Source organism: Pseudomonas umsongensis, from assembly GCF_012647205.1.
GTDB lineage: Bacteria > Pseudomonadota > Gammaproteobacteria > Pseudomonadales > Pseudomonadaceae > Aquipseudomonas > Aquipseudomonas umsongensis.
In genome coordinates this window covers 5,939,360-5,995,810 of record NZ_CP051487.1, presented here as the reverse complement: position 1 = coordinate 5,995,810, position 56,451 = coordinate 5,939,360, and the positions used below count along the sequence as shown (strand labels likewise).

Annotated in this window: 51 protein-coding genes, 3 tRNA genes and 1 pseudogene (1 of these 55 running past the window's edge); 36 read left to right on the top strand and 19 right to left on the bottom strand. The window is 59.1% G+C overall.

Features of this window, described 5'->3' with window-relative positions:
- From HGP31_RS27140 to yjiA, 3 genes are all read left to right on the top strand, one after another.
- Window positions 1-486, top strand: partial view of a carbon starvation CstA family protein gene (locus HGP31_RS27140; RefSeq protein ID WP_083349772.1) — the 3' end only. Its footprint begins 1,581 nt before the window's first position; 486 of the gene's 2,067 nt are visible here — the last part of the coding sequence; its start codon lies beyond the left edge, outside the window; it ends in the stop codon at window positions 484-486.
- A 15-nt stretch (window positions 487-501) separates the two neighbouring features.
- Window positions 502-699, top strand: a complete 198-nt coding sequence (locus HGP31_RS27135; RefSeq protein ID WP_008058222.1) for a YbdD/YjiX family protein — start codon at window positions 502-504, stop codon at window positions 697-699.
- A gap of 163 nt (window positions 700-862) precedes the next feature.
- Window positions 863-1,834 (top strand): GTPase, encoded by a 972-nt coding sequence (gene yjiA, locus HGP31_RS27130; RefSeq protein WP_151143311.1) that lies wholly within the window; start codon window positions 863-865, stop codon window positions 1,832-1,834.
- Here the strand turns inward: yjiA and HGP31_RS27125 are convergent.
- The 3 genes from HGP31_RS27125 to HGP31_RS27115 all read right to left on the bottom strand — a co-directional run bounded on the left by HGP31_RS27125 (window position 1,831) and on the right by HGP31_RS27115 (window position 4,630).
- Window positions 1,831-2,520, bottom strand: coding sequence for a GntR family transcriptional regulator (locus tag HGP31_RS27125; RefSeq protein ID WP_168758971.1), 690 nt, complete (start codon window positions 2,518-2,520; stop codon window positions 1,831-1,833). The genes yjiA and HGP31_RS27125 overlap by 4 nt on opposite strands.
- A gap of 25 nt (window positions 2,521-2,545) precedes the next feature.
- Window positions 2,546-3,250: a FadR/GntR family transcriptional regulator gene (locus HGP31_RS27120; RefSeq protein WP_168758970.1), complete on the bottom strand. Its 705-nt coding sequence runs from the start codon at window positions 3,248-3,250 to the stop codon at window positions 2,546-2,548.
- A gap of 66 nt (window positions 3,251-3,316) precedes the next feature.
- Window positions 3,317-4,630 carry a C4-dicarboxylate transporter DctA gene (locus tag HGP31_RS27115; RefSeq protein WP_020798670.1) on the bottom strand — a complete coding sequence of 438 codons (1,314 nt, stop codon included), beginning with the start codon at window positions 4,628-4,630 and terminating at the stop codon, window positions 3,317-3,319.
- Here HGP31_RS27115 and HGP31_RS27110 point away from each other — a divergent pair.
- Window positions 4,629-4,868 carry a hypothetical protein gene (locus HGP31_RS27110; protein ID WP_020798671.1) on the top strand — a complete coding sequence of 80 codons (240 nt, stop codon included), beginning with the start codon at window positions 4,629-4,631 and terminating at the stop codon, window positions 4,866-4,868. The two genes, HGP31_RS27115 and HGP31_RS27110, sit on opposite strands and share 2 nt — an antisense overlap.
- Window positions 4,869-4,990: 122 nt before the next feature.
- Here HGP31_RS27110 and glyA read toward each other — a convergent pair whose 3' ends face one another.
- Both glyA and HGP31_RS27100 read right to left on the bottom strand, forming a co-directional pair.
- Window positions 4,991-6,244: a serine hydroxymethyltransferase gene (gene glyA / locus HGP31_RS27105; RefSeq protein WP_020798669.1), complete on the bottom strand. Its 1,254-nt coding sequence runs from the start codon at window positions 6,242-6,244 to the stop codon at window positions 4,991-4,993.
- A gap of 251 nt (window positions 6,245-6,495) precedes the next feature.
- On the bottom strand, window positions 6,496-10,284 hold the full coding sequence (locus HGP31_RS27100; protein WP_020798668.1) for a sensor domain-containing protein: 3,789 nt from the start codon (window positions 10,282-10,284) through the stop codon (window positions 6,496-6,498).
- A 345-nt stretch (window positions 10,285-10,629) separates the two neighbouring features.
- Between HGP31_RS27100 and ettA the strand changes: the two genes are divergently transcribed.
- The 3 genes from ettA (at window position 10,630) to gdhA (ending at window position 15,636) form a co-directional block, all read left to right on the top strand.
- The gene (gene ettA / locus HGP31_RS27095) at window positions 10,630-12,294 is read left to right on the top strand and encodes an energy-dependent translational throttle protein EttA (RefSeq protein WP_020798667.1); all 1,665 of its coding nucleotides are present in this window, start codon (window positions 10,630-10,632) and stop codon (window positions 12,292-12,294) included.
- Between the two features lie 295 nt (window positions 12,295-12,589).
- Window positions 12,590-14,056, top strand: coding sequence for a fibronectin type III domain-containing protein (locus HGP31_RS30400; RefSeq protein WP_205896186.1), 1,467 nt, complete (start codon window positions 12,590-12,592; stop codon window positions 14,054-14,056).
- Between the two features lie 242 nt (window positions 14,057-14,298).
- The gene (gdhA, locus tag HGP31_RS27080) at window positions 14,299-15,636 is read left to right on the top strand and encodes an NADP-specific glutamate dehydrogenase (RefSeq protein WP_033041344.1); all 1,338 of its coding nucleotides are present in this window, start codon (window positions 14,299-14,301) and stop codon (window positions 15,634-15,636) included.
- Here the strand turns inward: gdhA and HGP31_RS27075 are convergent.
- The 4 genes from HGP31_RS27075 to HGP31_RS27060 all read right to left on the bottom strand — a co-directional run bounded on the left by HGP31_RS27075 (window position 15,633) and on the right by HGP31_RS27060 (window position 19,217).
- Complete coding sequence (locus tag HGP31_RS27075) at window positions 15,633-16,127, bottom strand: GreA/GreB family elongation factor (RefSeq protein ID WP_033041343.1); 495 nt, start codon at window positions 16,125-16,127, stop codon at window positions 15,633-15,635. The two genes, gdhA and HGP31_RS27075, sit on opposite strands and share 4 nt — an antisense overlap.
- A gap of 70 nt (window positions 16,128-16,197) precedes the next feature.
- On the bottom strand, window positions 16,198-16,554 hold the full coding sequence (locus tag HGP31_RS27070) for a hypothetical protein (protein WP_020798663.1): 357 nt from the start codon (window positions 16,552-16,554) through the stop codon (window positions 16,198-16,200).
- Between the two features lie 224 nt (window positions 16,555-16,778).
- Window positions 16,779-18,632 (bottom strand): Lnb N-terminal periplasmic domain-containing protein, encoded by a 1,854-nt coding sequence (locus tag HGP31_RS27065; protein WP_168758969.1) that lies wholly within the window; start codon window positions 18,630-18,632, stop codon window positions 16,779-16,781.
- A gap of 96 nt (window positions 18,633-18,728) precedes the next feature.
- Window positions 18,729-19,217: a DUF3015 domain-containing protein gene (locus tag HGP31_RS27060; protein WP_020798660.1), complete on the bottom strand. Its 489-nt coding sequence runs from the start codon at window positions 19,215-19,217 to the stop codon at window positions 18,729-18,731.
- A gap of 280 nt (window positions 19,218-19,497) precedes the next feature.
- Here HGP31_RS27060 and HGP31_RS27055 point away from each other — a divergent pair, with 280 nt between their 5' ends.
- Both HGP31_RS27055 and HGP31_RS27050 read left to right on the top strand, forming a co-directional pair.
- The gene (locus HGP31_RS27055; protein ID WP_020798659.1) at window positions 19,498-21,936 is read left to right on the top strand and encodes a Lon protease family protein; all 2,439 of its coding nucleotides are present in this window, start codon (window positions 19,498-19,500) and stop codon (window positions 21,934-21,936) included.
- A gap of 315 nt (window positions 21,937-22,251) precedes the next feature.
- On the top strand, window positions 22,252-22,593 hold the full coding sequence (locus HGP31_RS27050) for a PA4575 family protein (RefSeq protein WP_008058253.1): 342 nt from the start codon (window positions 22,252-22,254) through the stop codon (window positions 22,591-22,593).
- 5 nt (window positions 22,594-22,598) lie between these two features.
- Here HGP31_RS27050 and HGP31_RS27045 read toward each other — a convergent pair whose 3' ends face one another.
- Complete coding sequence (locus HGP31_RS27045) at window positions 22,599-24,428, bottom strand: hypothetical protein (protein WP_020798657.1); 1,830 nt, start codon at window positions 24,426-24,428, stop codon at window positions 22,599-22,601.
- Between the two features lie 159 nt (window positions 24,429-24,587).
- On the opposite strand from HGP31_RS27045, the gene HGP31_RS27040 reads away from it, so the two are divergent.
- The 3 genes from HGP31_RS27040 (at window position 24,588) to HGP31_RS27030 (ending at window position 26,241) form a co-directional block, all read left to right on the top strand.
- Entirely contained in the window at window positions 24,588-25,076 is a 489-nt protein-coding gene (locus tag HGP31_RS27040) for a TIGR00645 family protein (protein ID WP_007970904.1), read from the top strand.
- A 135-nt stretch (window positions 25,077-25,211) separates the two neighbouring features.
- Window positions 25,212-25,502, top strand: a complete 291-nt coding sequence (locus HGP31_RS27035) for a DUF6482 family protein (protein ID WP_020798656.1) — start codon at window positions 25,212-25,214, stop codon at window positions 25,500-25,502.
- Window positions 25,503-25,623: 121 nt separating this feature from the next.
- A complete protein-coding gene (locus HGP31_RS27030; RefSeq protein ID WP_020798655.1) occupies window positions 25,624-26,241 on the top strand; it encodes a BamJ family beta-barrel-assembly machinery protein in 618 nt (205 codons plus the stop codon).
- A gap of 124 nt (window positions 26,242-26,365) precedes the next feature.
- On the opposite strand, the gene HGP31_RS27025 is transcribed toward HGP31_RS27030, so the two are convergent.
- The 3 genes from HGP31_RS27025 to HGP31_RS27015 form a co-directional block, all read right to left on the bottom strand.
- Entirely contained in the window at window positions 26,366-26,623 is a 258-nt protein-coding gene (locus HGP31_RS27025; RefSeq protein ID WP_020798654.1) for a PA4570 family protein, read from the bottom strand.
- Between the two features lie 207 nt (window positions 26,624-26,830).
- Window positions 26,831-27,172 carry a zinc ribbon domain-containing protein YjdM gene (locus HGP31_RS27020; protein ID WP_020798653.1) on the bottom strand — a complete coding sequence of 114 codons (342 nt, stop codon included), beginning with the start codon at window positions 27,170-27,172 and terminating at the stop codon, window positions 26,831-26,833.
- A 169-nt stretch (window positions 27,173-27,341) separates the two neighbouring features.
- A complete protein-coding gene (locus HGP31_RS27015; RefSeq protein WP_020798652.1) occupies window positions 27,342-28,310 on the bottom strand; it encodes a polyprenyl synthetase family protein in 969 nt (322 codons plus the stop codon).
- A gap of 239 nt (window positions 28,311-28,549) precedes the next feature.
- On the opposite strand from HGP31_RS27015, the gene rplU reads away from it, so the two are divergent.
- The 5 genes from rplU (at window position 28,550) to HGP31_RS26990 (ending at window position 32,308) form a co-directional block, all read left to right on the top strand.
- Complete coding sequence (gene rplU, locus HGP31_RS27010) at window positions 28,550-28,864, top strand: 50S ribosomal protein L21 (RefSeq protein WP_003176051.1); 315 nt, start codon at window positions 28,550-28,552, stop codon at window positions 28,862-28,864.
- 35 nt (window positions 28,865-28,899) lie between these two features.
- Window positions 28,900-29,157 (top strand): 50S ribosomal protein L27, encoded by a 258-nt coding sequence (gene rpmA, locus HGP31_RS27005; protein WP_003281574.1) that lies wholly within the window; start codon window positions 28,900-28,902, stop codon window positions 29,155-29,157.
- Window positions 29,158-29,352: 195 nt separating this feature from the next.
- Window positions 29,353-30,576: an Obg family GTPase CgtA gene (cgtA, locus tag HGP31_RS27000; RefSeq protein WP_020798650.1), complete on the top strand. Its 1,224-nt coding sequence runs from the start codon at window positions 29,353-29,355 to the stop codon at window positions 30,574-30,576.
- Between the two features lie 137 nt (window positions 30,577-30,713).
- On the top strand, window positions 30,714-31,832 hold the full coding sequence (gene proB, locus HGP31_RS26995; protein ID WP_033041014.1) for a glutamate 5-kinase: 1,119 nt from the start codon (window positions 30,714-30,716) through the stop codon (window positions 31,830-31,832).
- Between the two features lie 11 nt (window positions 31,833-31,843).
- Complete coding sequence (locus HGP31_RS26990; protein ID WP_033041012.1) at window positions 31,844-32,308, top strand: CreA family protein; 465 nt, start codon at window positions 31,844-31,846, stop codon at window positions 32,306-32,308.
- A gap of 182 nt (window positions 32,309-32,490) precedes the next feature.
- Here HGP31_RS26990 and rpsT read toward each other — a convergent pair whose 3' ends face one another.
- A complete protein-coding gene (rpsT, locus tag HGP31_RS26985) occupies window positions 32,491-32,769 on the bottom strand; it encodes a 30S ribosomal protein S20 (RefSeq protein WP_020798646.1) in 279 nt (92 codons plus the stop codon).
- A 252-nt stretch (window positions 32,770-33,021) separates the two neighbouring features.
- Between rpsT and murJ the strand changes: the two genes are divergently transcribed.
- The 6 genes from murJ to ispH all read left to right on the top strand — a co-directional run bounded on the left by murJ (window position 33,022) and on the right by ispH (window position 40,533).
- Window positions 33,022-34,560, top strand: a complete 1,539-nt coding sequence (gene murJ, locus HGP31_RS26980; protein WP_168758968.1) for a murein biosynthesis integral membrane protein MurJ — start codon at window positions 33,022-33,024, stop codon at window positions 34,558-34,560.
- 129 nt (window positions 34,561-34,689) lie between these two features.
- Window positions 34,690-35,640, top strand: a complete 951-nt coding sequence (ribF, locus tag HGP31_RS26975; protein ID WP_168758967.1) for a bifunctional riboflavin kinase/FAD synthetase — start codon at window positions 34,690-34,692, stop codon at window positions 35,638-35,640.
- Entirely contained in the window at window positions 35,641-38,472 is a 2,832-nt protein-coding gene (ileS, locus tag HGP31_RS26970; RefSeq protein ID WP_020798643.1) for an isoleucine--tRNA ligase, read from the top strand.
- Window positions 38,465-38,977: a signal peptidase II gene (lspA, locus tag HGP31_RS26965; RefSeq protein ID WP_020798642.1), complete on the top strand. Its 513-nt coding sequence runs from the start codon at window positions 38,465-38,467 to the stop codon at window positions 38,975-38,977. Before ileS ends, lspA begins: the two co-directional genes overlap by 8 nt.
- 7 nt (window positions 38,978-38,984) lie before the next feature.
- The gene (gene fkpB, locus HGP31_RS26960) at window positions 38,985-39,422 is read left to right on the top strand and encodes an FKBP-type peptidyl-prolyl cis-trans isomerase (RefSeq protein ID WP_173667185.1); all 438 of its coding nucleotides are present in this window, start codon (window positions 38,985-38,987) and stop codon (window positions 39,420-39,422) included.
- A gap of 163 nt (window positions 39,423-39,585) precedes the next feature.
- Window positions 39,586-40,533, top strand: a complete 948-nt coding sequence (gene ispH, locus HGP31_RS26955; protein WP_020798640.1) for a 4-hydroxy-3-methylbut-2-enyl diphosphate reductase — start codon at window positions 39,586-39,588, stop codon at window positions 40,531-40,533.
- Between the two features lie 4 nt (window positions 40,534-40,537).
- Here the strand turns inward: ispH and HGP31_RS26950 are convergent, their stop codons facing one another.
- Window positions 40,538-41,050, bottom strand: a complete 513-nt coding sequence (locus tag HGP31_RS26950; protein ID WP_151143308.1) for a GspH/FimT family pseudopilin — start codon at window positions 41,048-41,050, stop codon at window positions 40,538-40,540.
- Window positions 41,051-41,117: 67 nt separating this feature from the next.
- Here HGP31_RS26950 and HGP31_RS26945 point away from each other — a divergent pair, with 67 nt between their 5' ends.
- The 7 genes and pseudogenes from HGP31_RS26945 (at window position 41,118) to thiO (ending at window position 46,743) form a co-directional block, all read left to right on the top strand.
- A complete protein-coding gene (locus HGP31_RS26945) occupies window positions 41,118-41,591 on the top strand; it encodes a GspH/FimT family pseudopilin (protein WP_168758966.1) in 474 nt (157 codons plus the stop codon).
- Window positions 41,588-42,037 (top strand): type IV pilus modification protein PilV, encoded by a 450-nt coding sequence (gene pilV, locus HGP31_RS26940; protein ID WP_168758965.1) that lies wholly within the window; start codon window positions 41,588-41,590, stop codon window positions 42,035-42,037. The genes HGP31_RS26945 and pilV overlap by 4 nt, the downstream gene beginning before the upstream one ends.
- Complete coding sequence (locus HGP31_RS26935) at window positions 42,034-42,753, top strand: prepilin-type N-terminal cleavage/methylation domain-containing protein (protein WP_020798636.1); 720 nt, start codon at window positions 42,034-42,036, stop codon at window positions 42,751-42,753. Before pilV ends, HGP31_RS26935 begins: the two co-directional genes overlap by 4 nt.
- A gap of 11 nt (window positions 42,754-42,764) precedes the next feature.
- The gene (locus HGP31_RS26930) at window positions 42,765-43,235 is read left to right on the top strand and encodes a pilus assembly PilX family protein (protein ID WP_033040389.1); all 471 of its coding nucleotides are present in this window, start codon (window positions 42,765-42,767) and stop codon (window positions 43,233-43,235) included.
- 103 nt (window positions 43,236-43,338) lie between these two features.
- Window positions 43,339-45,171: pseudogene (locus tag HGP31_RS26925) on the top strand (pilus assembly protein); the annotation flags it as partial.
- Between the two features lie 14 nt (window positions 45,172-45,185).
- A complete protein-coding gene (locus HGP31_RS26920) occupies window positions 45,186-45,587 on the top strand; it encodes a type IV pilin protein (protein WP_033040385.1) in 402 nt (133 codons plus the stop codon).
- A gap of 55 nt (window positions 45,588-45,642) precedes the next feature.
- Window positions 45,643-46,743, top strand: a complete 1,101-nt coding sequence (gene thiO / locus HGP31_RS26915) for a glycine oxidase ThiO (protein ID WP_168758963.1) — start codon at window positions 45,643-45,645, stop codon at window positions 46,741-46,743.
- 102 nt (window positions 46,744-46,845) lie between these two features.
- Here the strand turns inward: thiO and HGP31_RS26910 are convergent, their stop codons facing one another.
- The 4 genes from HGP31_RS26910 to HGP31_RS26895 form a co-directional block, all read right to left on the bottom strand.
- The gene (locus tag HGP31_RS26910; RefSeq protein ID WP_168758962.1) at window positions 46,846-48,177 is read right to left on the bottom strand and encodes a sigma-54-dependent transcriptional regulator; all 1,332 of its coding nucleotides are present in this window, start codon (window positions 48,175-48,177) and stop codon (window positions 46,846-46,848) included.
- 2 nt (window positions 48,178-48,179) lie between these two features.
- Entirely contained in the window at window positions 48,180-49,766 is a 1,587-nt protein-coding gene (locus tag HGP31_RS26905; protein ID WP_020798630.1) for a sensor histidine kinase, read from the bottom strand.
- On the bottom strand, window positions 49,756-49,989 hold the full coding sequence (locus tag HGP31_RS26900; protein WP_033040380.1) for a PP0621 family protein: 234 nt from the start codon (window positions 49,987-49,989) through the stop codon (window positions 49,756-49,758). The genes HGP31_RS26905 and HGP31_RS26900 overlap by 11 nt, the downstream gene beginning before the upstream one ends.
- A 136-nt stretch (window positions 49,990-50,125) precedes the next feature.
- Window positions 50,126-51,148, bottom strand: a complete 1,023-nt coding sequence (locus HGP31_RS26895; protein ID WP_020798627.1) for an outer membrane protein assembly factor BamD — start codon at window positions 51,146-51,148, stop codon at window positions 50,126-50,128.
- Between the two features lie 151 nt (window positions 51,149-51,299).
- On the opposite strand from HGP31_RS26895, the gene rluD reads away from it, so the two are divergent.
- From rluD to HGP31_RS26865, 6 genes are all read left to right on the top strand, one after another.
- Window positions 51,300-52,262, top strand: coding sequence for a 23S rRNA pseudouridine(1911/1915/1917) synthase RluD (rluD, locus tag HGP31_RS26890; RefSeq protein ID WP_033040377.1), 963 nt, complete (start codon window positions 51,300-51,302; stop codon window positions 52,260-52,262).
- Window positions 52,259-53,011, top strand: coding sequence for a peptidoglycan editing factor PgeF (gene pgeF / locus HGP31_RS26885; protein WP_020798625.1), 753 nt, complete (start codon window positions 52,259-52,261; stop codon window positions 53,009-53,011). The genes rluD and pgeF overlap by 4 nt, the downstream gene beginning before the upstream one ends.
- Before the next feature lie 263 nt (window positions 53,012-53,274).
- Window positions 53,275-55,839, top strand: a complete 2,565-nt coding sequence (gene clpB, locus HGP31_RS26880) for an ATP-dependent chaperone ClpB (protein WP_033040376.1) — start codon at window positions 53,275-53,277, stop codon at window positions 55,837-55,839.
- 301 nt (window positions 55,840-56,140) lie between these two features.
- Window positions 56,141-56,216: transfer RNA gene (locus tag HGP31_RS26875), tRNA-Asn, on the top strand.
- 9 nt (window positions 56,217-56,225) lie between these two features.
- Window positions 56,226-56,302 (top strand) — tRNA-Pro (locus HGP31_RS26870).
- Window positions 56,303-56,307: 5 nt separating this feature from the next.
- Window positions 56,308-56,383: transfer RNA gene (locus HGP31_RS26865), tRNA-Lys, on the top strand.
- Window positions 56,384-56,451 lie beyond the last annotated feature (68 nt).

Below are 56,451 nucleotides of genomic sequence, written 5' to 3'. Positions count from 1 at the left end.
GGCTGGTTGCTGTACCAGGGCGTGATCGATCCGCTGGGCGGCATCAACACCTTGTGGCCATTGTTCGGCATTTCCAACCAGATGCTGGCTGGTATCGCGCTGATGCTCGGCACCGTGGTGCTGATCAAGATGAAGCGTCAGCGCTACGTTTGGGTCACCATGCTGCCTGCCGTGTGGTTGCTCATCTGTACCACCACCGCTGGCTTCATCAAGCTGTTCGACGCCAACCCGGCCATTGGCTTCCTGTCGCTGGCGAAAAAATACAGCGATGCGCTGGCCAATGGCCAGATCCTCGCCCCGGCCAAGGACATCACTCAGATGCAGCACGTGATCTTCAACGCCTACACCAACGCCACGCTGACCGCGCTGTTCCTGTTCGTGGTGTTCAGCATCCTGTTCTATGCGCTAAAGGTTGGTATTGCCGCCTGGGGTAAAAAAGAGCGTACGGATAAAGAATCGCCGTTCCAGGCGCTGCCGGATGCATAACCAGAGGACTGCAGCATGTTCAATGACCTGAGTCGCCTCGGTAAATACCTCGGTCAGGCTGCGCGCCTGATGGTCGGCATGCCCGACTACGACAATTACGTCGAGCACATGCAAAGCAAGCACCCGGACAAACCGGTGATGAGCTACGAGGCGTTCTTTCGCGAGCGCCAAGAGGCTCGCTACGGTGGCAAGGGTGGGCCGAAGTGCTGTTGATTAAACAGCCAGGTTGACGCAATACCCTGTGGGAGCGGGCTTGCTCGCGAAAGCGGTGTGTCATTCAGCATTCATGTCGGCTGACACGACCTCTTCGCGAGCAAGCCCGCTCCCACATCTGTTTTGTGTTTTTCTTTCATTTCATTACGACAGGAGATTTAGCGTGTCCTCTCCAATCCCGGTCACGATCCTCAGCGGCTTCCTCGGCGCAGGTAAAACCACGCTGTTGCGCTACCTGCTCAAAGCCGAGCACGGCCTGAAAATCGCCGTGATCGAAAACGAATTCAGTGACGCCGGTATCGACACCCAGCTGTTGGGCGACGAACCGGTACAGGTCATGACGCTGGCCAACGGCTGCGTCTGTTGCACCATTCACACCGACCTGACCAAGGCCTTGTACCTGCTGCTCGAACGCCTCGACAGCGGCGAGATCGCCTTTGATCGCCTGGTGATCGAATGCACCGGCCTCGCCGACCCGGCTCCGGTGGCACAAACGTTCTTCATCGACGAGGAGTTGCGCGAGCGCTACATCCTCGACGGCATCATCACGTTGGTGGACGCGGCACACGCCGAACAGCACCTGACCCAGACCATCGCCCAGGCGCAGATCGGTTTCGCCGATCGGCTGTTGGTAAGCAAGCGTGATCTGGTGGACGAACCTGCATTCACGGCGTTAAGTGAACGCCTGACCCGTATCAACCGGCGTGCGCCGATCCGTGTGGTCGACCACGGCAAGATCGATCTGGCCGAACTGCTTGACGTGCGTGGGTTCAATCTCAACGCCGATCTGGGCGGCGGCGTGAGTTTGCGCCCAGTGAGCCAGGCCCCATCCATCGACCGTATTTCCAGCCTGGTGTTGCGCACCGAAAAACCGCTGGATATCGACAAACTCAGCGAGTTCATGAACGAACTGCTGGAGGACCACGGCAAGCAACTGCTGCGCTACAAAGGCGTGTTGAACATCCTCGGCGAACCGCGGCGCATGGTGTTTCAGGGCGTGTTGAAGCTTTACGGTTTCGACTGGGACACGGAGTGGGCGGCCGATGAAACCCGGGAAAGCGTGATCGTGTTCATTGCCGATGATTTGCCGCAGGAAAAGATTCGCCAAGGTTTCGCGCGAGTAGCGGCGAGTTAACCGGCAACACGCTTCTGGCTGCAGAGCGGTTGAGCGTTCAGCAATACCGCTTCCAGATGATCCAGGTGTCGGTCCAGTAACATAACTGCCTTCGCGGCGTCCCTGCGCGTTAACGCATCCACTATTTGCTCATGCAGATGCCATGCGCAATAGTCCTCCAACGCAACATCAAATTGAGCAATCGCCAACGAGACCAGTGGCACCAGGCTGCTGAGAAAATGCGCTAGAGGTGCGTTACCCGCCATCTCTGCCAATTGCAGATGAAACTCCCCTGACAAACGAATCGCTGGGCCTCGCTCGGTGCATTGGCGCTCGCTATCGACCAGTGTCCGCAGGCGCTCCAGGACAAGCGGGCAGGGGCGCTGGCAGGCCAGCCTCACCAGCATGAGTTCGGTCAGTCGCCGGGCGTGCAAGGCCTGCCGGGTTTGCTCTACATTCAGCTGCGCGACGCGAGGACGGTGGTTGGCTCGCAGGACAATGACTTGCTGGTGGGAGAGTCGCGTCAGCACGCCACGAATGTCGCTGCGTCGAACACCAAACACCTGCGCCAGGCTTTCTTCGGTAAAGCGACTGGTGGTGTCGAGGCGCTGTTCGAGAATGGCATCGAGCACCCGTGAGTACAGATCCTCTACCGCCGGGGCAAAGGGCAGGGCAACAAGAGTCTGTGGCGAGGCGAAGCTGTTCATGGCCTGTCTCCAATTTGAAGCGGATTCAACTGCCGAGGTTGTCGTCCGGAATATTCAGTTCGATGCCCATGCGCTGGCCTTCGCGCAAAATGTGCCGGCGCATCTCGGCGCTGGCCTGGGCACTGTTCTTGCTGCGGATCGCGCGCACCACCGCTTCGTTTTCTTCAAGGCGTTCAGCCAGGTGCTCCGGGGAGTTGCGCAACACGTCGGCGCTCTGCTTCAGGGCATTGCTGGTCTGCTGGACCACGCTCTGGAAAATCGGATTCGACGTCAGCGTGAACAGCTCTTCATGGAACGCGATGTAGGCATTCACGCCGGCCTCGCTGTCATTGGCTTCCAGGGCTTCACGCATGTCCATCAGGGTCAGGCGCAGTTGCCCGACTTCCTTGCTGCTGATGGATTGCGCCACCCGGCCGACGATGAATGGCTCAAGGGTGTAGCGAAGTTGCAAAACGTCTTCCAAGCTCGCCCCGGCCACTGCGCTGTCGTGGCTTTGGCTGTCGCTGAGATTCGCGTCCAGCACCACCACGCCTTTGCCCGGCATGGAGCGCACCAGGCCGAGGGTTTCCAGGACGATGACGGCTTCGCGCAGGCTCGGGCGGCTGATGCCCAGTTGTTCGGCCAGTTCACGCTGCCCCGGGAGCATTTCGCCGGAGCGCCACTGACCGCGGGCCAGTGCGGCCCGAAGCTTTTCTACGACTGAATTTACAACGGTCGATGAGGTAATCACTGTTTGCTCCATGAGCATCTATAGCGTTGTTGGCCGTGCCTGCCCGAAAGCAGGCACGGCGTTTGTTCAAAATTCCTGCTGATGGGCCGGGGTCACCGGTTTTCTCGGCTGGAAGGTATAACCCACCTGGCCGGAAAGCACCTTGTTCGCCCGCTGCACATCGATGTCCTTTTCCCAGCGAGCAATGGCCACGGTCGCCACGCAATTGCCGATCAGGTTGGTCAGCGCCCGTCCGATGCCCATGAACCAGTCCACTGCCAGCACCAATACCAGGCCCACCACCGGAATCGCCGGAATCGCCGTCAGGGTGGCTGCCAAAATGACCAGCGCCGAACCCGGAATGCCGTGCGCGCCCTTGGAGGTGATCAGTGACACCAGCAGAATCGTTAGCAGGTCGGTCATCGCCAGCGGCGTGCCGGTGGCATTGGCGATGAACACAATGGCCAGGGTCAGGTAGATCGAAAAACCGTCGAGGTTGAATGAATACCCGGTTGGAATCACCAGCCCGACCGTCGAGCTGCCGATGCCCAGATGCTCCAGCTTGCGCATGATTTGTGGTAGCACGGCATCGGACGAAGCGGTCCCCATGACGATCAACAGTTCTTCGCGCAGGTACTTGAGCAGCGGCCACATCCGCAGGCCGGACAGGCGCATCACCAGGCCTAGAATCAACGCGACGAAGGCCACGCAGGTCAGGTAGAACAAACCGACCAGGCTACCCAGGTGCTGCAGTGAATCCAGGCCATATTTGCTGGTGGTGAAGGCGATTGCGCCGAACACACCGATCGGCGCCAGTCGCACGATCATGCCCATGATGCGGAAGATCACGTGGCTGAGTTCATTGATCAGTCGCGAAATACCGGAGGCGGCTTCGCCCACCAGATTCAACGCACTGCCAAACAGCACCGAAAACAGCAGCACTTGCAGGATATTGTTGTCCGCGAAGGCACCTATTACAGAGGTCGGGATCAGGTCCATCAGGAACTGCGTGGTGGTGTGCATGTGCTGGCCACGTTGGGCGATATCGCCCATGTCTGCGGCAGAAAGCTGATCCAGATGAATGTTCGCGCCGCTGCCGATTCCAGTAGTGAAGGCGAATACCAGGCCGATCACCAACGCAATGGTGGTGAGGATTTCAAAGTAGATCACTGATTTCAGGCCGATGCGGCCGACCTTCTTAAGGTCGCCGGCACCGCTGATACCGCTAACCACTACGCAGAACACAATCAGGCCGATGAGCATTTTGATCAGCTTGATAAAACCGTCACCAAGGGGTTTGAGCTGAGCGGAATATTCGGGAAGGGTCAGCCCGCAGACGATGCCGAGCACCAGTCCGAGAACCACTTGGAGGAAGATTGAACGCGAGCACCATCTGAGCATGGGAGGAATCCTGGTCGGTGTCCTGGCTGCCGTGCGCGTCGCGCATCAGATTCAGGACTTAATTATTGTGGTCTTACCGGTATGTCCAGTGCAGGCGCAGTCTACGCTGGGTTTTTTCAAGATTACAAGGGGAAATCGTAAAATTGGCATGACCGGTCTGACCAGTTGTGCCGATCCTATTGAAAATCAAAAGATCGCAGCCTTCGGCAGCTCCTACGGAACCTGCGTACACCTGTGATTTCGCGAAATTACGCTACCTCTGTAGGAGCTGCCGAAGGCTGCGATCTTTTGATCTTTATGACGGACAAAAAAAACCGGCCATCTCTGGCCGGTTTTTTTGACCGCGGTTTAGCGGTGCAATTAAGCGCCGTATACCGGCAGCTTCTTGCAGATAGCCTTGACCTTCTCACGAACGGCATCGATCACCGCTTCGTTGTTCAGGTCTGCCAGGATGTCGCAGATCCAGCCGGCCAGTTCCTTGCACTCTGCTTCCTTGAAGCCGCGAGTGGTCACAGCCGGAGTGCCGAAGCGCAGGCCGGAGGTGACGAACGGGGAGCGAGGGTCGTTTGGCACGGAGTTCTTGTTCACGGTGATGAACGCTTTGCCCAGGGCGGCGTCGGCATCTTTACCGGAGATTTCCTGCTTGATCAGCGACAGCAGGAACAGGTGGTTTTCAGTACCGCCGGAAACCACGTCGAAACCGCGCTCGATGAACACGCTGGCCATGGCCTGGGCGTTTTTCACCACTTGTTGCTGGTAAGCCTTGAACTCAGGTTGCAGCGCTTCCTTGAAGCAAATCGCTTTAGCGGCGATCACGTGCTCCAGTGGGCCACCCTGGGCACCCGGGAATACCGCGGAGTTCAGCTTCTTCTCGATGTCGGCGTTGGCGCGAGCCAGGATCAGGCCGCCACGTGGACCGCGCAGGGTCTTGTGGGTGGTGGTGGTCACCACGTCAGCGAATGGCACCGGGTTCGGGTAGACGCCAGCGGCGACCAGACCGGCCACGTGGGCCATGTCGACGAACAGGTAGGCACCCACCTTGTCGGCGATTTCACGGAAGCGTGGGAAGTCGAGGATCTGCGAGTAGGCAGAGAAACCGGCCACGATCATTTTCGGCTTGTGCTCAACGGCCAGGCGCTCGACTTCGTCGTAGTCGATCAGGCCATTGGCGTCGATGCCGTACTGGATGGCGTTGTACAGCTTGCCGGAGGACGAAACACTGGCACCGTGGGTCAGGTGACCACCGTGGGCCAGGCTCATGCCCAGGATGGTGTCGCCAGCCGACAGCAGGGCCAGGTAAACGGCGCTGTTGGCTTGCGAACCGGCGTGCGGTTGAACGTTGGCGTAATCGGCACCGAACAGTTCTTTGGCTCGATCAATTGCAAGCTGCTCGACGATGTCAACGTACTCGCAACCACCGTAGTAGCGCTTGCCCGGGTAGCCTTCGGCGTACTTGTTGGTCAATACCGAGCCTTGAGCTTCCATCACCGCAGGGCTGGTGTAGTTTTCCGAAGCGATCAGCTCAATGTGCTCTTCCTGGCGCTGAGCTTCTTGCTCCATGGCGGCAAAGAGATCGGCGTCGTACTTGGCAATAGTCAAATCACGGCTGAACATGGCGGTCCTCAAGGATCGGGGGCGGAAAAGGGGGGCATTCTAACCCAATGGCTTTTGGAAGGCATATGAAACGACATCATGTCGCAGACAAGTGGGCTTCATGACGGGATCAGCGGTGAATGGGCCGGCCTCTTCGCGAGCAGGCTCGCTCCCACAGTGGATCTTGAGCGTTCAATGATTTTGTGTACACCCAAGAAACCCTGTGGGAGCGAGCCTGCTCGCGAAGGGGCCGCCCGCGTCACCACACAATGTCAGTCGAACATGAAGAGGGCATCATTGCTGAATTGCCCTTCAAAGGTGTGGGCCGGCATCGGCCGGCCAAACAGGTAACCCTGGACCTCATCGCAACCGTGTTCACGCAGGAAATCCAGTTGCTCCTGGGTTTCCACGCCCTCGGCGATCACCGCCAGGTTAAGGCTGTGGGCCATGGCGATGATCGCCCGGGCAATCTGCGCATCCTGTTCACCCGACGGCAGGCCGTCGACAAAGGTGCGGTCGATTTTCAGTACATCGATCGGGAACTGCTTGAGGTAGTTGAGCGATGAGTAGCCCGTACCGAAGTCGTCGACCGCGATGCTCAGGCCAAGGTTTTTCAACCCGGCGAGAATCTGCATGGCTTCGCTGACTTCGCGCATCAGGATACTTTCGGTCAGTTCCAGTTCTAGGCACGCCGGCGGCAGGCCGGTTTCCTTCAGGATGTTGGCGATCCGCGTGCCAAGCTGGCCGTCGGAGAATTGCCGTGCCGAGATGTTCACCGACACCTTCGGCACGCGCACCTTGGCCTGATGCCAGGTCTTGAGCTGGCGGCAGGCCTCGCTGATCACCCAATCCCCGACGTCCACCACCAGTCCGAGTTCTTCAAGCACCGGAATGAAATCTCCCGGTGGTACCAGTCCACGGCGCGGATGACGCCAGCGCAGCAAGGCTTCGGTGCCGGTCAGGCGTTTGCCATCGCCGCTGAACTGCGGTTGGTAGTACAGCACGAATTCGTTTTGTTCCAGGGCATGTCGCAAGTCGCTTTCCAGTTCGAGGCGCTCCAGGGCGCTGGCGTTCATGTCCGCCTGATAGAACTGGAAGTTGTTCTTGCCGCGCTCCTTGGCGTGGTACATCGCGGTGTCGGCGTTCTTCATCAACTGGCTCAGTTCATTGCCGTCCTGCGGACTCAAGGCGATGCCGATACTGGCCGTGACGAAGAACTCACGGCCTTCGAGTACGAAGGGTTTGACCAGGCTGGCGAGGATCTGCTCCGCCACGTGAATCGCCCGCGTCAAGGCGATTTCCCGGTTGGCCCGCGGTTGCAGGAGCAAGGTGAACTCATCGCCGCCCATGCGCGCGACCGTGTCGTCGTCGTCGACGCAACCGAGCAGGCGCGTGGCCATTTCCTTGAGCATGCGATCACCGGCGGCATGGCCCAGGGAGTCGTTGATCGGCTTGAAGCGGTCCAGGTCGAGGAACATCAACACCACCCAGGACTTCTGCCGTTCAGCCGCCTGCAACGCCGTGTGCAGGCGATCCTGGAACAGTGTGCGGTTGGGCAGGTGGGTCAGGGCGTCGTAATAGGCCAGGCGGTGAATCCGTTGTTCACTGGCCTTGCGTTCGCTGATATCGCTGAAGAAACACACGTAGCTGGCCAGGTCGCCTTCGTCGTCCAGAACCGCGGTAATGCCGACCCAGGCCGGATAATGCTCGCCATTGCGCCGACGCAGCCACACTTCGCCTTCCCAGGTGCTGTGCTGGTTCAGTTGCTTGAGCACGTAGCGCAAATGAGCTTCCTGCTGCTCATCGACGGTGAGCATGTTGGGCAACTGGTCGAGTACCTGTTCCACGGCATAACCGCTGACACGGCTGAAGGCTTCATTGGCCTGGACGATATAGCCGGCCGGGTCGGTGATGAGGATCGCCGAGGTCGAGTGTTCGAATACCGTGGCGGCCATGCGCAGGTCTTTCTCGGCCCGGCGTTGCTGGCTGATGTCGCGACCGACGCCCAGCACGCCTTCGAATGCACCGTGTTCGTCCCAGACCAGGACCAGTCGCAGCTCGATAGGAATCTTGCGCCCATCGCCGCGCAGGCAGTCGAACAGGAATAGTTGGGTTTGCACCTGGCTGCGCAGAAGGGCCAGCTGTTCAGGTTTATCCAGCGCTTTGCTGACGCGATCCATCAGGCTATAGATGCCACTCAACTGCTGCGGATTGGCAATGGTCGATTGCCAGCCGTTCTGGAAAATCCACTCCACTTCGTAGCCCAGCACCCCCTGCACGGAAGGGCTTACGTAGTTGAGTGCCATGCGGCTGTCGGTGGAAAAAATCACGTCGCTGATGCTTTCGGCGAGCATGCGGTAGCGCTGCTCGCTGTCGCGCAGCGACTCGCTGGCCTCGATCTGTTCGGTTACGTCCTTGGCCACGCCAATGATGCGGGTGACCTGGTCGTGCTTGTCCCGTGCCAGTGCCTGCTCGCGAATGTCGAAACGCCGCCATTGCCCGTCACGGTGGCGAAAGCGCAACTGGCATTGCATCAATTGGCTGTAGCCGCCTTGCCGCTGGGTCTGGCGCGACCTGTGGTAGTAATCGGCATCGTCGGGATGCAGGAGGATTTCCCAGAAGTACTCGCCCATCTGCTGCAGTTCGGTGCGGTTGTAGCCCAGCGTTTGGCCCAGATGGTGGTTGCTGAAGATCATTCGCTGGCTGATCACGTCTTGCACGTAAAGGTGATCGGGCACGGTCCGCACGACGTCAGACCAGAAACGTTCGCGCTCCTGCTGCGACAGCTCGATGAGCTTGCGGCTGGTGATATCGGTGATGCTCAGGATCACCGCCTTGAAGTCGTCAGGGTTCTGCGGCAGGCGCAACACCAGCCACAGATGCTGGTCACGACCCGAGGCGTCCTGGAGTTTGATTTCCAGTTCGAGCTGTTGCTGTTGCCTGTGCACCGCTTCGAGCACCTGATTGCCGATGGCACTGCCCTCTACGGGATTGCCATCGATCAACAGCCTCCAGACGTGTTCACAGGTATCGACGTTAAGCAGCTGTAGGGCGACCTGATTGACTTCGGTAATGCGCAGCTCCTGCAACAGCTGCCGGCGCTGTTGCGCAACCGCCAGCCATGCTTGCAGTTGCTCGTCGCTCAGCAGCTGGGCCTTGTCAAACACGCTCCGCAGGCCAGACATGTCGAGTACGCACAATGCCACGCCGGAGCCTTCGAAAATTTCCTGGTAGCGTCGGCGACCTTCGTGCAGCTGGCGCTGCCGACGGCGCATGTTTAGCAGGACGATGAACGGCAGCATGGAAAAAGCCAGGCATAGCAGGCATTTGCCAATGAAAGCCGGCAGCAGTTCTTCGAGCACTCGCTGGCGATCGAACAGTCCACGTAGTTGCCAGTCGCTGCTGCTCAGCGCGACGGTCAGCACGCTGTTGGCCACATCGTCCTGGGTCAAGGTGCCTGGGTTGACCTGCGGCAATGCCTCGTCGCGGCTGAGGATCTGGTGATTGAAGCGATTTTCCACCAGCCACAGCGGGGCAGTGCCCGTTTCGTTCAGATGGGTCAGTGAGGTGAAAAACGTCGGCTTGAAGCGCAAGGCCCAATAGCCGCGATTGCTGCCGCTGGCTTGATGTAGCAGCAGATACACCCGCGAGCCGTCGATGGCGTTGCTGTAGTAGTGGGGTTGGGCGCGACTGCGTCGGACCAGCTCTCCCAGATAGTCTGCATCGTCGCTGGTGCCGGCCGTGTCACTGAGGATTCTTCCCGAAGGGCTGAGCAGTGCCAGGCTCGAAAGCTCCGGCAAGGACTTTTGCAGTTTGCGCAGTAGGTCCTGCAGCTCGTCAGCTCTTTGCGGCTGCTCGACAATCGGTAGCAGGTTGAGGGCGATCTGGGCGTTGAGCGCCATGTTCAGGCTGACTTGTGCGGCCTGGTCGGCGGTGTGGTCGATGGTCGCCTGGCGTTGGATCTTCTGGGTTTCCCGAAGCTGATCGAGCAGTTGCCAGCACAACAAGGCGAGCAGCAGCAACACGAGCATCGCCATAGCGCCCTTGAGTGTGCCGTGCATGGGCGAGCCGGGTGCAACAGTCGGTGCACGGGGGATCAGGGACGGAGGGACACTGGACAAACTGTAATCCTGCGGTTTGGCTGGACTGGCGCGACGTGCACTATAAGTCGGACGCCCGAAGGGCGGCTAGCATGCCTTGAGTTGTGGCGAAGTGCCAGTCCCGCTCGGCTGGACTGCCATCTGTCATTAAGGTAGCTTTGCCGATTACGCGGGAGCGTTCCAGCTCCTAGAATCAGACTTTTTTCAGCGCCTGCGCATTGACCTCGTCAAGCGTACGTCGCGCATGGTCTGGCCGGGCATCGCCTGCGCTCTATTCATTCATCAGTCACTGACCCTAGGTTCTCCATGGCTCAATACGTATTCACCATGCATCGGCTGGGCAAAGTTGTTCCGCCGAAGCGGGAAATCCTGAAAAACATCTCCTTGTCGTTCTTCCCGGGCGCCAAGATCGGGGTACTCGGCCTCAACGGTTCGGGTAAGTCCACCCTGTTGAAAATCATGGCTGGCGTCGACACCGAGTTCGACGGCGAAGCCCGTCCGATGCCGGACCTGAACATCGGCTATCTGCCGCAAGAACCACAACTGGACCCGACCAAGACCGTGCGTGAAGTGGTCGAGGAAGCGGTCAGCGTGATCAAGGACGCCCAGGCGCGCCTGGACGAGGTCTACGCGGCCTACGCCGACCCGGATGCCGACTTCGACAAGCTGGCTGCCGAACAGGCCAAGCTCGAAGCCATCCTGCAAGCCAGCGATGGCCATAACCTGGAGCGCCAGCTGGAAGTCGCCGCCGACGCGCTGCGCCTGCCGGCCTGGGACGCAAAAGTAGAACACCTGTCCGGTGGTGAAAAGCGTCGTGTGGCCCTGTGCCGCCTGCTGCTGTCCGCGCCAGACATGCTGCTGCTCGACGAACCGACCAACCACCTGGACGCCGATTCCGTTGCGTGGCTGGAGCACTTCCTGCACGACTTCCCGGGCACCGTGGTCGCGATCACGCACGACCGTTACTTCCTGGACAACGTCGCTGGCTGGATCCTGGAACTCGACCGCGGCGCGGGCATTCCGTACGAGGGCAACTATTCGGGTTGGCTGGAAGCCAAGTCCGATCGTCTGGCCCAGGAATCCAAGCAGCAGTCGGCTCACGAAAAAGCCATGAAGGAAGAACTGGAGTGGGTGCGCAAAGGCGCCAAGGCCCGCCAGTCGAAATCCAAGGCACGTCTGCAACGCTTCGAGGAAATGCAATCGCAGGAATTCCAGAAGCGCAGCGAAACCAACGAGATCTACATCCCGGCGGGTCCACGCCTGGGCGACAAGGTCATCGAGTTCAAGAACGTCACCAAGGGCTACGGCGATCGCGTATTGATCGACAACCTGTCGTTCTCCATGCCTAAAGGCGCCATCGTCGGTGTGATCGGCGGTAACGGTGCCGGTAAGTCGACCCTGTTCCGCATGCTGATGGGCAAGGAAACACCGGATTCGGGCAGCATCGAAGTCGGCGAAACCGTGCAGTTGGCTTGCGTGGACCAGAGCCGCGAAGACCTGGACGGCAGCAAGACCGTGTTCCAGCAAATCTCCGATGGTTCCGACCAGATCCGCATTGGTAACTACGAGATTCCGTCGCGCACCTACGTCGGCCGCTTCAACTTCAAGGGCGGCGACCAGCAGAAGTTCGTCAAGGACCTCTCCGGTGGTGAGCGTGGTCGCTTGCACCTGGCGCTGACCCTGAAAGAGGGCGGCAACGTCCTGCTGCTCGACGAACCGTCCAACGACCTCGACGTCGAAACCCTGCGCTCCCTGGAAGAAGCCCTGCTCGACTTCCCGGGCGCCGCCATTGTGATCTCTCACGATCGGTGGTTCCTTGACCGCGTCGCGACTCACATCCTGGCGTACGAAGATGACTCGCAAGCGGTGTTCTTCGAAGGCAACTACACCGAGTACGAAGCCGACCGCAAAAAGCGTCTTGGCGAAGCCGCTGCCCAACCACATCGGGTACGGCACAAAAAACTGGCCTGATTTCGGGTTGGTGGTTTGAAAAAAAAGCGGTGCCTTCGGGCCAATGCCAGTCAGTCATGCTGACTGGCATTTTTATTTCTGGCCGGAGGATTGTAACGCTCGATTCAGATCCTTCCTGGCAAAACGAGACAGTACAGTGATTTTAAGTCGGTGCGATGTTTAGGTATTGAAGAAAGCCGGAAAGAAGCTGTTTAGAGATTGCAACCTAGTAGTTCTGCTAGTGGTGGACGTGAAATTACTGTTTATACTCGCTTATGTGGTTTAACACTAATTCGCTTTCTCTCCGGTGATTATAATGAAAACTTCAAATTTACCTTTGCTTCCTAAAGCAAGTCCGATTCCTGATCCTTTGATTACAATCCAGGCTTCTAATGTTACTGCTACGACATGTCGGATAAGCTGGCAGGTATATGGGTACTGGGGTGGTGTTGATTTATATAACGGCCGTGCTCATGTGGGCCAATATAGTGGCGGAGGGTCTTATGAATTTACCGGGCTGACATCCAAGACGCCTTATGTGTTTTCTGTGCATCCTAAAACACATGGTCCAGGCAGCCCTGAAGGTAAAAGTGTGCCTGTTACCACCGCCAGGCACAAACCGAGTCCTCCGTCATTTCTTGAGGCTTTCAATCAAACTTCGTCTGAGGTTAGTTTGTTCTGGGGGGACGGTGCAGTCGACGGTGGTGAGCCACGCTATGAACTAAGGCGTGATAATGATTTGATGGAAGTGCCACGCCATCCTCCTTATAAAGATACCGCTCCAGAGCAAGGGCGAGTTCATAAATACTGCATGCGTACGTATGATGAGGAATTTAACCTTTCCGATCCCATTTGTGTCGATGTCGAGTTCGAAGACTTTACCGCACCGACAGTGCCTACTGATCTGAGAACCACCAATTTAGGGCTTATCTTCAGTTGGGATGAATCCAGTGACAGCTCAGGGCATGTTACCTATCGGGTCGATCAGGGAGTTGATCATAAATTAGGAGAAACTATAAATACTGAGTTTGCTATTGCCGGTCTGGTTCCAGGTCAACGCTACGAGTTTGGTGTAACTGCGTTCGATCCTACGGGCAATGAATCAAATCGGGTTTTTGTTCAATATCCCAAGGTTGGTATTCCATTTAACGTTGGGGAAGTTAATTTTCCTGCAAAAAACCAACTTCCAGGGTTTTCAGGTTCCGTCGGGTCTCGATTCACGCCAACGCCTCCGACCTATTTTAAGCCTTTTAATCACACGGCGAGTCAGGTTTCATTTTATTGGTACGGCGGTGAAGTAGAAACTGGTGAACCTCGATATGAACTGCGTCGAGATAATCAGCTCCTCGAGATACCAATTTCGCCCCCCTATACCGATACAGATCCACAGGAAGGACGAGAGCACGTTTACTGCATTCGAACTTACGATGAGTCATTTCGCTACTCGGAGCCTGTTTGTGTCAAGGTTAGTTTTCCGGACTTTACCTCGCCGACAGACCCCTCGAATCTTCGAACCACTGATCTTGGCCTAACATTGACGTGGGAGCCGTCGTATGACAGCTCTGGCAATATTACTTATATCGTCGAACAGGGCGGTATAGAGTCGGGGCGTACGAAAGAGACCGAGTTTGCTGTTACCGGGCTGGAATCAGGTAAGCGATATACGTTTAGCGTAAGGGCGGTGGATGGTACCGGGCATGAGTCAGATCGCGTATCTGTTCATTATCCTGCATTGGGTATTCCTCTTCCGGGGAAACGTGTCGGTTCGGCCCTATTGGCTTGACCTGCTCAACCAAGCCCTGATGCTGGCGCATCAGGGCTTTTATGTGCGGGGTGCATGCTAGTGCAAGCCCTGCGGATGAGGTCCCCTTTATGGTGCATGAAGTACTGAAAAATCGATTATTTTATATCTTGAGCACCATTTAATTTCATAAATGCGACATTCTGCTCTATTCCTGTGCGCGTTACGTTTGTTAAAGTCCGGCCCAATTTCTTCCAACGACAATAATTTGCCGAGACTTTTCCATGATCGAATCCGTCGAATCCTTCCTTGCCCGGCTGAAAAAGCGCGACCCGGACCAGCCTGAATTCCACCAGGCCGTCGAGGAAGTCTTGCGTAGCCTGTGGCCCTTTCTCGAAGCCAATCCGCATTACCTGACCTCAGGCATCCTGGAGCGCATGTGCGAGCCGGAGCGAGCTATCGTGTTCCGCGTGTCCTGGGTCGACGATCACGGCAAGGTGCAGGTCAATCGCGGTTTCCGTATCCAGATGAACAGCGCCATTGGCCCGTACAAAGGCGGCCTGCGTTTCCATCCGTCGGTGAATCTGGGCGTCTTGAAGTTCCTGGCCTTCGAGCAGACCTTCAAGAACTCGTTGACGTCGTTGCCCATGGGTGGCGGCAAAGGCGGTTCCGATTTCGACCCCAAAGGCAAAAGCGACGCCGAAGTCATGCGCTTCTGCCAGGCCTTCATGAGTGAGCTGTATCGCCACATTGGCGCCGATGTCGACGTGCCGGCCGGCGATATCGGCGTCGGTGCCCGCGAGATCGGCTTCCTGTTCGGTCAGTACAAGCGCCTTAGCAACCAGTTCACCAGCGTGTTGACCGGCAAGGGTCCGAGCTATGGCGGCAGCCTGATTCGCCCTGAGGCCACCGGGTTCGGTTGCGTGTACTTCGCCGAGGAAATGCTCAAGCGTCGCGGTGAAACCGTCGAAGGCAAACGTGTGGCGATCTCGGGTTCTGGCAACGTTGCGCAGTACGCGGCGCGCAAGGTCATGGACCTGGGCGGCAAGGTTATTTCGCTGTCTGACTCCGAAGGCACGCTGTACTGCGAGAGCGGGCTGACCGAAGAGCAGTGGCAGGCGCTGCTTGAACTGAAAAACGTGCAGCGCGGACGCATCAGCGAACTGGCGGGTCGATTTGGCCTGGAGTTCCTGGCTGGCCAGCACCCATGGGGGCTGAGCTGCGACATCGCGCTGCCGTGCGCCACGCAAAACGAACTGGATGCCGAGGCGGCACAGGCGTTGCTGCGCAATGGCTGCTTCTGTGTGGCGGAAGGGGCGAACATGCCGACCACCCTCGAAGCCGTGGACCTGTTTATCGAAGCAGGCATCCTGTTCGCGCCGGGCAAGGCGTCCAATGCCGGTGGTGTTGCTGTCAGCGGTCTGGAGATGTCGCAGAACGCCATGCGTTTGCTATGGACCGGCGGTGAGGTGGACAGCAAGCTGCACGCCATCATGCAGTCGATCCATCATGCTTGCGTGCATTACGGTGAGGAGAATGGCCAGGTCAACTACGTCAAGGGCGCGAACATCGCCGGTTTTGTCAAAGTCGCCGACGCGATGCTGGCCCAAGGTGTGGTTTAAGCCGGCTCGATACGAATGATCTCGATCGTTTGATCGCCGGCCGGGCGTTGCCACAGCACCTCGTCACCGAGTTGCGCCCCGAGCAGTGCCCGACCCAGCGGCGATCCCCAATTGATCAGGCCATGAGCGGCATCGGCCTGATCTTCGCCCACCAGTTGCACCCGGTGCTCGGCGTCATGTTCATCGGCGTAGGTCACCCGACTGCCGATCTGCACTTTTTCGGTGGACGTGGCGACTGGTACGACCTGGGCGCTGCCCAGGCGTTGCTTGAAGTAACGCAGGTCGCGCTCCAGGTCGGCCAGGCGCTGCTTGTCGGCCTGATCGCCCTCCGCAGACTGCGCGGCGTGCAGGGCTTGCAGTTCGCCAACCTTGGCCTGCAGCAGTTTCAGGCCCTGTGGTGTGACGTAGTTGGGCTGCGCGCTGACCTGCCGTTCGACTGGCTGATCGGCTTGCGCAGCGGCGTTATCTTCATTGACGAATGCCCGGCTCATGGTTTTCTCCCGTTATAGGGTTTGGGCCATGCTCGCAGGCATTTGGTTGCACAGGATGTCTGAAAGCGACTCATGGCGAGCGATAGGCTCGAGCGGCATCCTGATCCTTCTGTTGCTCCCAGGCTTTGTCCCGTTCATTGAGGTGACTGTTGCGATAGCTCTCACGATCCTCGTTTTCGCGCATGGCCTGACACTGACGGAAACCATCGCTCCAGCCTTCGGCGTAATTCTTGTCCTTCAGGTAGCGCGGGACGTTTTTTCGAAACTCGCCGGTGATGGCCCCGGCGGCCTGTCGACCACTGCTGCACCCATCATCGAACCCGTCGGCGAATGCCGGTGGATAACCCTTGGCGATCAGATCTTCGTGGGTTGTCTGGCAACCAGCGATCAACATCAACAAACTCAACACACCTGCGCAACGCCACATCTCGGACTCCCGGGGCCGTTTAACGGCCTATAAGGGAAGTCTAGGTGCGGGTTCGTCAGGTGTTTGTGGAAGGCCTGTGAAAAATCCATTCAACACCACAACCCCCACCCCCCTGTGGGAGCGAGCCTGCTCGCGAAGGCGGTGGATCAGCCGCCATCGATGTCGGCAGACAGTGCGCATTCGCGAGCAGGCTCGCTCCCACAGGGTGGATCGGTGCATTTTGGTCAGTAGTGATACCACTTCACCTCTAGCATCACTTCATTCTCAGGCGTGGCCAGGTGGCTGAACTCGCGCTGGGCGCTCAGGCGCAAACCGAGGTTGCGCGACAATTCCCACTGCTGGTTCAGGCTCAGGCTACGGCGCACTTCGCCATTGGTGAAGAAATCGCCTTTTGCCTCCAGGCTCAGATTGCCCAGCGGGTTTTTCCACAGCAGGCCGGTGTTGAAACCTGCTGCCGGCGATATGAATTCGGCGAAGTCATTATTGTGCTCCACGCGCACGGTACCCAGGGCGAACCCCAGCATGTCGTCGCCCAGTTGCCAGGTTCCGCCGCCGCCGCCATTGACGTGGCTGACCAGGGTTTCATCGTCATGCTTGCCCGGCACTCGCTCCAGGCCACCAGTGACCTGCCACGACAACGGTTGCAGCAACTCATTTCGCGGGGTCAGGGAGCGAATGGTCGCCAGGTCCAGTTGCTGCACTTGCCAGTCATTGCCTTCGTACTGGCGCAGTTTCAATTGCAGGATCTCGATCTGTGCGCCGAGGGGGAAGCTTTCGGCGTTGTCATTGAGATCGTGATAGGCCATGCGCAAGCCGTACTCGCCAAAGGCGCGGTCACCACGGGTGCCCAGACCGGCCTGCCAGGTGCGCGACTCGTGGCCGTCCTCGGGCAGGCCAGGCTGCGGGATGTCCAATTCGGGTGCGGGATTGCGGTTGATCGCCCGCAGCAACTCAAAGCTGCGCTGGGCCCGCTGCGGATCTCGCTCCTGGCCGTTGGCGCGATAGCGTTCCAGGCGGTAGGCCGCATCGATGATCAGCGCCTGGCGGTCACGGGGTTGCGCCTTGAATTCGGGCGTTTGCAATTGATTCTGGTCGGCGCTGACCTTCAGTACCCACTGTTGTTCTTCATCGGTCAGTGGCTCGGCTCGGCTCAGCAATTCCCGTTCGCGAGACGGACGATACTGGATGGACTCCACCAGCCCGGCCTCTTTCACGGCCTTGACGGTGTCGGTGGGAATGGCTGTCAGTGGGAATTGCTCGCTCAGGCGCAGACTCGGACGCGCCACTTGCAGCAGTTCCAGCAGGCGATAGGAGCAGTTTTCGTCGAAGAAGAAATAGTCGAACTGAATCTGTTTCAGTTCCCAGACGTGCTCGACCATGCGCGCCGTTTCCTGCTGGGTCAGGTTCAGGCGGTACTCCCACAAGTCACGGTTTTCGAGACTGCGGTATTCCGAGAGCTTTTCCTGGTAAGGCACCAGCGCAAACAGCCCCGGATAGCCCCCCATCAAGCCTTTCCAGGCGTACAGGATGCTGTTGTCGGAACCCTCGATGTAGGCGCCGAAGTTGATCGCGTAACTGAGCAGCGAGGTCTTGTCGCTTTGCACGTCGGCCTGATCGATGCGCAGCAATGTGTGGCCGAACATCGATGACGGGCTGTTCAGGTAGGCCGCCGGGAAGATCATCACCGCGCTGTGGGGCGAAACGTCCTTGAACCATTGATTGAACTCGGCGCAGTCCAAAGCCGGCAGGTCGGTCAGGTTGAGCTGCGCCTTGAGCCAGCGGGTTCGTGCCGGGTAGACGCACTGCGCATGCTGTTCGCCGGAAGTGGCCGGGGCGTACAAGGCTTGCACGGTGGCCACCAGTTCACGGTCCGGGTGTTCGTTGCCATCGGCGGCAAGAAAAAATTTCTTGTCGCTGACATAGCTACGCCAGCCACCAAGCTTGGCGGTTTCGTAATGGCCCAGGGAGATCCAAAAGGGGTCGTTGGCCAGTTGCTGCAAACGTTGTGGATCGATGTGAGGCGCGGCGGACAGCGGGGCGCAGACACAGAGCGCCAGCCAGGCAAGGCGTTTGAGCATAATCAGCAACTTAAACAGGAAAAAAACAAAGACCCAAGGAGGGGGCAGGTCCAAAAAATAAACCCGCTTCCCGAAAGAAGCGGGGTGCGCTGGAGCTTAAGCCTGAGTGGCGTACTTGGCCAGGCGAGGATCGCTCTTGAGAACGGCCAGGGTGTTGGTATGCACATCTTCCGCGGTCACGTCAGCTTTGCTGAAGATCTGCTGGAAGTGCTCGTGAGTGACGGCGGCGAAGTGCGCACGGTCTTCCGGCGCCACGCCCAGTACTACGGCGTAGGTGGTCAGCGCTTCGCCCTGACCTTTAGCCATGTCTTCGGACAGCTCGTTCATCATGCCATTCATGGCAAACCAGGATTTGCCGCCATAGGTCAGCGACGCGTTGGTCGAGCAACCGTTGGTACCGGAAGTCATACCAAATGTTGCGTTGCCGGAAGTGCCGTTGGTGGTGGATGCCAGGAAGTGAGCCGGGGTACCACGCTGACCTTCGAACAGCATGTTGCCCCAACCGCAATCCGGGCCGCCTGGCGCCTGAGCCATGGCGTTGATGGATACCGCGGTGAAGAGAGTACCAAGAAGAATCCGTTTCATAGCTTTGTTCTCTTTTATGTGCAAACCAATGGACAAGGGTTCTGGCGCCTATCTCGCCAGTGTGGACTGGTTATTAATCCAGTCGCGCAGTTTGGAGTTTAGGCATGATCAAGGGGTTCCGTGATTTTTTGCCAAATATTCGTTGAAAACGCTGATTTGGCGCCGCTCAACCCCGGGCTTTGGCCTTGACTATGCTTTGGCCTTAGGCGCTCCTTGCCAGTCAGGCATGGGCGGCGCCAGAATGCCGCTATCTGCCCCGCCTGATTGTTAAGGAAGCCCGATGCCTGATCCTGTTGCTGCCAGCTTGCGTCTAGCGCCTGAAGCGCTGACCCGTCCGTTTTCCGCTGAACAGTTCAGCTTCTCTACCACCAATGATCTGGAGCCCTTTCGCGGTGTGCTTGGCCAGGAACGTGCGGTCGAAGCCTTGCAGTTCGGTGTGGCCATGCCACGCCCCGGTTACAACGTATTCGTCATGGGCGAGCCCGGCACCGGTCGCTTCTCGTTCGTCAAACGCTACCTGAAGGCCGAAGGCAAACGCCTGCAGACCCCGGCGGACTGGGTCTACGTCAATAATTTCGATGAGCCGCGCGAACCGCGTGCCCTGGAGTTGCCATCGGGCACCGCCGGTGCCTTCATCTGTGATATCAACGGCTTGATCGACAACCTGCTGGCGACCTTTCCGGCGGTGTTCGAGCACCCGTCCTACCAGCAGAAAAAAAGTGCCATCGACCGCGCCTTCAATCAGCGCTATGACAAGGCACTGGATGTGATCGAGCGCCTGGCGCTGGAGAAAGACGTCGCGCTCTATCGCGATGCCAGCAATATCGCATTCACTCCGATGCTTGAAGGCAAGGCGTTGGATGAGGCCGAATTCGCCCAATTGCCGGAAGCCGAGCGCGATCGCTTCCACGATGATATTTCCAACCTCGAAGAGCGCCTGAACGAGGAACTCGCCAGCCTGCCGCAATGGAAGCGCGAGTCGAGCAATCAGCTGCGCCATCTGAACGAAGAAACCATCACCCTGGCCCTGCAGCCTTTGCTGTCGCCGTTGTCGGAGAAATACGCCGAGAACGCGGCGGTGTGCGGGTACCTGCAAGCGATGCAGGTGTATTTGCTCAAGACCGTGGTCGAGCAACTGGTCGACGACAGCAAGACCGATGCAGTCGCCCGCAAGCTGCTGGAGGAGCAATACGCGCCGAGCCTGGTGGTCGGGCATTCCGCCAGTGGTGGTGCCCCTGTGGTGTTCGAGCCGCATCCGACCTACGAGAACCTGTTCGGCCGCATCGAATACAGCACCGACCAGGGCGCGCTCTATACCACGTATCGGCAGCTGCGGCCGGGTGCGCTGCACCGGGCCAACGGCGGTTTCCTGATCCTCGAAGCGGATAAAATGCTCAGCGAGCCGTTCGTGTGGGATGCGCTGAAGCGCGCCCTGCAATCGCGCAAACTGAAAATGGAATCGCCACTGGGCGAGATGGGTCGTTTCGCAACCGTCACCCTGACGCCGCAGCACATTCCATTGCAGGTCAAAGTCGTCATCATCGGGGCTCGCCAGCTCTACTACACGCTGCAGGACCTCGATCCGGACTTCCAGGAGATGTTTCGCGTCCTGGTGGATTTCGATGAAGACATTCCGATGGTCGACGAGAGCCTGGAACAGTTCGCCCAGTTGCTCAAGACCCGTACTTCCGAGGAGGGCATGGCGCCGTTGACCGCCGATGCGGTGGCGCGCCTGGCAACCTACAGCGCACGCCTGGCCGAGCATCAGGGGCGGTTGTCGGCACGCATCGGTGATCTGTTCCAGCTGGTCAGCGAGGCGGATTTCATTCGTCACCTGGCCTCGGATGAAATGACCGATGCCGGTCACATCGAGCGGGCACTCAAGGCCAAGGCCACCCGTACTGGACGTGTGTCGGCGCGCATTCTCGATGACATGCTGGCGGGGATCATCCTGATCGACACCGCGGGCGCGGCGGTCGGCAAGTGCAACGGCCTGACAGTGCTGGAAGTCGGCGACTCGGCCTTTGGTGTACCGGCGCGGATCTCCGCCACGGTGTATCCCGGTGGCAGCGGTATCGTCGACATCGAGCGTGAGGTCAACCTCGGTCAGCCCATCCACTCCAAAGGGGTGATGATTCTCACCGGTTACCTGGGCAGCCGTTACGCCCAGGAGTTTCCGCTGGCGATCTCCGCGAGCATTGCGCTGGAGCAGTCCTATGGCTACGTCGATGGTGACAGTGCTTCCCTGGGCGAGGCGTGCACCCTGATCTCGGCCTTGTCGAAAACCCCGCTCAAGCAGTGCTTTGCGATTACCGGCTCGATCAACCAGTTCGGTGAAGTGCAGGCCGTGGGCGGCGTCAACGAGAAGATCGAGGGGTTCTTCCGTCTCTGTGAAGCGCGCGGACTGACGGGCGAACAGGGAGCAATCATTCCCCATGCCAACGTTGCCACGCTGATGCTTGACGAGAAAGTGCTGGCCGCTGTGCGCGCCGGTCAGTTCCACGTCTATGCCGTGCGTCAGGCCGACGAGGCGCTGAGCCTGCTGGTGGGTGAGCCGGCGGGCGAGCCGGATGAAAATGGCGAGTTCCCTGAAGGTAGCGTCAACGCACGGGTGGTGGAGCGCTTGAGGGTGATCGCGGAGATGATCAGCGAAGATGACCTGAAAGAGGCAGAGAAGGAAATGGCTGTGGAGGCGCTGGTGGAGGCCAAGCCGGCCTGACAAAAACCTGAGCTTCACCCCGATCCACTGTGGGAGCGAGCCTGCTCGCGAAGACGGATTTTCATTCAGCATTGATGTTGGATGATCGTCCGCTTTCGCGAGCAGGCTCGCTCCCACATTTGCTTGTGAATCGCAATAAAGTGCCATCACTCTGGCGCCAATATTCACACAGTGACCATTCGGCGCCTTCTGGTCTTACTTGACGTACTAGTCAAACTTTTCCTCTATTCTCTGCTCAAGGATATCGACAGTATCACTGGATCGAGACAGCCTTCCCGTGGAGGCTGAATACCGGATTTACCGAGGGTCGCCGCCATGCCGCGCAACCTCTGCCTCACTCGTCAATGTCTAGGTCTTGTGACTCGTATCGAATGCGCCATCCGCCCCCTGGCGGGCGATACGGGGATGTGGACCTTACTCTTCGCCGCCGGAATGGCCGGTGAACAACCTTCAGCCATCAAAGCCCAAGGCCCGTTCCATGGCCCTTTTGTGGCTGAGTCCATCCTCGATACCATCGTTGAAAGCCTGACCCTGCACGGCTATGAACTGGCCGATGACCCGCAGATCTGGTGCCTGCATCTGCAAGCCCAGTTGCGGGAAATCAACGGTGGTCGTTGTCGTAGCGTGGGTGGTTTCGAGTTCCGGCCCGAGCACTGACAGCGCTATTGGGCCTGGCTGGACATGTCAGCCTTGTCGAGCTTGACCTCAAAACCATATTGCACGGTGGCGAGGTCAGTTCGTTGATAGGTTTCCAGGCGCGTGGGTTGACCGTAGAAGTAATGCACGGCGAATAACGCGGGGCCTTCTGTGCTCGCGTCATGGCTGACCGCAAGAATTTCCTTCAGGTAATTGCCGCTGTCATCCTTGGCAAAAAAACGCCAGTCCGGATCGGGAAACACTTTCGAATCCACCACCAGCGCATTGCCCTTGAGTTCAAGACCCTTGGGCAATTGATGGGCATCGAACGTCTGCTTTTCGACAGTGGCCAGAAACAGCGGGATGGAGCCAACCACAAAGGCGGGTGTCTGTGGAAACAGGTTCAGGTCGTAGGTGATCGTGCCGCCCAGGGGGTCGACCTCATACGCCTCTGGTGGCAATTCGATCGACCCATCGCGCTTGCCGCTGCTGTCTTCGGTGAAGAAGCTGACCGGACTATCGCCCGGGTTGAAAGAGCTACCGAGCAATTCATCATTGAAGCTGCGCAGGTGAGTGAACTCGACGCGCGCAGCGCTGGGATCCTCGACCGATTGAGTGATCCTGACGCCTTTTTTCAACTGCTCAGGGGTCAAGGTCGCGCCCTTGAGCCAGGTCGGGGCATTGTCGTCGTAGACTACCACCGGCAAGCTCAGCGGCTGGATGGTTTTCGCCGTGGTATGGCGGTCGAAGCGGCGTACCGGCAGGTCCAGGTCCTTGCGAGTCACCGTAACGCCGGAGAAATCCAGCAGGCTGACTTCAAGGGTTTCGATGGTCCCGTTGAAATACACCTTGGAGTAGTGGCGTTTCTGTTGTTTCTCGAAGGTTCGCTGCTCTTCATTGAGCTGTTTTTCCAGCGACTCGCTCCAGAGTTTCTGTTGCTGCAACTTCGCCAGTTGTTTCTGGTAGAAGGCAATTTGCGCGGCATTCTCATTGATCGAGCCTGAGCGCGACAGAAACTGCCCGGTGGTATCCCTGGCCTGGACAATCAGCGGATTCAACGGTGTTTCGGCGATCTCGGGGGCTGGCGGCTCGCTATTGCTGAACTCGATTTCGGCGTAGTTGTCCCCAAGTTTCACCAAGGTGACGCTCAAATTGTCGTTGGTGCGGGTCTGGCCGATGTCCTTTTTCGTCAGGTCGAAGCTGTAGAGCCGGCGCGGTGCAATGACTTCCACCGTGCCTTGCAGGCTCACCGGTTGTGGCTGATTCTTGATATCGACGTCCAGTCCTTCAATGAACGGATAGGTCACGGTCAGGTCGTCAGGGTTGGTCACGTTGGAGCTCGATGGGCTCAACTGAATGCCCGGGTCGGTTTCCGACCATTCCGGCTGGAAGGCGATAACCCGTTTGTTGCTCAGGGTGACCGACTGCCATTGCAGGCCATGGGGAAACAGAAACGCCGCCGGGATGCTGAAGTTGAAGGGGAACACCGGTTGCAGGTCCGTCAGGTAGTCGGAGCTGGAGTCCTTGTGCAGGACGAAAAGGCCATTGATGTACGTGTCAACCAGGGCCTGTGGCGTTGGGTAGTGCTTGAGCACGGCGAGGGCGTCTTCACCGTATTCGGTTTCCACGGGCTTGCTGTCGAGCTTGAGTTGCGCGCGCTCAAGCAGCAAAAGCGAACCGCCCAGTTCGGCCACCGCATCCTTGAGTTTCGGGTCCTCGATGGCATCCAGGGACTTCTCGAACTGCGCAGTCTTTTCCTCAAGGCTGACCTGCCGTTTCTCGTCGCTGGGCGAGCAGGCGCTGATCAGCAGGGCCATGAAAATCCCGGCACTCGTTAATGGCAATCGCCCATCCATTTCCAGTCTTCCTGTCCGATGTCATTTTGCTGTCAATGGTTTGGACACTAGCAGAAAAAATTTGATACACACACGCAGGTAGCGGATTTCCCAATGGTTTCTGGGTATTACAGACGGCTGTTATACTCACGGCCATTTCAAGTCCGCCTGTGAGATTCAATGGAACGCTTTATCGAAAATGCAATGTACGCCTCGCGCTGGCTGCTGGCGCCGATCTACTTCGGTTTATCCCTCGGGCTGTTGGCACTGGCACTGAAATTCTTCCAGGAAGTCTTCCACGTTATCCCCAACGTCTTCTCGATGGCCGAATCGGACCTGATCCTGGTGTTGCTGTCGCTCATTGACATGGCGCTGGTAGGCGGTTTGCTGGTGATGGTGATGATTTCCGGCTACGAGAACTTCGTGTCTCAACTGGACATCGACGACAGCAAGGAGAAGCTCAACTGGTTGGGCACCATGGACTCCTCGTCGCTGAAAATGAAGGTGGCCGCGTCGATCGTGGCGATCTCGTCGATCCACCTGCTGCGTATCTTCATGGACGCCAAGAACGTCGATCCCGAGCATTTGCAGTGGTATGTCATCATTCACATGACCTTTGTGGTGTCGGCATTTGCCATGGGTTACCTGGATAAAGTGACCAAGCACTAAACAACGGCTGTCCTGTTGTTATGCGCCGCCCGTCTGTTGCAAAACAGACGGGCGGCGTCGTTTATGGCTTGTGCTTTGATGCGCCGAGGCATATCCCTGTAAGGGTGTTGGCTCGTCACTGCGTGAGGTGCGCTCATGAACCTGCAAGAGTTGAATGCCTATGCCGTCGCCGGGAAGGTCGATGAGTTGAACCTGATCTCCATGGAAGGAGGCATTTACCTGCTTGAGGCGCGTATGCACGGAGCGGCGTATCCATTGAGTGATGCGCCAGGTCACACGATGCAGTTGCGCTCGGTGGAACATGCACGCGAGGTGCTACGCTCCTTTCCCAAGTTGCACTTCAACCTTGTCCACACCGTCGTGCATGACGAGATGTGCGGGCTGGTTGCCGATGTGGAGGAAAACCTGAAGGTGCCGATCGCCTGACGTCCCTCATCAATGGCATGACATCTGTGCTAGTCTGCTGGCCCTTTTGGTTCCGGGCGCTCCGGGACGCGCTGTGCACGCACGGCCAGTTCCCGAGCCGTCCGCACAGCGGAGCAGTGTCATGTCCGAAGTAAATCTGTCCACCGACGAAACCCGCGTCAGCTACGGCATCGGCCGTCAGCTGGGCGACCAGCTGCGCGACAACCCGCCACCGGGCGTTAGCCTGGACGCGATCCTGGCAGGCCTGACCGACGCGTTTGCCGGTAAGCCAAGCCGTGTTGGCCAGGAAGAAATGTCTGCAAGCTTCAAGGTAATTCGCGAAATCATGCAGGCCGAAGCTGCAGCCAAGGCTGAAGCAGCCGCTGGCGAAGGCCTGGCCTTCCTGGCTGAAAACGCCAAGCGTGACGGCATCACCACCCTGGCTTCCGGCCTGCAGTTCGAAGTACTGTCCGCCGGTGAAGGCGCCAAGCCATCCCGTGAAGATACCGTGCGTACCCACTACCACGGCACCCTGATCGACGGCACCGTGTTCGACAGCTCCTACGAGCGCGGCGAGCCTGCGGAATTCCCGGTCGGTGGCGTGATCGCTGGCTGGACCGAAGCCCTGCAACTGATGAATGCCGGCAGCAAATGGCGTCTGTATGTGCCGAGCGAACTGGCTTACGGCGCTCAAGGCGTTGGCAGCATTCCGCCGCACAGCGTACTGGTGTTCGACGTCGAGCTGCTGGACGTTCTGTAATACCTGACCCTGTAGGAGCGAGCATGCTCGCAATGGGCGTGAACGATAACGCGTGCATTCTGAATGAGCGCGGTGTCCTTGAGTCCATCGCGAGCATGCTCGCTCCTACAAGGGTTTGCGTTTCTCATAGTTCTATCTTGTGATGCAGTTCATTGGTCGGGCGCAATGCCCGGGCATAGCAGAACAGAAACAGGTTTCTCACCACTTCCTTGAGCACCACCGGCTCGCTGGAACTCAAGCCGTTGACGTCCAGGTCACCCTGATCCTGCAGTTCGTTCAAGGCTTCTTCTTCCAGCACTGCACAGACTTCCCCGGTTTCCCGATGCAGGATCCTGAGGTAGGGGTGTGGACGGTCCAGCCAGGCATCGATCAAATAAGTCATGGGTTCTCATCTCCATTGATGGGGTTCAATGAGAACAATTCGTATTCAATAAATAGCAAGGGCCTATTGGCTGATCCGTGATTTTTCTGGGTAAAGATTGCGTAAGGTCAAAACGGCTGGCATTTGGCTATTGCGAGGGTTCATTGGGCGAGGCGGGGAGGGCGAAGCACCACCCCACGTCAGGACGCGGGGTGGCGTACAGCTGAATCAGACTTTTCTGACGAATTCAGATTTGAGCTTCATCGGGCCGATGCCGTCGATCTTGCAGTCGATGTCGTGATCGCCATCGCACAGGCGGATGTTCTTGACCTTGGTGCCCACCTTGACCACCAGCGACGTGCCCTTGACCTTGAGGTCCTTGATGACGGTGATGGTGTCGCCGTCCTGCAGGACATTGCCCACCGAATCCTTTTTCACTGCATCATCGGACACAGCTTCGGCTTCGCCGCTGGCGGACCATTCGTGGGCGCACTCAGGGCAGATCAGCTGGGCGCCGTCTTCATAGGTGTATTCGGAATTGCATTTCGGGCAGGGTGGCAACGTGCTCACTAAGGCTCCTTGGATTCAGGATCGCTAAAAAGCGCACATTATATAGGGTTTTAGGTGAGAGAGGGGGTGGGACCTGTAGGAGCCGGCTTGCTGGCGATGCATCCAACTCGGTGTGTCAGGAACACCGTGGTGATGCAATCGCCAGCAAGCCGGCTCCTACAAGTGCAGATCAGTGTGTGCGGGCGACCGCAAACTCGCTCAATTCAACCAGTGCATCGCGGTATTCGCTGGCGGGCAGCGCGTCGAGACACTTGATCGCACGGGCCACATAGTCGCGGGCGAGCTGGGCGGTGTAATCCAGTGAGCCGGAGGCTTCCACAGCTTCGCGGATGTTTTCCAGGTCTTCGATACCGCCTTTCTGGATCGCCTTGCGCACCAGGGCTGCCTGCTCCGGCGTACCTTCGCGCATGGTGTAGATCAGCGGCAGGGTGGGCTTGCCTTCGGCCAGGTCGTCACCGACGTTCTTGCCCAGGGTCTCGGCGTCGCCTTTGTAGTCCAGCAGGTCGTCGACCAGTTGGAAGGCCACGCCCAGATGGTCGCCGAAGGTGCGCAGCGCTTCGCACTGCTCAGGTGTCGCGCCGGCCAGGGCTGCCGCACTGTGGGTCGAGGCTTCGAAGAGCATCGCGGTCTTGCCGCGGATGACCTCCATGTAGGTTTCTTCGGTGGTGCTGGCATCGCGGACCTTCGACAGCTGCAACACTTCGCCTTCGGCGATGATGCGCGTGGCTTGCGAAAGGATCTTCATCACCGGCATGGAGCCCAGCTCGACCATCATTTCGAAGGAGCGCGAATACAGGAAGTCGCCCACCAGCACGCTCGGCGCGTTGCCCCACATGGCATTGGCCGTCGAACGGCCACGGCGCATGCCGGACATGTCGACCACGTCGTCATGCAGCAGGGTAGCGGTGTGCAGGAATTCGATGGTGGCGGCCAGCAGGCGCAGGTCGTCGCCTTCGCGGCCGAGGGCCTTGCCACACAGCAGCACCAGTAACGGACGCAGGCGTTTACCGCCGGCCGAGGTAATGTAATCGCCGATTTTCGATACCAGCGGCACTCGGGAAGTCAGCTGCTTCTTGATGATGCCGTCGACGGCGCTAAAATCGTCCGCCACCGCGCGGTAGAAAGCTTGGGGTTGCATCAGCGACAGTTGCTCCAGAAGGGTTGCGCGGCATGCTAGGACCCACGCCAGCAGGTGTCAAGGCGCGATGGACGGCCTATTGCAAGGCGCTCGTGCCTTGCGTACAATCGCGCACCCTGAACTTCCTGGGCAGCACCTGCCTTACGCAATTGCAAGCGGGCCTCCAGCCCCATGCAGCCATGCCAGCCAATACCTCTTCTTATAAAGAGCTGGGTGAGCAGGATTATCGGAGAAATACCATGTCTTATGCAGTAATCGTTACTGGCGGCAAGCAGTATAAAGTCGCCCCAGGTGAATACCTGAAGATCGAAAAACTGGAAATCGCTACCGGCGAATCCGTTACCTTTGATCGCGTTCTGTTGGTTGCCAACGGTGACGACGTGAATATCGGCGCTCCAGTTGTTGCTGGCGCTACCGTTGTGGCTGAAGTGATCTCCCAAGGTCGTCACGATAAAGTCCGCATCATCAAGTTCCGTCGCCGTAAGCACCACATGAAGCGTATGGGCCACCGCCAGTGGTACACCGAGATCAAAATCACCGGTATTCAGGCTTAATTACAGCCTAATTCCTCACTAGGAGAATTGAACTCATGGCACACAAAAAAGCTGGTGGTAGTACCCGTAACGGTCGCGACTCAGAAGCCAAACGCCTTGGCGTGAAGATGTATGGCGGCCAGGCTATCAAAGCAGGCAACATCATCGTGCGTCAGCGCGGCACCCAATTCCACGCTGGCTACGGCGTTGGCATGGGTAAAGATCACACTCTCTTCGCTAAAGTCGAAGGCGTGATCAAGTTCGAAGTAAAAGGCGCCTTCGGTCGTCGTTACGTGAGCGTAGTCGCGGCTTAATCGCGCGATCGCTGGAAAAGCCCTGTCTCGCGACGGGGCTTTTTCGTTTGTGGGGTGAGTCTCTTGCAAAACTGTTTGTATGGGCTGCCGGCGCTGGTTTTAGCGGTCGTTGATTGGAGTCGCTGCGCTCATTTTTGCAAGAGTCTTATGTCTTAGTGTTTTTCGGCTCGTCCGTATGGCGAGAGGCGTTGTGTTATGAAGTTTGTTGATGAAGTATCGATCCGAGTAAAGGCTGGCGACGGCGGTAACGGCTGCATGAGTTTCCGTCGCGAAAAATTCATCGAAAACGGTGGTCCGAACGGTGGTGATGGTGGTGACGGCGGCTCGGTCTACATGATCGCCGACGAAAACCTCAACACCCTGGTCGACTATCGTTACACCCGGCACTTCGATGCCGAGCGTGGCTCCAATGGTGGCAGCACCGACTGCACCGGCAAGAAGGGTGAGGATCTGGTGCTGCGCGTACCGGTCGGCACCACCGTGATCGACTCCGCTACCCAGGAAGTGATCGGTGACCTGACCAAGGCCGGCCAGAAGCTGCTGGTGGCACATGGCGGTTGGCACGGTTTGGGTAATACCCGTTTCAAATCCAGTACCAACCGTGCGCCACGCCAGACTACGCCGGGCAAGCCGGGCGAGCAGCGTGACCTCAAGCTGGAAATGAAGGTGCTGGCGGACGTGGGTCTGCTGGGCTTGCCGAACGCTGGTAAAAGTACCTTTATCCGTTCGGTATCCGCTGCCAAGCCGAAAGTCGCCGACTATCCGTTTACCACCCTGGTGCCAAACCTGGGTGTGGTCAGCGTCGATCGCTGGAAAAGCTTCGTGGTCGCGGACATCCCGGGCCTGATTGAAGGTGCTTCCGACGGCGCCGGCCTGGGGATTCGTTTCCTCAAGCACTTGTCGCGTACCCGCCTGCTGCTGCACCTCGTCGACATGGCGCCGCTGGATGACACCAGTGCTCCGGACGCTGCCGAGGTCATCGTCAACGAGCTGACCAAGTTCAGCCCGTCCCTGGCTGAGCGTGATCGTTGGCTGATCCTCAACAAGTGCGACCAGATCCTTGAAGAAGAGCACGATGAGCGGGTCAAGGAAATCGTCGATCGCCTGGAGTGGACCGGTCCGGTCTACGTGATCTCGGCCATCGCCAAGCAGAACACCGAGCGTCTGTGTCACGACATCATGCGTTACCTGGAAGATCGTGCCGATCGCCTGGCCAATGACCCGGCCTACAAGGAAGAGCTGGCCGATCTCGATCAGCGCATCGAAGACGAAGCCCGTGCCCAGCTGCAGGCGCTGGACGATCAGCGTGCCTTGCGTCGTAGCGGCGTGAAGTCGGTCCACGACATCGGCGACGATGATTGGGACGAAGAAGATGTGGATGACGAAGACGGTCCGGAAATCATTTACGTGCGTGACTGATTCGTTGCGATAAACTTAAGCGCCGCTCAATCGAGCGGCGTTTTAGTATCTGGAAATCGATCGTTGGTCACGAATAACCACGAATAACGTCACGGGCAGTGCCAGGTCGCGCTGCCCTCAAGCTAAGGTTGAAGATGATGCGGAGCAAGGTGACAGGTGCGCAGCGTTGGGTCGTGAAGATCGGCAGCGCTTTGCTGACAGCGGACGGCAAGGGCCTGGATCGCGCGGCAATGGGTGTCTGGGTTGAACAGATGGTGGCCTTGCATGAGGCGGGTGTCGAGTTGGTGCTGGTGTCCTCCGGGGCGGTGGCGGCCGGCATGAGCCGTCTGGGCTGGACCGCGCGACCCAGTGCGATGCACGAGCTCCAGGCCGCTGCTGCAATCGGCCAGATGGGCTTGGTGCAGGCCTGGGAGTCGAGCTTTGCCGAGCATGGTCGACACACTGCGCAAATTCTCCTGACGCACGATGACCTGTCCGACCGCAAGCGCTACCTGAACGCCCGCAGCACCTTGCGTGCGCTGGTCGAGTTGAAGGTCATTCCGGTGATCAACGAGAACGATACTGTGGTCACCGACGAAATCCGTTTCGGCGACAACGATACCCTTGCGGCGCTGGTGGCTAACCTGGTCGAGGCTGACCTGCTGGTGATCCTGACGGATCGCGATGGCATGTTCGATGCCGATCCGCGCAACAATCCAGATGCCCAGCTGATCTACGAGGCGCGTGCCGATGATCCGGCGCTCGACGCGGTGGCAGGCGGTACCGGCGGAGCGCTGGGGCGCGGTGGCATGCAAACCAAGCTGCGTGCGGCACGCCTGGCGGCGCGGTCCGGTGCGCATACGATCATCGTGGGTGGTCGACTGGAGCGCGTTCTGGATCGCCTTAAGGCGGGTGAGCGCATTGGCACCTTGCTCTCGCCTGAGCGCGGCATGCTGGCGGCGCGCAAGCAGTGGCTGGCCGGGCATCTGCAAACCCGTGGCACCCTGGTGTTGGACGCGGGTGCGGTGACGGCGTTGTCCCAAGGTAACAAGAGCCTGCTGCCGGTTGGGGTCAAATTGGTCCAGGGTAGCTTCCGTCGCGGCGAAATGGTGGTGTGCGTGGCGCCCGACGGTCGTGAAATTGCCCGTGGGTTGGCCAACTACAGTGCGCTGGAAGCACAAAAAATCATCGGTCAGTCGTCTGAGGCGATTGTCGGTCTCTTGGGTTATATGGCGGAACCGGAACTGGTTCATCGCGATAACCTGATTCTGGTCTGAAGGAATACCTGATGCGCATGGCAAAAGGATTGTTGGGGTTGCTGTTGGCGATGCCGCTGCTGGCGTCGGCCGAGGAAATTGGCCAGGTGTCGACGGTGTTCAAGTTTGTCGGCCCGAACGATCGCATCGTGGTCGAGGCGTTTGACGATCCCAAGGTCGAGGGTGTGACGTGCTACCTGTCGCGCGCCAAGACTGGGGGCGTGAAGGGTGGGCTTGGATTGGCCGAGGATCGTGCCGAGGCGTCCATTGCCTGTCGTCAGGTCGGGCCCATCAGCTTCAAGGGTGAGCTCAAGGACGGTGACGAGGTGTTCAAGGAGCGTACCTCCCTGGTGTTCAAGACCATGCAGGTGGTGCGATTCCTCGATAAGAAGCGCAATACGCTGGTGTATCTGGTGTACAGCGATCGGTTGATCGAGGGCAGTCCGCAGAATGCGGTGACAGCGATTCCGATTTTGCCTTGGGCGAGCGCTCAATAAGTAAACGAAAATCCAAGTGTGGGAGCGGGCTTGCTCGCGAAAGCGCAGTGTCAGTCGATGCAGGTGTCGCCTGATGCGCCGCTTTCGCGAGCAAGCCCGCTCCCACAATTGTTTTGTGTGTTCATCAAATCGCAGGCAATAAAAAACCGACCCTGAGGTCGGTTTTTTAATGAACGAGTCGCTTAGGCAGCAGCGGCAACGTTCAGGGCCTTTACGTGGCCATTCAGGCGGCTCTTATGACGAGCAGCCTTGTTCTTGTGGATGATGCCTTTATCGGCCATACGGTCGATAACTGGCACAGCCAGAACGTAAGCAGCTTGAGCTTTTTCAGCGTCTTTTGCGTCGATGGCCTTAACTACATTCTTGATGTAGGTACGAACCATGGAACGCAGGCTGGCGTTGTGGCTGCGACGCTTCTCAGCCTGTTTTGCACGTTTTTTGGCGGAAGGTGAGTTGGCCACCGTCGAGCTCCTCGAAAGACTTTTTAGGAAATAGCAAACAAAATAGGCCGCGAATCATGCCGATGAGTTGAGGTCTTGTCAAGGGCGGTTGAAACGTTCCGCTAAGTGGTAGGTGCAACACCTCTGGATATTTCTTTCCAGCGTGCGACCTGTAAACTCGCGAGCTTTGGCTCTGTGCTGTTGCGGCGCGGAGTATCGCATAAGTAGGCGCGTAGTTCGCCTGCTGTTTATCGACAGGCACGAACTCTTTTAATGAATCTGCTCAAATCGTTGGCCGCTGTCAGCTCTATCACGATGCTTTCCCGGGTTTTGGGGTTTGTTCGTGACACCCTTATTGCACGTGCATTCGGCGCGGGAATGGCGACCGACGCCTTTTTCATCGCCTTCAAGTTGCCCAACCTGTTGCGGCGGATTTTTGCCGAAGGGGCGTTTTCCCAGGCATTCGTACCGATTCTGGCCGAATACAAAAGCCAGAAGGGCGATGAGGCGACGCGAACCTTCATTGCCTATGTTTCTGGCCTGCTGACACTGGTGCTGGCGCTCGTCACGGCGTTGGGCATGCTTGCCGCCCCCTGGCTCATCTGGGTGACCGCGCCGGGTTTCACCAATACGCCGGAGAAGTTCGAGCTGACCACCAGCTTGCTGCGAGTGACCTTTCCGTACATCTTGCTGATTTCCCTGTCCTCATTGGCTGGCGCGATCCTTAACACCTGGAACCGCTTTTCTGTGCCGGCGTTTGTGCCGACCCTGCTGAACGTCAGCATGATTATCTTTGCGCTGTTCCTGACGCCGTACTTCGATCCGCCGGTGATGGCGCTGGGCTGGGCGGTGCTGGCGGGCGGTCTGGCGCAGTTGCTTTACCAACTGCCACACCTGAAAAAAATCGGCATGCTGGTCCTGCCGCGCCTGAGTTTGCGCGACAGCGGCGTCTGGCGGGTGATGAAGCAGATGCTGCCGGCGATTCTCGGGGTGTCGGTGAGTCAAATCTCGTTGATCATCAACACCATCTTTGCGTCCTTCCTGGTTGCCGGCTCGGTGTCCTGGATGTACTACGCCGACCGCCTGATGGAGTTGCCGTCCGGTGTGCTGGGCGTGGCATTGGGCACGATTCTGCTGCCGACCCTGGCCAAGACCTACGCCAGCCAGGACCGCCAGGAATATTCGCGAATCCTCGATTGGGGCCTGCGCCTGTGTTTCGTGCTGGTATTGCCTTGTGCCCTGGCGTTGGGGATTCTGGCCGAGCCGCTGACGGTTTCACTGTTCCAGTACGGTCAGTTCGATGCCCATGACGCGGCCATGACCCAGCGTGCGCTGATTGCCTACTCTGTCGGTTTGCTCGGGATTATCGTGATCAAAGTACTGGCGCCAGGCTTTTATGCGCAACAAAACATCCGCACGCCGGTAAAAATCGCGATTTTCACCCTGGTGGTCACCCAGTTGTTCAACCTGCTGTTGATCGGCCCGCTGGCCCATGCCGGCCTTGCGCTTGCCATCAGTGCCGGTGCCTGCCTGAATGCCGGGCTGCTGTTCTATCAACTGCGCAAGCAGCAGATGTACCAGCCGCAACCGGGTTGGGCGAAGTTTGGCTTCAAGCTGGTGGTCGCGGTGACGGTGATGTCCGCTGTGCTGCTGGCGGGGATGCATTTCATGCCCGCCTGGGGCGAAGGGCAGATGCTTGAGCGGTTCCTGCGCCTGGGCGCTTTGGTCATCGCCGGTGTGGTGGCTTATTTCGGCATGTTAGTGTTGATGGGCTTCAGGTTGCGCGACTTCAATCGCAAGGCGCTTGGCTAAAGCCAGGGCCTCGATAAACATGGGCGAGTCGGCGTTTTTGTCGGCTCGATTACTTTGGGATACGGTGTTGCCTGTCGTCGGCCGCCGGGTGTGGTTATAATCGACCACTTTATGAGCAAGAAGCGCGTTATGCAGCTGGTTCGAGGCCTCCACAATCTGCGCCCCCAGCATCGGGGCTGTGTCGCCACTATTGGCAACTTTGACGGTGTACACCGTGGCCACCAGGCTATCCTGGCGCGGCTGCGCGAGCGTGCGCTCGAGTTGGGCGTGCCCAGCTGCGTGGTTATTTTCGAGCCGCAGCCCCGGGAATTTTTCGCCCCTGACACGGCGCCAGCGCGTCTGGCCCGGCTGCGTGACAAGCTGCAGCTGTTAGCTGCCGAAGGGGTCGACCGAGTCCTGTGCCTGGCATTCAACCAGCGCCTGAGCAAGCTCAGCGCCAGTGAGTTCGTCGATACCATCCTGGTTGACGGTCTCGGCGTGCAGCACCTTGAAGTCGGCGACGACTTCCGTTTTGGCTGTGACCGGGCAGGGGATTTCGATTTCCTGCAACAGGCTGGCGTCATGCAGGGCTTCACCGTCGAAGCGGCGCAAACCGTCGAGCTCGATGGCATTCGCGTCAGCAGCACCCAGGTGCGTAATGCGCTGGCCGCTGCTGATTTCGCCCTCGCGGAGCGTTTACTGGGCCGTCCATACCGGATCGCCGGTCGCGTGTTGCATGGCCAGAAGCTGGCCCGGCAGTTGGGTACGCCCACCGCCAATATCCAGCTCAAGCGTCGTCGCGTGCCGCTGACCGGGGTTTATCTGGTCAGTATCGACCTGGACGGCAAGACCTGGCCTGGCGTCGCCAATATCGGCGTTCGACCCACGGTCCAGGGAGATGGCAGAGCCCACCTCGAAGTACATCTTTTAGATTTTGCCGGCGATCTGTATGACCGGCGTATGACGGTGGTTTTCCACCAAAAGCTGCGTGAAGAGCAGCGTTTCGCCTCTCTGGAGGCGCTTAAGACGGCGATCAATGCGGATGTCGCCGCCGCCCGTGCCCTGTCGCACCTAGCGCCAATCGCTAATGAAGAGCCTTAAATGACCGACTATAAAGCCACGCTAAACCTTCCGGACACCGCCTTCCCAATGAAGGCCGGCCTGCCTCAGCGCGAACCGCAGATTCTGCAGCGCTGGGACAGCATTGGCCTGTACGGAAAGTTGCGCGAGATTGGCAAGGATCGTCCGAAGTTCGTCCTGCACGACGGTCCTCCATATGCCAACGGCACGATTCACATCGGTCACGCACTGAACAAGATTCTCAAGGACATGATCATTCGTTCGAAGACCCTGTCGGGCTTCGATGCGCCTTATGTTCCGGGTTGGGACTGCCATGGCCTGCCGATCGAGCACAAGGTCGAAGTGACCCACGGCAAGAACCTGGGCGCGGACAAGACCCGCGAACTGTGCCGTGCCTACGCCACCGAGCAGATCGAAGGGCAGAAATCCGAATTCATCCGTCTAGGCGTGCTGGGCGACTTCGCCAACCCGTACAAGACCATGGATTTCAAGAACGAGGCCGGTGAAATCCGTGCCCTCGCCGAAATCGTCAAGGGCGGTTTCGTGTTCAAGGGCCTCAAGCCTGTGAACTGGTGCTTCGATTGCGGTTCGGCCCTGGCCGAGGCGGAAGTCGAGTACGAGAACAAGAAGTCCTCGACCATCGACGTCGCATTCCCGATTGCCGATGAAGCCAAGCTGGCTGCCGCGTTCGGTCTGCCTTCGCTGGACAAACCCGCGTCGATCGTGATCTGGACCACCACCCCGTGGACCATCCCGGCCAACCAGGCGCTGAACGTCCACCCTGAATTCAACTACGCCCTGGTCGATGTCGGCGACAAACTGCTGGTGTTGGCTGAAGAGCTGGTCGAGTCATGCCTGGCACGCTACAGCCTGGAAGGTTCGGTCATCGCGATTGCCTCGGGCAAAGCGCTGGAACTGATCAACTTCCGCCACCCGTTCTACGACCGCCTGTCGCCTGTCTACCTGGCTGACTATGTCGAACTGGGCGCCGGCACCGGCGTGGTTCACTCTGCCCCGGCCTACGGTGTGGACGACTTCGTGACCTGCAAGAAATACGGCATGGTCAACGATGACATCCTCAACCCGGTACAAAGCAACGGCGTCTACGCGACTTCGCTGGAATTCTTCGGCGGCCAGTTCATCTGGAAGGCCAACCCGGCCATCGTCGACAAGCTGACCGAAGTGGGCGCGCTGCTGCACACGACCATCATCGAACACAGCTACATGCACTGCTGGCGCCACAAGACTCCGCTGATCTACCGTGCCACCGCGCAGTGGTTCATCGGCATGGACAAGCAGCCAACCACCGGCGACACCCTGCGCCAGCGCTCGCTCAAAGCCATTGAAGAAACCCAGTTCGTACCGGCCTGGGGCCAGGCGCGACTGCACTCGATGATTGCCAACCGTCCGGACTGGTGCATCTCCCGCCAGCGCAATTGGGGTGTGCCGATCCCGTTCTTCCTGAACAAGGAAAGCGGCGAACTGCACCCACGCACCGTCGAATTGATGGAAGAAGTTGCCAAGCGCGTCGAAGTCGAAGGCATCGAGGCCTGGTTCAAGCTGGACGCCGCCGAGCTGCTGGGCGATGAAGCGCCACAGTACGACAAGATCAGCGACACCCTCGACGTCTGGTTCGACTCGGGTACCACCCACTGGCACGTCCTGCGCGGTTCGCACCCGATGGGCCACGAAAGCGGTCCACGCGCCGACCTGTACCTGGAAGGTTCGGACCAGCACCGCGGCTGGTTCCATTCGTCGCTGCTGACCGGTTGCGCCATCGACAACCACGCGCCGTATCGCGAGCTGCTGACCCACGGTTTCACCGTTGACGAGTCCGGCCGCAAGATGTCCAAGTCGTTGGGCAACGTCATTGCACCGCAGAAGGTCAACGACACCCTGGGTGCCGATATCATGCGCCTGTGGGTCGCTTCTACCGACTACTCCGGTGAAATGGCAGTGTCCGAGCAGATCCTGCAACGCAGTGCGGACGCCTACCGGCGTATCCGTAACACCGCGCGTTTCCTGCTCTCGAACCTGACCGGCTTCAACCCGGCCACCGACCTGCTGCCGGCCGAAGAAATGCTGGCACTGGACCGTTGGGCCGTGGATCGCACCCTGCTGCTGCAACGTGAGCTGCAAGAGCACTACGGTGAATACCGCTTCTGGAACGTGTACTCGAAGATCCACAACTTCTGCGTGCAGGAGCTGGGCGGTTTCTACCTGGACATCATCAAGGACCGCCAGTACACCACGGGTGCCGACAGCAAGGCCCGTCGTTCGTGCCAGACCGCGCTGTTCCACATCTCCGAGGCGCTGGTGCGCTGGATCGCCCCGATCCTGGCGTTTACCGCCGACGAGCTGTGGCAATACCTGCCGGGCGAGCGCAACGAGTCCGTCATGCTCAACACCTGGTACGAAGGCCTGAGCGAACTGCCGGAAGGCTTCGAGCTGGGTCGCGCCTACTGGGACCGCATCATGGAAGTGAAGGTCGCGGTCAACAAAGAGATGGAAATCCAGCGCGCGGCCAAGGCCGTCGGTGGCAACCTGCAAGCCGAAGTGACGCTGTTCGCCGAAGACGCGCTGAGCGCCGACCTGGCCAAGCTGAGCAACGAACTGCGTTTCGTCCTGATCACCTCCACCGCCAGCGTTGCACCTTTTGTTCAGGCGCCAGCGGACGCGGTAGTCACCGAAGTCAGCGGCTTGAAGCTGAAAATCGTCAAGTCGGCCTTCGCCAAGTGCGCCCGTTGCTGGCATTGCCGTGAAGACGTCGGCGTGAACCCGGAGCATCCGGAAATCTGCGGTCGTTGCGTCGACAACATCAGCGGCGCGGGCGAGGTTCGTCACTATGCCTAATGCCGTTGGCCGTTTTGGGCGGCTGGGCTGGCTCTGGTTGAGTTTGCTGGTCCTGGTCATCGACCAGGCCAGTAAGTTCTACTTCGAAGGCTCGTTGGAGATGTACCAGCAAATCGTGGTGATCCCCGATTACTTCAGCTGGACCCTGGCCTACAACACCGGCGCGGCATTCAGCTTCCTGGCTGACAGCTCCGGCTGGCAGCGCTGGTTGTTTGCCCTGATCGCGATGGTGGTCAGTGCCGTGCTGGTGGTGTGGCTAAAGCGTCTGGGACGTAACGAAACCTGGGTGGCCATCGCGTTGGCGTTGGTGCTGGGTGGCGCGCTGGGCAATTTGTATGACCGCATAGCCTTGGGCCATGTGATCGATTTCATTCTGGTGCATTGGCAGAATCGCTGGTATTTCCCGGCTTTCAACTTTGCCGACAGTGCAATCACGGTTGGTGCTGTAATGCTGGCACTGGATATGTTCAAAAGTAAAAAGACCGGAGAAACCGTTCATGACTGAACAGGTATTGGCTGAGCAACGCATCGGCCAGAACACGGAAGTCACCTTGCATTTCGCATTGCGCCTGGAGAACGGCGACACGGTGGACAGCACCTTCGACAAGGCCCCGGCGACCTTCAAGGTCGGTGACGGCAACCTGTTGCCAGGTTTCGAAGTGGCGTTGTTCGGTTTCAAGGCGGGCGACAAGCGTACCCTGAGCATCGAGCCGGAAAACGCGTTCGGCCAGCCCAACCCGCAAAACGTGCAGATCATCCCGCGCTCACAGTTCCAGGACATGGACCTGTCGCCAGGTTTGCTGGTGATCTTCAACGATGCGGCCAATACTGAATTGCCGGGTGTGGTCAAAGAGTTCGATGACACGCAAGTGACCATCGACTTCAACCATCCACTGGCGGGCAAGACCCTGACCTTTGACGTGGAAATCATTTCCGTCAAAGCGCTGTAACTGACCGAACACGGTCAAAAATGTGGGAGCGAGCCTGCTCGCGAAGGCTGACAGACATTCAACATTGATGTCGTCTGACACACCGCTTTCGCGAGCAGGCTCGCTCCCACAGTAGGTTTCTACAGTTTTCGCTTTTTCTTGCGCGCAAGACACGAGGCACAGCATGCAAATCAAACTCGCCAACCCCCGTGGCTTCTGCGCCGGCGTGGACCGGGCGATCGAAATCGTCAATCGCGCCCTGGAGGTTTTCGGGCCGCCGATCTATGTGCGCCACGAAGTGGTTCACAACAAGTTCGTCGTCGAAGACCTGCGTAACCGCGGGGCGATCTTCGTCGAAGAGTTGGATCAGGTGCCGGACGATGTGATCGTCATCTTCAGTGCCCACGGCGTGTCCCAGGCCGTACGTACTGAAGCCGCCGGCCGTGGCCTGAAAGTGTTCGACGCCACGTGTCCGCTGGTCACCAAGGTGCATATCGAAGTCGCCCGCTACAGCCGCGATGGACGTGAATGCATCCTTATTGGTCACGCTGGTCACCCGGAAGTCGAAGGCACCATGGGCCAGTACGATGGCAGCAACGGTGGGGCGATCTATCTGGTCGAAGACGAAAAGGACGTCGCCGAACTCCAGGTGAACAACCCGGATAAACTGGCGTTCGTCACCCAGACGACCTTGTCCATGGACGATACCAGTCGCGTCATCGACGCCCTGCGTACTCGGTTCCCGGCCATTGGCGGCCCGCGCAAGGACGACATCTGCTACGCCACGCAAAACCGCCAGGACGCGGTCAAGCAATTGGCCGACGAATGTGATGTGGTGTTGGTGGTCGGTAGCCCGAACAGCTCCAACTCCAATCGCCTGCGTGAACTGGCAGAACGCATGGCAACCCCGGCGTACCTGATCGACGGTGCCGAGGACCTCGACAAGAGTTGGTTCGACGGTGTCGAGCGGATCGGTATCACCGCTGGCGCTTCCGCTCCGGAAGTCCTGGTGCGCGGCGTGATTCAGCAATTGCAGGCCTGGGGTGCTACCGGTGCCGATGAGTTGGCCGGGCGTGAAGAGAACATCACGTTCTCCATGCCAAAAGAACTCCGGGTCCGTTCGCTGCTCTGACCCTTCAGGTTGCGCATAACGCCTGCGCGGTTTTTTCACTGCGCAGGCTGATGCGACCGTTCGAGGCCAGCACCACCTGGTGCTGGCTTTGCGCTTCGCGTGCAGCGCAAACATGCAATGTCCCTGCTTGGAAACCTCCGGACACCGGCTCACCCCCTGGGCCGAAACGTACGGCAGTCCTGACATACTGGTTGCCGAAAATAGCCACGCCAATGCCGCTGCGACGCTCTATCAGCAGCGGATTTCCAGGGTCGTCGTGCCCCTTGCCGCTGACATCCAGAATGATTCGCCAGCCCTGGCTCCAGTCATCGTTTATGCCGTGAACGACGACGACCTGACCGCGCGATACCGCTTCGCTCCTTGCACTGCGCAGACCGCTGACCAGTGACTTGGCCGCTTCCTCGCGATGGTTCGATTCTGTCAGCGCAGCGAATGCCGGACTGACCAGTTGCAGAACAATCCCGAGAATCGCGAGTCCCATAAGCAATTCAATCAGACTGAAACCTTGCTCACGCATGAGATTTTCCTCCCTGGAATGTTCTAGCGCGTGGAGCAGGTATAGCCGACGGCAGTAGAGAGCAACGATGGATCATCGTACAAAAGGTTTCACGTTGATCGAGTTGTTGGTTGCGTTGGCGATTTTCCTGGCCCTGATCACCCTGGTGGTCCCGGCGTTTATCCGTTCGTCGCAAAGCACCAAGGCCGACACCGAGATCAGGGATCTGCAACGTGGCCTCAACTTCGCCCGACTCGAAGCCATTGATCGCGGCGTGACCATTCGGGTACGACCTACGGCGGGTGGGGACGTGTGGACAGGGGAGTTGTCGGTCTATGACGGTACGGGCACCCCGGCGAATGTATTGCGGGTTGTTCCACCGATGAGCAGCGGTGCGACTCTGACGCTAACCTCGGGAGTGTCGGCCATCGATTTCAACAATTTGGGCGGGCTGTCGTCACCCTCCACGGCAGTGGTGATCAGCTATGTGCTCGGAACGCAAAGCAGGATGCTGAATGTGTGTTTGAACGGACGAATTCTATTGGGTGGAAATTGCGGATGAGGCCATGGAGCAAGCGTGCCCAGGAGGGCATGACGTTGATCGAAGTGCTGGTGGCGTTGCTGATTCTGGGCGTGGGGCTGTTGGGCGCGGCCGCCGTTCAATTGAATGCCTTGAAATACACTGACAGTGCGCGCATGACCAGCCAGGCCAGTTTTATCGCCTACGACATGCTGGACCGCATTCGCGCCAATGCCGCCGCCGATTACACCGTGACACCGCCGACCTCAGGCAATCTCAACGTCGCCCGGGACCAGGATCTCTACGATTTCACCCATAACATCGTCAATTTCGGTGGTGCCACGGCGACCGGCACAATCTCCCTGAGCCAGCGGGTGTACACCATCACCATTAATTGGGACGACTCGCGGGCCGCCAACAGCGCGAACTCAAGGCGCAGTTTCGTCCTCACAAGCCGCGCGACCGCCGACCCGGTGACCACGCCATGAGCCGCTCCAATCGCGGGTTCGGCCTGATCGAGTTGCTGATTGCCCTGGCGTTGAGCCTCGTGGTGGTACTGGGTGTGGTGCAGGTGTTCATCGCCGCAAAAAACACCTACATCAGCCAGAATGCCGCCGCAGCCATGCAGGAGGACGCGCGCTTTGTGCTGAGCAAGATGATCCAGGAAATCCGCATGGTCGGCATGTTCGGCTGCCTGGGGACGATCACCGATGCCAGCAAAGAGGGTGATTTCGCTGCCAGCCAGATAAAACCGATCAGTTGGGACAACGCCAGTCTCAAGCTAATCCTGGTCACGGCGGATGTCGGCAGCAATGGCGGGACCCCGGCCTGGACGGTGGTTTCCGATTGTCGAAGCAGTGCGACGGCTTACTCCGACCTGCGCACACCTGCCACGGGGCAACTGGCATTTCCTATCCGGCGATTGATCTACAGCTTGAAGAACGGTCAGCTGACGTTGGGTGCCGGTAGGGAGACACCGAAACCGCTCCAGCAAGTGCTGGTGGATAACGTCAGTGCCTTCGACGTGAGCTTCGGCCTCGCCAGCTCGGCTGCCGATTCGGCGGTGTCCAGTTACAGCAGCAACCCGTCGGACCCGGCGCGCATCCGTAGCGTACGCCTGAACCTGACACTCACGGACCCGAACCACCGGGTGAGCGACCAAACCTTCAACGTGGTTGCCGCCTTGCGCAACCGCCTGCCATGAAGGGCGGGCCGATGCGTGTGTCCCCTGGTTGCCAGCGCGGCATGGCGCTGCTGGTCAGCCTGGTGTTCCTGTTACTGCTGACGCTGATCGGCATCTCGTCGATGCAAAACGCCACGCTGCAGGAAAAAATGGCCGGTAGCCTGAGCTTGCGCAACCAGTCATTCCAGGCTGCCGAAGCGGTGTTGCGCGTAGGCGAAAGCGCGGTTCAGCTCGACAGTTATTCGTTGCCGGTGTGCAGCGGCACGTTCCGGTGCGCACCGCCTGCCGAATCGACGACTCTCAAGTCGGCCGGGTTCAACTCCACCTCGGGGGTGACCTGGATCGCGTCGGGCGCCGGCTTCTATGGCGTGCAGAACATTGGCACCAGCCTGGCCGCGGTGAACGTGCCGAGTAACACCTCGGTGACCTTGTACCGGGTCACCGCCGTGGGCATTGCGGGCAGCTCACGCAGTGTGGTGGAGAGCATTTATGCGAAATATTGATAACCGCACGCAGCGGTGGAGATTGTTGAGCGGGGTCTTTTGCGCCTTGTTCCTGGCAGCTCCCGCCGGTGCCTTCACGCCCTCGGATTCACCCTTGTTGTGCGCCGCCGGCTCCGGCGGCAGTGGTGTCGCCAGCGCCACCCGCTATTTCCAGACCCGCTACGACCCCAAGGACTGGCGTGGCACGATCAAGGCCTACGGCCTCACCGCCAGTGGCGCGGTCAACACCGCGTCGGTGCTGTGGTCCACCGATAACACCATCGTGCCGGGCGCTACGGCACCGACCTATCAATCATGGAACAACCAGAGCAACAGCGTCGTGCCATTGGCCTTCGCCAATTTTTCCACGACCCAGCAAGCCGTTCTCAACCAGGGCTTGCCCGGCGATATCACGGGCAGCGATCTGGTGGAGTGGAGCAAGGGCACCAACAAGGCTGGCCTGAAGGCGCGCAGTGTGTTGCTGGGCGATATCATCAACTCACCGCTGGTCCTGGCGGCACCTTCGGATCAAACCGCATCGGACTTGTCGGGGGACACCGGCTATAGCGCTTACCTGGCGATCAAGGCGGTCAACATGAGTGCGAGTCTGGTGGTCAACGCCAACGATGGTTTCGTCAGCGTCATCAATACCGGCAACGGTGCCCGGCGCTACGCCTACATGCCCTCCAGCGTACTGCCGTCTTTGCGTTACATCGCCGATAACGCCTACATCAACGGTGTCAGCCACAAGTTTCTGGTGGATGGGCAGGTGGGCGTGTTCGATGCTCAGCTCAACAGTGCCTGGAAAACCCTCGCACTGGGCGGAACGGGGGCGGGCGGGCGAACCTTCTATGCGCTGCAGTTGTTCGACGCGTCGGCGGGCAATGTCATGAAGGCCTTGTGGGAAATCAGCGCGCCGGTCACTGCCAGTGCGGCGAACGCGTTCAATGACCTGGGTTATGCCTACGCCCGTCCGGAGGTGGCACGCTTGGCGGATGGGCGGTGGGCGGCGTTCATTGCCAACGGCTACGGCAGCAATTCAGGGGTAGCGGCGTTGTACGTGGTGGACATTCGTGACGGCAGCCTGATCAGGAAAGTCGTGATCGACAGCAGCGAAACCACTAACGGCTTGTCTTCGGTGAAACTCAAGGTGAACTCGCAGAACGTGGTGCAGGCAGCCTATGGCGGCGATCTCAAGGGACGGCTCTGGAAGTTTGACCTGAGTGGCACCACCCCGGATGCCTGGGGCCTGGCATTTGCCGGCCAGCCGTTGTTTACCACAGCCGGTGGCGCTACCCAGCCAATCACCGCGCAGCCATTGCTGGCGGACAACGCCCTGGGTGGCAAGTTGGTGTTTTTCGGCACTGGAAAACTCAACGAGGCGGCAGACAAGACCAACAAGGACCTGCAGGCGTTCTACGCGGTGTGGGACGCGAACGGGGGCTCCGGACAAATCACCACCGCCAGTCTGCAGGCTCAGGCCGTGACCGGGGTGCTTTCGGGAAGTTCGGGGCAGTTGATCACTACCAGCCAGAACGAGGTGACCTACCCGGCGAAAAAGGGCTGGTATTTGCCGCTGCTGTATAACAGCACGCTGACCGGTGAGCGGGTGCTCAACCAGGCCAGCCTGGTGCTCGGGCGGATCGTCTTCACCACGGCAAGCGTGGATACCACGCAACCTTGCGCCAGCTCTGGTAGCGGCAAACTGGTCGAACTCGATGCGTTCAGCGGTAAGATGCTCAATTACGCGGTGCTCGACAGTAACGGCGACGCAGTGATCGACAGCACCGACACGCTGTCCAGCGGCGTGGTCTTTACCGGCGGCATTCCGACTTTGAACGCCATCGTCAATGGCGCGACGCGCAAGATCGTGAACGATTCCAGTGGCGGTATCTCCACGCTGGTGGAAAAATCCGGCGGCGGCAGCCGTCGCATCATGTGGCGACAAATACAGTAAGCGAGAGTTGAGGCATGCACAGATCCAACCGCGGTTTTACCCTGATCGAAATCATGATCGTGATTGCGATCATCGGGATTGTCATGACCATCGCTATGCCGAGCTTCACCGAATACCTCAATAAGGGGCGCCGCACCGAAGTGGCCGGTCTGCTTTCCGAGCAGGCGCAGATCCTTGAGCGTTTCTATTCACAGAAAAACGTCTATAGCGGTGTCCCGGGTCTCAGCGCCGGAAATGACTACTACACCATCACGCCGACTCTGACCGACCAGACCTTCTTGCTGACGGCGGTGCGCAAGCCTGGCACCAGCATGGCCAATGACAAGTGCGGTGATTTCACCATCACCAATACGGGGACGCGCGCGATGGTCAATGCCACGGCCGGCCTGACCACCAAGGATTGCTGGGGTCGCTGAGTTTCCTTTTCGGGCGCCCTTTGCGCCTTTGTCTATTTAATGGTTGGATCAGAACATGACCAGGCAACAGCAAGTGGTGATCGTCGGTGGTGGGGTAATCGGCCTGCTGACGGCATTCAATCTCGCGTCCCAGGTGCAGAGCGTGCTGCTGCTGGACCGGTCGAGCGTTGGCCAGGAATCGTCCTGGGCGGGCGGCGGCATCGTTTCTCCGCTCTATCCATGGCGCTACAGCCCTGCGGTTACCGCGCTGGCGCATTGGTCCCAGGATTTTTATCCACAGCTGGGCGAGCGCTTGTTCGCTGCTACCGGGATCGATCCCGAGGTGCATACCACGGGCCTGTATTGGCTGGACCTGGACGATGAAGCCGAGGCGCTGGCCTGGGCCGCGAGCGAGGGCCGGCCACTGCGGGCTGTGGATATCTCGGTGGCCCACGATGCGGTGCCGGTGCTCGGTGGCGGCTTTTCCCGAGCGATCTACATGGCCAACGTCGCCAATGTGCGCAACCCACGGCTGGTTAAGTCGCTCAAGGCGGCATTGCAGGCGCTGGCGAACGTGACGATTCATGAGCAATGCGAAGTCAGCGGGTTTATTGCCCAAGACGAAAAAATAGTCGGTGTGCAGACCTCCGCCGGTGCGATTCATGGCGATCAAGTGGTTCTTACCGCTGGCGCCTGGAGCGGCGACTTGCTCAAGAGCCTGGGCCTTGAGCTGCCGGTCGAACCGGTGAAAGGACAGATGATCCTCTACAAGTGCGCGGCGGATTTCCTGCCGAGCATGGTGCTGGCCAAAGGGCGTTATGCAATACCGCGGCGCGATGGGCACATCCTGATTGGCAGCACCCTGGAGCATGAAGGCTACGATAAGACGCCTACCGAGTCGGCACTCGAGAGCCTCAAGGCTTCGGCCGTGGAATTGATCCCGGCGTTGGCCGACGCCGAGGTGGTGGGACATTGGGCAGGATTGCGGCCAGGTTCGCCGGAGGGCATTCCCTACATTGGCCGGGTGCCGGGGTTCGATGGCCTATGGCTCAATTGCGGGCACTACCGTAACGGGCTGGTACTGGCGCCGGCGTCCTGTCAGTTGTTCGCTGATGTGATGTTGGGCAGGGCGCCGATCATTGATCCGGCACCCTATGCGCCGGCCGGGCGGATCTAACCTGGAAAGATCTGGCGTCTGTTAGATGACCTTCGCGAGCAGGCTCGCTCCCACAATGGAATGCGATCAACTGTGGGAGCGAGCCTGCTCGCGAAGAGGCCCTCAATCCAACCCTAATTTCTTCAGCCTGTAGCGCATCGACCGAAACGACAGATTCAACCGCTGAGCCGCCGCCGTGCGGTTCCAGCGGGTCTCTTCCAGGGCCTGGAGAAGCAGTTGGCGCTCAACGTTTTCCAGGTACGCCTCCAGGTTATCGATCTGCGTGAGGTCCGGCACGCCCCCTTCGGCGGAGCAGTTGCCCTCGGCCAGGCGCAGGTCGCTGGCCTCGATCCGGTTGTTTTCGCATAAGGTGTGAGCGCGTTCGAGCATATTCTCCAGCTCCCGCACATTGCCCGGAAAACGGTAGCTTTTCAGGGCGTCGAGGGCATTGGGGTGGAGTTTTGCCGCGGGCTGCCCGGTGTCTGCAGCCAGGCGCTTGAGCACATGGCAGGCCAGCGGCTCGATGTCGTCACGGCGTTCGCGCAACGGTGGCACGCGTAGTTCGATCACGTTCAGGCGGTAGTACAGATCCTGGCGAAAACGTTCGCCGGCGACTTCGGCGCCAAGGTCTTTGTGGGTGGCGCACAGTATGCGCACATCAACCACCCTTTCCTGTTGCCCACCGACGCTGCGTACGGCTTTCTCCTGGATCGCCCGCAGCAGTTTGACCTGCATGGGCAGAGGCAGGTCTGCCACTTCGTCGAGAAACAGGGTGCCGCCGTGGGCCGCCTGGAACAATCCGGGCTTGTCCTCGATGGCGCCGCTGAAGCTGCCTTTTCGATGGCCGAAAAACTCGCTTTCCATCAGCTCCGTCGGAATCGCGCCGCAATTGACCGGGACAAAGGGCTGGTTGGCCCGTGGTCCTCGCTCATGAATCAGGCGGGCGACCAGTTCCTTGCCACTGCCGGACTCGCCACTGATGTACACCGGAGCCTGGCTGCGGGCCAGCTTGTCGATCTGCTGGCGCAGATTGCGCATGGGCGGCGAGTCGCCTAGCAAGCGGCGATCGATGGTGGTCCCAGGGGCGGGTAACAGCAAGGCACTGGTGACCAGTTTCCGCAAGCGGGTCAGGTCCACCGGCTTGGTCAGGAAGTCGAAAGCGCCGGCCTTCAGCGCATTGATCGCCGTATCGAGGTTGCCATAGGCGGTGATCATGGCCACCGGAATCTGTGGATAGCGTTGCTGGATGTGTTGCACCAGCACAAGACCGCTGCCATCCGGCAGGCGCATGTCGGTCAGGCACAGGTCGAACGTCTCGCGCTGGAGCAGGGCCAAGGCCTCGCCAACGTTACGGGCACTGTAAGTGTCGAGTTTCATCCGTCCCAGGGTGATTTCCAGGAGTTCGCGGATGTCCGGTTCGTCGTCGACGACCAGAACTTTTTTCCGTGGGCTCATGTTCAACCTTGTTTGCGTCCGTGAGCAAAGGTGATGCGAAAGCAGCCGCCTTGGCGTGGTTTGAAGTCCAGGCGAGCCTGGTTGCTCTCGCACAGCTCACGTGACAGGTATAGCCCCAGGCCAGTGCCCTGTTGGCTGGTGGTGAAGAAGGGCTCAAACAGTTGTGCTTGATGATCCGGGGCCACTCCGGGGCCGTCGTCGAGGATTTCGAGGACCGGAAGCTGGCTTTCGGGATCGGTGAACAATTCAAGCCAGACCTGCGCCGGGTCGTGGTCCAGGGCGCTATGGCGCCAGGCATTGCCTATCAGGTTGTCGAGAATCTGCTCCAGCTGGTTCGGGTCCATCAAGGTCTCGAAGTCACCGGGCGCAATGCGCAGATGGATTTTCTGGTGCTCGCTCGCCTGGTCGCGGGTTGCCGCCACGAACTGTTCCAGCCAAGGCCTCAGGTCGAGTCGTTGGGTCGCGGTTTGCTGGCGGCGGGACAGTTGCAGGACGTTTTCGATAACCCGATTCATGCGCTGAGAGTGGTCTTGAATAATCTGCGTCAGACGCCGGTCCGCGGCATTCAGTTCCTCCGATTCTCGCAATAGCTGCGCGGCGTGACTGATGGCGCCCAACGGATTGCGGATTTCATGGGCAATACCGGCGGTCAGGCGACCCAGGGCGGCGAGCTTCAGTTGGTGAGCCTGCTGGGTGATCTGTGCGAGGTCTTCGAGAAAGACCAGGGTCTGGCGGTGTGGGCTGGAGGACAGGGCGATGAAGCTTGGCTGTAGTTCAAGGCCGCTACGGGCGATTTTCAGGCTTTGCGGGCGCAGCGTCGGATTGTTGATCCACAGTTGCAGGCGCTCGACCAGGGCAGGTGCATGTTCGTCAATTCGTTGGCCTTCGAGGCGCTCGCAGCCCAGCAGGGTCAAGGCGCCATGATTGGCCAGTTGCACGCGCCATTGGTCATCAAGCACCAGGATGCCAGTACGCATGCGTTGCAGGATCAGTGCATTGAGGGCTTCCAGGCCAACCACTTCGCTGGCCTTCTGTTGCACCAGGGTTTCGCTGACTTCCAGTCGTCGGATCAGGCCCTGTACCAGCAGCGCCGCGGCAAAACACAGCACGCCAAGCGTGCCGACCTGCAAATAATCGTTGGGATTGGCACGATGGCTGACATTCAGCAGGAAGCTCGAACCCAGGATGCCAAGTGTGCTGATGGCGGCAATGAGCAAGCCGATGCGTTTTCGCAACAAGGTATTGCTGATGGCCACCGAGACGATCAGCAAGTTGCCAATAGCGCTGGCCACTCCGCCAGCGGCGTAGAACAACCCGCAAAGCAGCAGGACGTCGACCAGAGCCAGGCTGAGCAGTTGCGTCGGGCGTCGGGTGCTCTGGAAGAAGACTGCCAGCAGGATATTCAGCACCAGGTACAACCAGCTGCCACTGCGCAGCAGGTCGTCATTGGCGGCCGTAAGCAAGCGGTTGTCCAGGTTGCTGGAAATCAGCAATACCAAGGTGATGCCGATGCTTAAACGGTAGAGGTGATAGAGACGCAGCAGTCGCTGGGCCTGTTTTTCGCCGGGACTGGACGTCTCAGCGATCACTAGGACCGGGGCCTTGCTCCAGGTGAGCCTGGCTGCAATACCACTGTTGTTGAAGGCGCAGTGCACGATCGCGGGGCAGGTGCACGCCGCAATGGGCGCAGCGGACCATGGGGGCTGCTTCCAGCTCGGCGGAGGACTTGGGTGCAGACGCCTGGCCCTTGTACTTGCGCCAGAACCACACAGCGGCGGCAATCACGGCGATCCAGAATAATAAACGAAGCATGGTGAGCTGCTATATGACGGATGAACCGCCAGTTTAGCCAAGGACATGGCAGGCGCACAGCGTATTCGCGCTGGATAAAAACGGCGCAATAAAAAAGGGAGACTCGAGAGTCTCCCTTCCTGCACCGTCGGTCGTATCAGTCGAACACGCCGAAGGTCATGTAGCTGAACCACGAGCGGTCTTCGTTGTTGCCCTCTGCCTCGTGGTCCTCTTCCTCGATCACATCGCCGCTGCTGTCTTTAGGCTTGAGCTCGTTGGGAATCGCGTCCTTGGCGTCCTGGAACTGCTTCTGCACGTCCTGGTTGGCGCGGGTTTCTCCCGGTGGCAGCGGTGGACGGGATTCGATCAGGCCCAGGGTAGCCTTGCTCAGCCACGAACGGTTGTCGGCTTCGGCAACCGATGGCACGAACTGACCGTCCACCAGGCTTGGGTGGTTCGGGTAGTTGAGCTTCAGGGTTTCGAGGCTGGTGGCCGCCAGGTCGTCCAGGTGCAGGCGCTGGTAGGCCTCGGTCATCACTGCCAGGCCGTCACCGACTGCAGGGGTTTCCTGAAAGTTTTCCACCACGTAGCGGCCACGGTTCGCGGCAGCCACATAGGCCTGGCGGGTCAGATAGTAGTCGGCCACGTGGATTTCGTAGGCTGCCAGCAGGTTGCGCAGGTAGATCATGCGCTGCTTGGCATCCGGCGCGTAACGGCTGTTGGGGAAGCGGCTGGTCAGCTGGGCGAACTCGTTGTAGGAGTCGCGGGCGGCACCCGGGTCACGCTTGGTCATGTCCAGCGGCAGGAAACGCGACAGCAGGCCAACGTCCTGGTCAAAAGAAGTCAGGCCCTTGAGGTAGTAGGCGTAATCGACATTCGGATGCTGTGGGTGCAGGCGAATGAAGCGCTCGGCAGCTGCCTTGGCGGCTTCCGGTTCGGCGTTCTTGTAGTTGGCGTAGATCAGTTCCAGCTGAGCCTGGTCGGCATAGCGGCCGAACGGATAGCGCGATTCCAGAGCCTTCAGCTTGGCAGTGGCGCTGGTGTAGCTATTATTGTCCAGATCGGCTTGAGCCTGTTGGTACAACTCGACTTCGCTCAGGTTTTCGTCTACGACTTCCTTCGAAGAGCAAGCAGCGGTCAATGCGAGGATGGCGATCAGCAGCAGGTGTTTCACTTGCATGGCGGCTTGCGTCCCTATGACGGCCGCTGTCTTGGGCGAGGCCGTCCTGTTATGATGAGCGCCCCGTTGAATAGCCTCGGGGCAAAAGACGCCGTATTTAACCACAAGCGCGCAGCCGAAACCAAAGGCTGTGCCGACGCCCAGTCCGAGCATGTCCGATAAAATTGAACTTCGCGCAGAGGTGCCGTCCGAATTGGGCGGCCAACGCCTCGATCAAGTCGCCGCACAACTATTCGCTGAGCACTCGCGCTCGCGCCTTTCCGCCTGGATCAAAGACGGCCGCCTGACTGTGGATGGGGCGGTTATCCGCCCGCGAGACATCGTTCACGGTGGCGCCATTCTTGAACTCACCGCCGAGCAGGAAGCTCAGGGCGAATGGATCGCTCAAGACATCGAGCTGGACATCGTCTACGAAGACGACGACATCCTTGTGATCAACAAGCCCGCGGGCCTGGTGGTTCACCCGGCTGCTGGCCACGCTGATGGCACCTTGCTCAACGCCTTGCTGCATCACGTGCCGGACATCATCAATGTGCCCCGCGCCGGGATCGTGCATCGCCTGGACAAGGACACCACCGGCCTGATGGTGGTGGCCAAGACCATCCAGGCGCAGACGCAGCTGGTGACACAGTTGCAGAGTCGCAGCGTCAGCCGGATCTACGAGTGCATCGTGATCGGCGTGGTGACGGCGGGTGGCAAGATCAACGCGCCCATTGGTCGCCATGGCCAGCAACGCCAGCGCATGGCCGTGATGGAAGGTGGCAAGCAGGCCGTCAGCCATTACCGCGTGCTCGAGCGTTTCCGCTCCCACACCCACGTGCGGGTGAAGCTGGAGACCGGTCGTACGCACCAGATTCGCGTGCACATGGCGCACATCAACTTCCCGTTGGTCGGAGACCCTGCCTATGGCGGTCGTTTCCGGATTCCGCCGGCAGCCAACCCGACCATGGTTGAATCGTTGAAGAACTTCCCGCGTCAGGCACTGCATGCACGGTTCCTGGAGCTGGACCATCCGACGACCGGTGTCCGTATGAGCTGGGAATCGCCGCTGCCGGAAGACTTTGTCTGGTTGCTGACCCTGCTCAAGCAAGATCGCGAGGCGTTTGTCGGATGAGTGACTGGCTGATTCCTGACTGGCCCGCGCCGGCCGGGGTCAAAGCCTGTGTGACCACCCGTGCGGGCGGCGTCAGCCTGGCGCCGTTCGACAGCCTCAATCTTGGCGATCATGTCGACGACAGCCCCGAAGCTGTCGCCGAAAATCGCCGTCGCCTTACTGATCACTTCTCCATTCAACCGGCCTGGTTGCAGCAGGTTCACGGCATCGTCGTGGCCCATGCGGACCCGAGCCGGGTGATGACTGCTGACGCCAGTTGGACTTCAACGCCGGGCATTGCCTGTGCGGCGATGACTGCCGACTGCCTGCCTGCGCTTTTTTGCGACCGTGCCGGTACCCGCGTTGCCGCAGCCCATGCCGGTTGGCGCGGGCTGGCGGCCGGTGTGCTGGAAGCCACGCTCGACAGTCTGGCTGTTGCGCCTGCCGAGGTCCTGGTCTGGCTCGGCCCAGCCATTGGCCCGCAAGCGTTTGAAGTCGGCCCGGAAGTGCGCGAAACCTTCGTCGGGCAATTGCCCGAAGCCGCCCAGGCATTTGTGCCAAGCCAAAACCCCGGCAAGTTCATGGCCGACATCTATATGCTGGCGCGTTTGCGTCTGGCGGCTCGTGGTGTAACCGCTGTTTACGGCGGCGGTTTCTGTACCGTGACCGATCCGCGCTTCTTTTCTTATCGCCGTGCGTCGCGCACCGGCCGCTTTGCCTCCCTGATCTGGCTTCAAGTGCCCTGTCTCACAAATACTGTTCCTTTTTGACGGCGTCTGTTGCCGTCATGCTGCGTTGCCGCTCCTCGCCATAGCGGGCTATGACTCGTCGCGGCGCCTTGCCTGACAGCAACAGCCACTCGTCAAAAGAGGAACGTATTTGCGAGGCAGGGCACCAGGCTAGACTTCTCTGACCTGCATCAACATCACAACGCTTGAAACTCCCAGAATCGACCGCATCTATTGTGGTATCTGGCAGGTTTCTTCATTCAGGATGTTTTATAGGTCCGACCTGCTCAAAAGGAAGGTGACCCATGCGTATAGACCGTTTAACCAGCAAATTGCAGTTAGCCTTGTCCGACGCCCAATCCCTGGCTGTCGGTCTCGATCATCCGGCCATTGAACCGGCGCATTTGATGCAAGCCCTGCTCGAACAACAGGGTGGCTCGATCAAGCCCCTGCTGATGCAGGTGGGCTTCGATGTCAACAGCTTGCGTAAAGAGCTGACCAAAGAGCTCGACCAGCTGCCGAAAATCCAGAATCCCACCGGCGACGTGAACATGTCGCAGGATCTGGCGCGCCTGCTCAATCAAGCCGATCGCCTGGCCCAGCAGAAGGGCGACCAGTTCATTTCCAGTGAGCTGGTGCTGCTCGCCGCCATGGACGAGAACAGCAAGCTCGGCAAGCTTTTGCTCGGCCAGGGCGTGAGCAAGAAAGCCCTGGAAAATGCGATCAACAACCTGCGTGGTGGCGAGGCGGTCAATGACCCCAACCACGAGGAAGCGCGTCAGGCACTGGACAAGTACACCGTCGACCTGACCAAGCGTGCCGAGGAGGGCAAGCTTGATCCGGTGATCGGCCGTGACGATGAAATTCGCCGCACGATCCAGGTCCTGCAACGTCGCACCAAGAACAACCCGGTGCTGATCGGTGAGCCAGGCGTCGGTAAAACCGCCATCGCCGAAGGCCTGGCCCAGCGCATCATCAACGGTGAGGTGCCTGATGGCCTCAGGGGCAAGCGCCTGCTGTCCCTGGACATGGGGGCGCTGATCGCCGGTGCCAAATACCGTGGCGAGTTCGAAGAGCGCCTGAAGGCGTTGCTCAACGAGCTGTCGAAGCAGGAAGGGCAGATCATTCTGTTCATCGACGAGCTGCACACCATGGTCGGTGCCGGTAAAGGCGAGGGCTCGATGGATGCAGGCAATATGCTCAAGCCGGCCCTGGCACGCGGTGAGTTGCACTGCGTCGGTGCGACCACGCTCAACGAGTACCGCCAATACATCGAGAAGGACGCCGCCCTGGAGCGACGCTTCCAGAAAGTGCTGGTGGACGAGCCGAGCGAAGAAGACACCATCGCCATCCTGCGTGGCCTGAAGGAGCGCTACGAGGTCCACCACAAGGTGGCGATCACCGACGGCGCGATCATTGCGGCGGCCAAGCTCAGCCATCGCTACATCACTGACCGGCAATTGCCGGACAAGGCCATCGACCTGATCGACGAGGCCGCCAGCCGCATCCGCATGGAGATCGACTCCAAGCCGGAGGTGCTGGACCGCCTGGAGCGCCGTTTGATTCAGCTGAAGGTGGAATCCCAGGCGCTGAAGAAAGAAAGCGACGATGCGGCGAAAAAACGCCTGGAAAAACTCCAGGAAGAAATTGCCCGTCACGAGCGTGAGTACTCGGATCTCGAAGAAATCTGGAACTCGGAAAAAGCTGAGGTGCAGGGTTCGGCGCAGATCCAGCAGAAGATCGAACAGTCACGTCAGGAGCTGGAAGCAGCCCGCCGCAAAGGCGACCTGAACCGCATGGCCGAATTGCAGTATGGGGTGATCCCGGACCTGGAACGCAGCCTGCAAATGGTCGACCAGCATGGCAAACCCGAGAACCAGCTGCTGCGCAGCAAGGTGACCGAAGAGGAAATTGCTGAAGTCGTGTCGAAATGGACCGGCATTCCCGTGTCGAAAATGCTCGAGGGCGAGCGCGAAAAACTGATGAAGATGGAAAGCCTGTTGCACCAGCGTGTGATCGGCCAGGATGAAGCGGTCGTGGCGGTTTCCAACGCGGTACGGCGCTCCCGCGCCGGGTTGTCCGACCCGAACCGGCCAAGCGGCTCGTTCATGTTCCTCGGCCCGACCGGTGTCGGTAAAACCGAGCTGTGCAAGGCGCTGGCCGAATTCCTCTTTGATACCGAAGAGGCGATGGTGCGGATCGACATGTCCGAGTTCATGGAGAAACATTCCGTGGCTCGCCTGATCGGTGCGCCACCGGGCTACGTCGGTTATGAAGAGGGCGGTTACCTGACCGAGGCGGTGCGCCGCAAGCCTTACTCGGTGATCCTCATGGATGAAGTCGAGAAGGCGCACCCGGACGTGTTCAACATCTTGCTCCAGGTGCTGGAAGATGGTCGCCTGACCGACAGCCATGGCCGTACGGTGGACTTCAAGAACACCGTGATCGTCATGACCTCCAACCTGGGTTCGGTGCAGATCCAGGAGCTGGTGGGTGATCGCGAGGCCCAGCGTGCGGCGGTGATGGACGCGATTTCCACCCACTTCCGGCCGGAGTTCATCAACCGGGTCGACGAAGTGGTGATCTTCGAGCCTTTGGCGCGGGATCAGATCGCTGGCATTACCGAGATCCAGCTGGGTCGCCTGCGCAGTCGCCTGACCGAGCGGGAGCTGAAGCTGGAGCTGAGCCCAGAAGCCATGGACAAGCTGATCGCGGTGGGTTACGACCCGGTATACGGCGCACGGCCGCTCAAGCGAGCGATCCAGCGCTGGATCGAGAACCCGCTGGCGCAGTTGATCCTTTCCGGTCGATTCATGCCGGGAGACACGGCCCATGGCGTGGTGGAGAACGACGAAATCGTCTTCGTCTGATCCAGATCGGCGGCAAAATTGAAGAGGCCTCGCATTGCGAGGCCTTTTTTTCATCTAGGCTGTTGAACTCTAAGGAAAAGGCTTGTAAAGTGCGCCCCGCAGTAAGTCACCCGCCAGGGTTTCTGCTCCCCAAGCAGGAATCGAAAATAAGTTGCAAATCATTAACTTGAAAGCAATTTAGGGGGTTGACAGAGGTTGTAGAGATTGTAGAATAGCGCGCCTCAGACACACGAACGCAGCGATGCAAACGGGTTGAAGAGAACGCAGTAAAGCTTCAAAGTTGTAAATTGAAATATGTAGTTCCGTGATAGCTCAGTCGGTAGAGCAAATGACTGTTAATCATTGGGTCCCAGGTTCGAGTCCTGGTCACGGAGCCAATTTCAAACCGGGGTATAGCGCAGTCCGGTAGCGCGCCTGCTTTGGGAGCAGGATGTCAGGAGTTCGAATCCCCTTACCCCGACCATTTTTGGGTCGTTAGCTCAGTTGGTAGAGCAGTTGGCTTTTAACCAATTGGTCGTAGGTTCGAATCCCACACGACCCACCATTTTTGAAACCAGTTAACGCTGGAATCGAATCTTAAGATCAGACGCCAAAAGCTCTGTTCGCAGAAGG

What these genes read in the sequence shown, in the direction of transcription:
- HGP31_RS26990 (WP_033041012.1), top strand. Translation starts at nt 31,844, where the DNA reads ATGCGCATGGCAAAAGGATTGTTGGGGTTGCTGTTGGCGATGCCGCTG.
- HGP31_RS26895 (WP_020798627.1), bottom strand. Translation starts at nt 51,148, where the DNA reads ATGCAAGTGAAACACCTGCTGCTGATCGCCATCCTCGCATTGACCGCT.
- lspA (WP_020798642.1), top strand. Translation starts at nt 38,465, where the DNA reads ATGCCTAATGCCGTTGGCCGTTTTGGGCGGCTGGGCTGGCTCTGGTTG.
- HGP31_RS26930 (WP_033040389.1), top strand. Translation starts at nt 42,765, where the DNA reads ATGCGTGTGTCCCCTGGTTGCCAGCGCGGCATGGCGCTGCTGGTCAGC.
- HGP31_RS26945 (WP_168758966.1), top strand. Translation starts at nt 41,118, where the DNA reads ATGGATCATCGTACAAAAGGTTTCACGTTGATCGAGTTGTTGGTTGCG.
- ileS (WP_020798643.1), top strand. Translation starts at nt 35,641, where the DNA reads ATGACCGACTATAAAGCCACGCTAAACCTTCCGGACACCGCCTTCCCA.
- HGP31_RS27115 (WP_020798670.1), bottom strand. Translation starts at nt 4,630, where the DNA reads ATGCTCAGATGGTGCTCGCGTTCAATCTTCCTCCAAGTGGTTCTCGGA.
- HGP31_RS27015 (WP_020798652.1), bottom strand. Translation starts at nt 28,310, where the DNA reads ATGCAACCCCAAGCTTTCTACCGCGCGGTGGCGGACGATTTTAGCGCC.
- HGP31_RS27060 (WP_020798660.1), bottom strand. Translation starts at nt 19,217, where the DNA reads ATGAAACGGATTCTTCTTGGTACTCTCTTCACCGCGGTATCCATCAAC.
- HGP31_RS27040 (WP_007970904.1), top strand. Translation starts at nt 24,588, where the DNA reads ATGGAACGCTTTATCGAAAATGCAATGTACGCCTCGCGCTGGCTGCTG.
- rluD (WP_033040377.1), top strand. Translation starts at nt 51,300, where the DNA reads ATGTCCGATAAAATTGAACTTCGCGCAGAGGTGCCGTCCGAATTGGGC.
- thiO (WP_168758963.1), top strand. Translation starts at nt 45,643, where the DNA reads ATGACCAGGCAACAGCAAGTGGTGATCGTCGGTGGTGGGGTAATCGGC.
- pilV (WP_168758965.1), top strand. Translation starts at nt 41,588, where the DNA reads ATGAGGCCATGGAGCAAGCGTGCCCAGGAGGGCATGACGTTGATCGAA.
- HGP31_RS27050 (WP_008058253.1), top strand. Translation starts at nt 22,252, where the DNA reads ATGCCGCGCAACCTCTGCCTCACTCGTCAATGTCTAGGTCTTGTGACT.
- HGP31_RS27025 (WP_020798654.1), bottom strand. Translation starts at nt 26,623, where the DNA reads ATGACTTATTTGATCGATGCCTGGCTGGACCGTCCACACCCCTACCTC.
- ettA (WP_020798667.1), top strand. Translation starts at nt 10,630, where the DNA reads ATGGCTCAATACGTATTCACCATGCATCGGCTGGGCAAAGTTGTTCCG.
- proB (WP_033041014.1), top strand. Translation starts at nt 30,714, where the DNA reads ATGCGGAGCAAGGTGACAGGTGCGCAGCGTTGGGTCGTGAAGATCGGC.
- HGP31_RS27035 (WP_020798656.1), top strand. Translation starts at nt 25,212, where the DNA reads ATGAACCTGCAAGAGTTGAATGCCTATGCCGTCGCCGGGAAGGTCGAT.
- HGP31_RS26910 (WP_168758962.1), bottom strand. Translation starts at nt 48,177, where the DNA reads ATGAGCCCACGGAAAAAAGTTCTGGTCGTCGACGACGAACCGGACATC.
- ispH (WP_020798640.1), top strand. Translation starts at nt 39,586, where the DNA reads ATGCAAATCAAACTCGCCAACCCCCGTGGCTTCTGCGCCGGCGTGGAC.
- HGP31_RS27075 (WP_033041343.1), bottom strand. Translation starts at nt 16,127, where the DNA reads ATGAGCCGGGCATTCGTCAATGAAGATAACGCCGCTGCGCAAGCCGAT.
- cgtA (WP_020798650.1), top strand. Translation starts at nt 29,353, where the DNA reads ATGAAGTTTGTTGATGAAGTATCGATCCGAGTAAAGGCTGGCGACGGC.
- HGP31_RS26920 (WP_033040385.1), top strand. Translation starts at nt 45,186, where the DNA reads ATGCACAGATCCAACCGCGGTTTTACCCTGATCGAAATCATGATCGTG.
- rplU (WP_003176051.1), top strand. Translation starts at nt 28,550, where the DNA reads ATGTCTTATGCAGTAATCGTTACTGGCGGCAAGCAGTATAAAGTCGCC.
- clpB (WP_033040376.1), top strand. Translation starts at nt 53,275, where the DNA reads ATGCGTATAGACCGTTTAACCAGCAAATTGCAGTTAGCCTTGTCCGAC.
- HGP31_RS27110 (WP_020798671.1), top strand. Translation starts at nt 4,629, where the DNA reads ATGGGAGGAATCCTGGTCGGTGTCCTGGCTGCCGTGCGCGTCGCGCAT.
- HGP31_RS27070 (WP_020798663.1), bottom strand. Translation starts at nt 16,554, where the DNA reads ATGTGGCGTTGCGCAGGTGTGTTGAGTTTGTTGATGTTGATCGCTGGT.
- HGP31_RS27030 (WP_020798655.1), top strand. Translation starts at nt 25,624, where the DNA reads ATGTCCGAAGTAAATCTGTCCACCGACGAAACCCGCGTCAGCTACGGC.
- murJ (WP_168758968.1), top strand. Translation starts at nt 33,022, where the DNA reads ATGAATCTGCTCAAATCGTTGGCCGCTGTCAGCTCTATCACGATGCTT.
- HGP31_RS26935 (WP_020798636.1), top strand. Translation starts at nt 42,034, where the DNA reads ATGAGCCGCTCCAATCGCGGGTTCGGCCTGATCGAGTTGCTGATTGCC.
- HGP31_RS27065 (WP_168758969.1), bottom strand. Translation starts at nt 18,632, where the DNA reads ATGCTCAAACGCCTTGCCTGGCTGGCGCTCTGTGTCTGCGCCCCGCTG.
- HGP31_RS26900 (WP_033040380.1), bottom strand. Translation starts at nt 49,989, where the DNA reads ATGCTTCGTTTATTATTCTGGATCGCCGTGATTGCCGCCGCTGTGTGG.
- gdhA (WP_033041344.1), top strand. Translation starts at nt 14,299, where the DNA reads ATGATCGAATCCGTCGAATCCTTCCTTGCCCGGCTGAAAAAGCGCGAC.
- HGP31_RS27135 (WP_008058222.1), top strand. Translation starts at nt 502, where the DNA reads ATGTTCAATGACCTGAGTCGCCTCGGTAAATACCTCGGTCAGGCTGCG.
- glyA (WP_020798669.1), bottom strand. Translation starts at nt 6,244, where the DNA reads ATGTTCAGCCGTGATTTGACTATTGCCAAGTACGACGCCGATCTCTTT.
- ribF (WP_168758967.1), top strand. Translation starts at nt 34,690, where the DNA reads ATGCAGCTGGTTCGAGGCCTCCACAATCTGCGCCCCCAGCATCGGGGC.
- HGP31_RS27100 (WP_020798668.1), bottom strand. Translation starts at nt 10,284, where the DNA reads ATGCACGGCACACTCAAGGGCGCTATGGCGATGCTCGTGTTGCTGCTG.
- HGP31_RS26950 (WP_151143308.1), bottom strand. Translation starts at nt 41,050, where the DNA reads ATGCGTGAGCAAGGTTTCAGTCTGATTGAATTGCTTATGGGACTCGCG.
- HGP31_RS27045 (WP_020798657.1), bottom strand. Translation starts at nt 24,428, where the DNA reads ATGGATGGGCGATTGCCATTAACGAGTGCCGGGATTTTCATGGCCCTG.
- rpmA (WP_003281574.1), top strand. Translation starts at nt 28,900, where the DNA reads ATGGCACACAAAAAAGCTGGTGGTAGTACCCGTAACGGTCGCGACTCA.
- HGP31_RS27125 (WP_168758971.1), bottom strand. Translation starts at nt 2,520, where the DNA reads ATGAACAGCTTCGCCTCGCCACAGACTCTTGTTGCCCTGCCCTTTGCC.
- pgeF (WP_020798625.1), top strand. Translation starts at nt 52,259, where the DNA reads ATGAGTGACTGGCTGATTCCTGACTGGCCCGCGCCGGCCGGGGTCAAA.
- HGP31_RS27055 (WP_020798659.1), top strand. Translation starts at nt 19,498, where the DNA reads ATGCCTGATCCTGTTGCTGCCAGCTTGCGTCTAGCGCCTGAAGCGCTG.
- HGP31_RS30400 (WP_205896186.1), top strand. Translation starts at nt 12,590, where the DNA reads ATGAAAACTTCAAATTTACCTTTGCTTCCTAAAGCAAGTCCGATTCCT.